General features: G+C 36.2%; 60 protein-coding genes, 6 pseudogenes, 1 riboswitch and 1 other annotated feature (2 of these 68 running past the window's edge). Of the genes and pseudogenes, 54 read left to right on the top strand and 12 right to left on the bottom strand.

Features of this window, described 5'->3' with window-relative positions; genetic code table 11:
* Positions 1-58 carry the end of a hypothetical protein gene (locus tag JNUCC51_RS01705; protein WP_337990541.1) on the top strand. 230 nt of this gene lie to the left of the window's left edge, so 58 of the gene's 288 nt are visible here — the last part of the coding sequence; its start codon lies off the left edge, out of view; it ends in the stop codon at positions 56-58.
* Between the two features lie 284 nt (positions 59-342).
* On the opposite strand, the gene JNUCC51_RS01700 is transcribed toward JNUCC51_RS01705, so the two are convergent.
* Positions 343-489, bottom strand: a complete 147-nt coding sequence (locus JNUCC51_RS01700) for a YrzI family small protein (protein ID WP_337990540.1) — start codon at positions 487-489, stop codon at positions 343-345.
* A gap of 858 nt (positions 490-1347) precedes the next feature.
* A complete protein-coding gene (locus JNUCC51_RS01695; RefSeq protein WP_337990539.1) occupies positions 1348-2775 on the bottom strand; it encodes a serine hydrolase domain-containing protein in 1428 nt (475 codons plus the stop codon).
* Between the two features lie 145 nt (positions 2776-2920).
* On the opposite strand from JNUCC51_RS01695, the gene JNUCC51_RS01690 reads away from it, so the two are divergent.
* Positions 2921-3400, top strand: coding sequence for a PadR family transcriptional regulator (locus tag JNUCC51_RS01690; RefSeq protein ID WP_337990538.1), 480 nt, complete (start codon positions 2921-2923; stop codon positions 3398-3400).
* Between the two features lie 576 nt (positions 3401-3976).
* On the opposite strand, the pseudogene JNUCC51_RS01680 reads toward JNUCC51_RS01690, so the two are convergent.
* Positions 3977-5188, bottom strand: a pseudogene (locus JNUCC51_RS01680) (IS110 family RNA-guided transposase).
* A 430-nt stretch (positions 5189-5618) separates the two neighbouring features.
* Here JNUCC51_RS01680 and JNUCC51_RS01675 point away from each other — a divergent pair.
* Positions 5619-6185 (top strand): GNAT family N-acetyltransferase, encoded by a 567-nt coding sequence (locus JNUCC51_RS01675; RefSeq protein ID WP_337990537.1) that lies wholly within the window; start codon positions 5619-5621, stop codon positions 6183-6185.
* 111 nt (positions 6186-6296) lie between these two features.
* Here JNUCC51_RS01675 and JNUCC51_RS01670 read toward each other — a convergent pair.
* Positions 6297-6556, bottom strand: a pseudogene (locus tag JNUCC51_RS01670) (tyrosine-type recombinase/integrase); the annotation flags it as partial.
* 145 nt (positions 6557-6701) lie between these two features.
* Positions 6702-7130 (bottom strand): HEAT repeat domain-containing protein, encoded by a 429-nt coding sequence (locus JNUCC51_RS01665; RefSeq protein ID WP_337990536.1) that lies wholly within the window; start codon positions 7128-7130, stop codon positions 6702-6704.
* A gap of 436 nt (positions 7131-7566) precedes the next feature.
* Here JNUCC51_RS01665 and JNUCC51_RS01660 point away from each other — a divergent pair, with 436 nt between their 5' ends.
* The 9 genes and pseudogenes from JNUCC51_RS01660 to JNUCC51_RS01620 form a co-directional block, all read left to right on the top strand.
* A complete protein-coding gene (locus tag JNUCC51_RS01660) occupies positions 7567-8022 on the top strand; it encodes a hypothetical protein (RefSeq protein WP_337990535.1) in 456 nt (151 codons plus the stop codon).
* 155 nt (positions 8023-8177) lie between these two features.
* Positions 8178-8441, top strand: a complete 264-nt coding sequence (locus JNUCC51_RS01655; RefSeq protein ID WP_337990534.1) for a hypothetical protein — start codon at positions 8178-8180, stop codon at positions 8439-8441.
* Between the two features lie 333 nt (positions 8442-8774).
* Positions 8775-9488 carry an MraY family glycosyltransferase gene (locus tag JNUCC51_RS01650; protein ID WP_337990533.1) on the top strand — a complete coding sequence of 238 codons (714 nt, stop codon included), beginning with the start codon at positions 8775-8777 and terminating at the stop codon, positions 9486-9488.
* A 107-nt stretch (positions 9489-9595) separates the two neighbouring features.
* Positions 9596-10045 carry a hypothetical protein gene (locus tag JNUCC51_RS01645; protein WP_337990532.1) on the top strand — a complete coding sequence of 150 codons (450 nt, stop codon included), beginning with the start codon at positions 9596-9598 and terminating at the stop codon, positions 10043-10045.
* A gap of 139 nt (positions 10046-10184) precedes the next feature.
* Complete coding sequence (locus tag JNUCC51_RS01640) at positions 10185-10472, top strand: YolC/YozM family protein (RefSeq protein ID WP_337990531.1); 288 nt, start codon at positions 10185-10187, stop codon at positions 10470-10472.
* Positions 10473-10700: 228 nt separating this feature from the next.
* Positions 10701-10937 (top strand): NUDIX hydrolase, encoded by a 237-nt coding sequence (locus JNUCC51_RS01635; protein ID WP_337990530.1) that lies wholly within the window; start codon positions 10701-10703, stop codon positions 10935-10937.
* Positions 10934-11146, top strand: a complete 213-nt coding sequence (locus tag JNUCC51_RS01630; protein ID WP_337990529.1) for an NUDIX hydrolase — start codon at positions 10934-10936, stop codon at positions 11144-11146. The genes JNUCC51_RS01635 and JNUCC51_RS01630 overlap by 4 nt, the downstream gene beginning before the upstream one ends.
* 175 nt (positions 11147-11321) lie before the next feature.
* Positions 11322-11807 carry a GyrI-like domain-containing protein gene (locus JNUCC51_RS01625; protein WP_337990528.1) on the top strand — a complete coding sequence of 162 codons (486 nt, stop codon included), beginning with the start codon at positions 11322-11324 and terminating at the stop codon, positions 11805-11807.
* A 3-nt stretch (positions 11808-11810) separates the two neighbouring features.
* Positions 11811-12256: pseudogene (locus JNUCC51_RS01620) on the top strand (LysE family translocator); the annotation flags it as partial.
* A 66-nt stretch (positions 12257-12322) separates the two neighbouring features.
* On the opposite strand, the gene JNUCC51_RS01615 reads toward JNUCC51_RS01620, so the two are convergent.
* Complete coding sequence (locus JNUCC51_RS01615) at positions 12323-13276, bottom strand: TRM11 family SAM-dependent methyltransferase (protein ID WP_337990527.1); 954 nt, start codon at positions 13274-13276, stop codon at positions 12323-12325.
* Between the two features lie 250 nt (positions 13277-13526).
* On the opposite strand from JNUCC51_RS01615, the gene JNUCC51_RS01610 reads away from it, so the two are divergent.
* Positions 13527-14351, top strand: a complete 825-nt coding sequence (locus JNUCC51_RS01610; RefSeq protein ID WP_337990526.1) for a DNA alkylation repair protein — start codon at positions 13527-13529, stop codon at positions 14349-14351.
* A 107-nt stretch (positions 14352-14458) separates the two neighbouring features.
* Here JNUCC51_RS01610 and JNUCC51_RS01605 read toward each other — a convergent pair whose 3' ends face one another.
* Positions 14459-14812 (bottom strand): hypothetical protein, encoded by a 354-nt coding sequence (locus JNUCC51_RS01605; protein ID WP_337990525.1) that lies wholly within the window; start codon positions 14810-14812, stop codon positions 14459-14461.
* Positions 14813-14960: 148 nt separating this feature from the next.
* Between JNUCC51_RS01605 and JNUCC51_RS01600 the strand changes: the two genes are divergently transcribed.
* The 27 genes and pseudogenes from JNUCC51_RS01600 to JNUCC51_RS01470 all read left to right on the top strand — a co-directional run bounded on the left by JNUCC51_RS01600 (position 14961) and on the right by JNUCC51_RS01470 (position 40158).
* Positions 14961-15668, top strand: a complete 708-nt coding sequence (locus JNUCC51_RS01600; RefSeq protein ID WP_337990524.1) for a DNA alkylation repair protein — start codon at positions 14961-14963, stop codon at positions 15666-15668.
* 131 nt (positions 15669-15799) lie between these two features.
* Positions 15800-16236, top strand: a pseudogene (locus JNUCC51_RS01595) (SDR family oxidoreductase); the annotation flags it as partial.
* 339 nt (positions 16237-16575) lie between these two features.
* Complete coding sequence (locus tag JNUCC51_RS01590) at positions 16576-17229, top strand: hypothetical protein (protein WP_337990523.1); 654 nt, start codon at positions 16576-16578, stop codon at positions 17227-17229.
* 67 nt (positions 17230-17296) lie between these two features.
* A complete protein-coding gene (locus JNUCC51_RS01585) occupies positions 17297-17602 on the top strand; it encodes a hypothetical protein (protein WP_337990522.1) in 306 nt (101 codons plus the stop codon).
* Between the two features lie 245 nt (positions 17603-17847).
* Positions 17848-18258, top strand: coding sequence for an SMI1/KNR4 family protein (locus JNUCC51_RS01580; RefSeq protein WP_337990521.1), 411 nt, complete (start codon positions 17848-17850; stop codon positions 18256-18258).
* A 370-nt stretch (positions 18259-18628) separates the two neighbouring features.
* Positions 18629-19483 carry a hypothetical protein gene (locus JNUCC51_RS01575; protein WP_337990520.1) on the top strand — a complete coding sequence of 285 codons (855 nt, stop codon included), beginning with the start codon at positions 18629-18631 and terminating at the stop codon, positions 19481-19483.
* Positions 19484-19550: 67 nt separating this feature from the next.
* On the top strand, positions 19551-20054 hold the full coding sequence (locus JNUCC51_RS01570) for a DUF6630 family protein (RefSeq protein ID WP_337990519.1): 504 nt from the start codon (positions 19551-19553) through the stop codon (positions 20052-20054).
* A gap of 298 nt (positions 20055-20352) precedes the next feature.
* Positions 20353-20575 (top strand) — a binding site (T-box leader).
* 395 nt (positions 20576-20970) lie between these two features.
* Positions 20971-22308: a sodium-dependent transporter gene (locus JNUCC51_RS01565; protein WP_337990518.1), complete on the top strand. Its 1338-nt coding sequence runs from the start codon at positions 20971-20973 to the stop codon at positions 22306-22308.
* A gap of 1463 nt (positions 22309-23771) precedes the next feature.
* Positions 23772-25130, top strand: a complete 1359-nt coding sequence (locus JNUCC51_RS01560) for an aspartate kinase (RefSeq protein WP_337990517.1) — start codon at positions 23772-23774, stop codon at positions 25128-25130.
* A 250-nt stretch (positions 25131-25380) separates the two neighbouring features.
* On the top strand, positions 25381-25563 hold the full coding sequence (locus JNUCC51_RS01555) for a hypothetical protein (protein WP_049665861.1): 183 nt from the start codon (positions 25381-25383) through the stop codon (positions 25561-25563).
* A gap of 207 nt (positions 25564-25770) precedes the next feature.
* The gene (locus tag JNUCC51_RS01550; RefSeq protein WP_337990516.1) at positions 25771-26454 is read left to right on the top strand and encodes an adenosylcobinamide amidohydrolase; all 684 of its coding nucleotides are present in this window, start codon (positions 25771-25773) and stop codon (positions 26452-26454) included.
* Positions 26451-27407 carry an adenosylcobinamide-phosphate synthase CbiB gene (cbiB, locus tag JNUCC51_RS01545; protein ID WP_337990515.1) on the top strand — a complete coding sequence of 319 codons (957 nt, stop codon included), beginning with the start codon at positions 26451-26453 and terminating at the stop codon, positions 27405-27407. Before JNUCC51_RS01550 ends, cbiB begins: the two co-directional genes overlap by 4 nt.
* Complete coding sequence (locus JNUCC51_RS01540; protein ID WP_337990514.1) at positions 27394-28473, top strand: pyridoxal phosphate-dependent aminotransferase; 1080 nt, start codon at positions 27394-27396, stop codon at positions 28471-28473. The genes cbiB and JNUCC51_RS01540 overlap by 14 nt, the downstream gene beginning before the upstream one ends.
* Before the next feature lie 11 nt (positions 28474-28484).
* Positions 28485-29093, top strand: a complete 609-nt coding sequence (locus tag JNUCC51_RS01535; RefSeq protein ID WP_337990513.1) for a histidine phosphatase family protein — start codon at positions 28485-28487, stop codon at positions 29091-29093.
* An 11-nt stretch (positions 29094-29104) separates the two neighbouring features.
* Positions 29105-29680 (top strand): bifunctional adenosylcobinamide kinase/adenosylcobinamide-phosphate guanylyltransferase, encoded by a 576-nt coding sequence (locus JNUCC51_RS01530; RefSeq protein ID WP_337990512.1) that lies wholly within the window; start codon positions 29105-29107, stop codon positions 29678-29680.
* Between the two features lie 39 nt (positions 29681-29719).
* The gene (cobS, locus tag JNUCC51_RS01525; RefSeq protein ID WP_337990511.1) at positions 29720-30496 is read left to right on the top strand and encodes an adenosylcobinamide-GDP ribazoletransferase; all 777 of its coding nucleotides are present in this window, start codon (positions 29720-29722) and stop codon (positions 30494-30496) included.
* Positions 30469-31068: a histidine phosphatase family protein gene (locus tag JNUCC51_RS01520; protein ID WP_337990510.1), complete on the top strand. Its 600-nt coding sequence runs from the start codon at positions 30469-30471 to the stop codon at positions 31066-31068. Before cobS ends, JNUCC51_RS01520 begins: the two co-directional genes overlap by 28 nt.
* On the top strand, positions 31017-31409 hold the full coding sequence (locus JNUCC51_RS01515; protein ID WP_337990509.1) for a bifunctional adenosylcobinamide kinase/adenosylcobinamide-phosphate guanylyltransferase: 393 nt from the start codon (positions 31017-31019) through the stop codon (positions 31407-31409). The genes JNUCC51_RS01520 and JNUCC51_RS01515 overlap by 52 nt, the downstream gene beginning before the upstream one ends.
* Before the next feature lie 247 nt (positions 31410-31656).
* Positions 31657-32151, top strand: coding sequence for an ECF transporter S component (locus JNUCC51_RS01510; RefSeq protein ID WP_337990508.1), 495 nt, complete (start codon positions 31657-31659; stop codon positions 32149-32151).
* A complete protein-coding gene (locus JNUCC51_RS01505) occupies positions 32148-32831 on the top strand; it encodes a hypothetical protein (RefSeq protein WP_337990507.1) in 684 nt (227 codons plus the stop codon). Before JNUCC51_RS01510 ends, JNUCC51_RS01505 begins: the two co-directional genes overlap by 4 nt.
* A gap of 110 nt (positions 32832-32941) precedes the next feature.
* Positions 32942-33129, top strand: a riboswitch (cobalamin riboswitch).
* 160 nt (positions 33130-33289) lie between these two features.
* Positions 33290-35503, top strand: a complete 2214-nt coding sequence (locus JNUCC51_RS01500) for a ribonucleoside-diphosphate reductase subunit alpha (RefSeq protein WP_337990506.1) — start codon at positions 33290-33292, stop codon at positions 35501-35503.
* 12 nt (positions 35504-35515) lie between these two features.
* Positions 35516-36556: a ribonucleotide-diphosphate reductase subunit beta gene (locus JNUCC51_RS01495; RefSeq protein WP_337990505.1), complete on the top strand. Its 1041-nt coding sequence runs from the start codon at positions 35516-35518 to the stop codon at positions 36554-36556.
* Positions 36557-36655: 99 nt separating this feature from the next.
* A pseudogene (locus tag JNUCC51_RS01490) lies at positions 36656-36838 on the top strand (hypothetical protein); the annotation flags it as partial.
* Positions 36839-36955: 117 nt separating this feature from the next.
* Positions 36956-37375: a DUF1801 domain-containing protein gene (locus JNUCC51_RS01485; RefSeq protein ID WP_337990504.1), complete on the top strand. Its 420-nt coding sequence runs from the start codon at positions 36956-36958 to the stop codon at positions 37373-37375.
* A gap of 133 nt (positions 37376-37508) precedes the next feature.
* Positions 37509-38498, top strand: a complete 990-nt coding sequence (locus tag JNUCC51_RS01480; protein ID WP_337990503.1) for an alpha/beta hydrolase — start codon at positions 37509-37511, stop codon at positions 38496-38498.
* Complete coding sequence (locus JNUCC51_RS01475) at positions 38498-39169, top strand: response regulator transcription factor (RefSeq protein ID WP_337990502.1); 672 nt, start codon at positions 38498-38500, stop codon at positions 39167-39169. The genes JNUCC51_RS01480 and JNUCC51_RS01475 overlap by 1 nt, the downstream gene beginning before the upstream one ends.
* Positions 39166-40158, top strand: a complete 993-nt coding sequence (locus JNUCC51_RS01470; RefSeq protein ID WP_337990501.1) for a sensor histidine kinase — start codon at positions 39166-39168, stop codon at positions 40156-40158. The genes JNUCC51_RS01475 and JNUCC51_RS01470 overlap by 4 nt, the downstream gene beginning before the upstream one ends.
* A 165-nt stretch (positions 40159-40323) precedes the next feature.
* On the opposite strand, the gene JNUCC51_RS01465 is transcribed toward JNUCC51_RS01470, so the two are convergent.
* Positions 40324-40779, bottom strand: coding sequence for a hypothetical protein (locus tag JNUCC51_RS01465; protein ID WP_337990500.1), 456 nt, complete (start codon positions 40777-40779; stop codon positions 40324-40326).
* 66 nt (positions 40780-40845) lie between these two features.
* Here JNUCC51_RS01465 and JNUCC51_RS01460 point away from each other — a divergent pair.
* A pseudogene (locus JNUCC51_RS01460) lies at positions 40846-41009 on the top strand (lactonase family protein); the annotation flags it as partial.
* A gap of 210 nt (positions 41010-41219) precedes the next feature.
* Here the strand turns inward: JNUCC51_RS01460 and JNUCC51_RS01455 are convergent.
* Positions 41220-42098: a LysR family transcriptional regulator gene (locus JNUCC51_RS01455; RefSeq protein WP_337990499.1), complete on the bottom strand. Its 879-nt coding sequence runs from the start codon at positions 42096-42098 to the stop codon at positions 41220-41222.
* A 133-nt stretch (positions 42099-42231) separates the two neighbouring features.
* Between JNUCC51_RS01455 and JNUCC51_RS01450 the strand changes: the two genes are divergently transcribed.
* From JNUCC51_RS01450 to JNUCC51_RS01400, 11 genes are all read left to right on the top strand, one after another.
* Positions 42232-43446: an MFS transporter gene (locus JNUCC51_RS01450; protein ID WP_337990498.1), complete on the top strand. Its 1215-nt coding sequence runs from the start codon at positions 42232-42234 to the stop codon at positions 43444-43446.
* Between the two features lie 122 nt (positions 43447-43568).
* The gene (locus tag JNUCC51_RS01445; protein ID WP_337990497.1) at positions 43569-44588 is read left to right on the top strand and encodes an ATP-binding cassette domain-containing protein; all 1020 of its coding nucleotides are present in this window, start codon (positions 43569-43571) and stop codon (positions 44586-44588) included.
* Positions 44585-45373 carry an ABC transporter permease gene (locus tag JNUCC51_RS01440; protein ID WP_337990496.1) on the top strand — a complete coding sequence of 263 codons (789 nt, stop codon included), beginning with the start codon at positions 44585-44587 and terminating at the stop codon, positions 45371-45373. The genes JNUCC51_RS01445 and JNUCC51_RS01440 overlap by 4 nt, the downstream gene beginning before the upstream one ends.
* 169 nt (positions 45374-45542) lie before the next feature.
* A complete protein-coding gene (locus JNUCC51_RS01435; RefSeq protein ID WP_337990495.1) occupies positions 45543-45926 on the top strand; it encodes an SRPBCC family protein in 384 nt (127 codons plus the stop codon).
* A 12-nt stretch (positions 45927-45938) separates the two neighbouring features.
* Positions 45939-46268: a sigma factor gene (locus JNUCC51_RS01430; protein ID WP_337990494.1), complete on the top strand. Its 330-nt coding sequence runs from the start codon at positions 45939-45941 to the stop codon at positions 46266-46268.
* A gap of 133 nt (positions 46269-46401) precedes the next feature.
* The gene (locus JNUCC51_RS01425) at positions 46402-46650 is read left to right on the top strand and encodes a hypothetical protein (RefSeq protein ID WP_337990493.1); all 249 of its coding nucleotides are present in this window, start codon (positions 46402-46404) and stop codon (positions 46648-46650) included.
* A 177-nt stretch (positions 46651-46827) separates the two neighbouring features.
* A complete protein-coding gene (locus JNUCC51_RS01420) occupies positions 46828-47544 on the top strand; it encodes a toast rack family protein (RefSeq protein WP_337990492.1) in 717 nt (238 codons plus the stop codon).
* A 59-nt stretch (positions 47545-47603) separates the two neighbouring features.
* On the top strand, positions 47604-47951 hold the full coding sequence (locus JNUCC51_RS01415; RefSeq protein WP_337990491.1) for a hypothetical protein: 348 nt from the start codon (positions 47604-47606) through the stop codon (positions 47949-47951).
* 425 nt (positions 47952-48376) lie between these two features.
* Complete coding sequence (locus JNUCC51_RS01410; RefSeq protein ID WP_337990490.1) at positions 48377-48919, top strand: sigma-70 family RNA polymerase sigma factor; 543 nt, start codon at positions 48377-48379, stop codon at positions 48917-48919.
* Positions 48903-50009: a DUF4179 domain-containing protein gene (locus JNUCC51_RS01405; protein WP_337990489.1), complete on the top strand. Its 1107-nt coding sequence runs from the start codon at positions 48903-48905 to the stop codon at positions 50007-50009. Before JNUCC51_RS01410 ends, JNUCC51_RS01405 begins: the two co-directional genes overlap by 17 nt.
* 86 nt (positions 50010-50095) lie before the next feature.
* A complete protein-coding gene (locus JNUCC51_RS01400) occupies positions 50096-50620 on the top strand; it encodes a tubby C-terminal domain-like protein (protein WP_337990488.1) in 525 nt (174 codons plus the stop codon).
* A 178-nt stretch (positions 50621-50798) separates the two neighbouring features.
* On the opposite strand, the gene JNUCC51_RS01395 is transcribed toward JNUCC51_RS01400, so the two are convergent.
* Genes JNUCC51_RS01395 through JNUCC51_RS01385 form a run of 3 tightly spaced genes read right to left on the bottom strand, consistent with a single transcriptional unit; the run spans position 50799 to position 54560 of the window.
* Positions 50799-53318 carry an ABC transporter permease gene (locus JNUCC51_RS01395; RefSeq protein WP_337990487.1) on the bottom strand — a complete coding sequence of 840 codons (2520 nt, stop codon included), beginning with the start codon at positions 53316-53318 and terminating at the stop codon, positions 50799-50801.
* Positions 53318-54046: an ABC transporter ATP-binding protein gene (locus tag JNUCC51_RS01390; RefSeq protein ID WP_443136990.1), complete on the bottom strand. Its 729-nt coding sequence runs from the start codon at positions 54044-54046 to the stop codon at positions 53318-53320. Before JNUCC51_RS01390 ends, JNUCC51_RS01395 begins: the two co-directional genes overlap by 1 nt.
* Before the next feature lie 52 nt (positions 54047-54098).
* On the bottom strand, positions 54099-54560 hold the full coding sequence (locus JNUCC51_RS01385; protein WP_337990485.1) for a sigma-70 family RNA polymerase sigma factor: 462 nt from the start codon (positions 54558-54560) through the stop codon (positions 54099-54101).
* Between the two features lie 813 nt (positions 54561-55373).
* Between JNUCC51_RS01385 and JNUCC51_RS01380 the strand changes: the two genes are divergently transcribed.
* Both JNUCC51_RS01380 and JNUCC51_RS01375 read left to right on the top strand, forming a co-directional pair.
* Entirely contained in the window at positions 55374-55808 is a 435-nt protein-coding gene (locus JNUCC51_RS01380) for a hypothetical protein (RefSeq protein ID WP_337990484.1), read from the top strand.
* A gap of 268 nt (positions 55809-56076) precedes the next feature.
* Positions 56077-57671, top strand: partial view of a methyl-accepting chemotaxis protein gene (locus JNUCC51_RS01375; protein ID WP_337990483.1) — the 5' portion only. Its footprint extends 88 nt past the window's final position; 1595 of the gene's 1683 nt are visible here — the first part of the coding sequence; its start codon is at positions 56077-56079; its stop codon lies off the right edge, out of view.

The following is a 57671-nucleotide window of genomic DNA, read 5'->3' as shown; positions in this document are numbered from 1 at the left end:
AGGACAAACGGAAATAGATGGTCAAATCATCTATAAAATTTGGACAGTGAAATTATAATTATTTTTACTAATGGTAATTTCCCGAACATTGTAATTCCGCATTTTCTTAAACTACATCAAGTTGTATGTGTAAAATATCGCTTAAAAAAGTGCAAAATACCTCCTGAAGCAACCCGTCCTAGATTAGAACGGGTTAACTTTACGGAGATTAAATAGCTATATTGTCACTTTATATTTCTTCATCTGGTGGCTGTGTCTTTCTCCACCCATAAAACTGCATGACGTCTTTTGATCATATAAATCATTTCAATTCCCACCTTTCATGTTTTTTAATTAACAAAATTAATATTGACGAATACGAATATAATTTTCTACTTTTCTTCGGTTCTCTTCAAAGAATTTTTTCGCATTTTCATTATGAAGTGCTTTCTCATGAGAGATCTCACGTTTTGTAATAGTTATCGTGAGAGCAAAAAAGTTTAATATCATTTATTATCACCTCCTTAAATTACCACAAAAAATGAAAAAAACCGTAGAGAGACTCCTCTACGGTGAAAAAAGGCACAAAAATACCGCAGGGGCACACTTCTCCCTGCGGTATGGGTATGCTTAATTACAAAAAAACCTTAAGCGATCCATTCCGATCTGGTCGAATGTGTGATTTTTATTTTTACTGAAGTTGTAACTACCAATGACATCAATTTAACGATAACGATCATTTCATTCGACCTCCTTAAGAAATTTTTGTTTATTTTATAAGTATATCCATTTTTAAGTTGTTTGTAAACATCTTTTACTAAGATTTCCTGATTGTGTAAATGACTAGAAAAACTCTTTGCTGCTTTACATTGTTAGTTACCTGATTTTTTCGGAGTAGCAAATAGAAGATATAGAAGACATAAAGCCAAAAACATAATTATTATTAAGACAGGGATTCCAGAAATGGTTTAGAATTTTTAAAAAGGATAATTTAAAGGAAAACCCAAACTAAAATTGCGATTTTACGAAATTTTAATGTGCTTGAGAATTTTTGTACTTAAAGTAAAGGGGGCTTTAGTTGAAAATCAATCTTTCTCAATCGGGCGCTTTTCTGAAATATGGAAAGCGTCTTTCTTCATGAAAAGGGGCCAGATTGTTGAATAACAGTCTTTTAAAAAATGTTACCTAACGACGCTTGTGTAAAAATAATATTGTTGTTTAATTTACAATAAAGTCATTTAAAAAATAATATAGTTGTTTAAAAATCCTTATTCCACGAATCGAGCAGGTTAGTGGAAGCAATAGTAACATACCGATAAATTTAAATTTAATTACTTAACATTATGTAAATCTTGGGAGCGAGGTATTTTATCGGTGAGTGTATACAAACCATGTAATGCTGGCTGTTAATAATGCTGACGAAATCAAAGCTGTAAGAACACTATATGTTCGCCAAATAAGTATCGTTGACCAATCGAAAGCACAGCATAGTATACCAAGGGCAATCGTAGCGATCAGGAAAATAACTGTTACGATCATTCTCTTTTTGGTCATTGGCTGCCGCTCATTCGTTTTCCTTTTTCGTAATCCTAAGAGAAATAGCAGAACAGCCAATAGGCAAAGAATAATAGTGATAGACGACAAAATGATATCCAAAAGCTGTGTGCCGCTTATTTCATATGACTGAGTTAGATTGCCGTCTAATATATCTTTTACTTTTAGTACCAGGTTTGTATTGGTATTTGCGCCGTTGCTCAGCAAACAGACGGCTGTTCGTTCATTTAGCAGTATGGCTACTTCGGTTCTGAAATTTGGATTGCCCCCAGTGTGTTCTATAATCGTTTGGTCGGCGTTTACCGACCAGCCTGCCGCATAATACATATCGTTGACAACTGAGACAGACATATCACCCCTATGTGATTTTTCGATAACCGTGTGAAATATTTCGGGTATGTCCTGCACGATACCCATCTGTATGCCCATCCAACGCGCCATATCTTTTGTATTAGAAATGATGTAGCCTGCGGGTTTATTCCCAGCGTAATCCGGAGCTTTAAATGGAGTTGTCATAAAAAAGGAAGAACGGTAGCCCTGCGCCAACTGTCCAGTGGCTTGAGCATCTTCTTTATAAACATACGTCTGGTGAAGACCTAACGGCTGAAATACCTGTTCCCTCATAAAGTCTTCATAGCTTTGTCGCGACACAATCTCAATAACCAAACCCAATACGTCATAATTAACGGTTCCATAGTTATACTGTTCACCGGGAGGGAACGCCAATTCAGCATCTACGAGCATTTCCACAGTCTTTTGCAACATATCCGGTGTATTGCCTTGTGGAATATTTTGAGTATGCCTAATATTTGTTAGACCACTGGTATGGTGAAGAAAGTTATTAAGTGTAAGGCTTTGCATATCAACAGGTTTCCCTTGATACTTTAACGTAAACCAAGGTAAATATTTTTGGACAGGGTCAGTCATTGAGAGCAGCCCTTGCTCTTCCAACAGCATAATACCCATACCGGTAAAAGCTTTACTGACCGAGGCTAACTCATAGAGTGTATTTTCATTTGCAAACAACCCCTTTTCGCGGTCTGCATACCCTGAAGAAAAGTAGAACACTTCATCATCAGCAAGTATTGAGATTGACATTCCCGGCACACCTGATATACGAGTGGCATCATCTAGCAACGCTTGTATTGCCGCAGATTTCGAATCTGACAACGCATAACTTTGTGTTGCGAATCCTGAGAATAATATAAATATCGTTAATACAAAAACAATAATCTTATTCATAAACTCTCCTTTTTGAAAAATTAGGTACCGTCAATAATTTTGTGTAAATAAGTTTTTCCTTTTCTTGTAGACGCTCTTTTATTCTTTAGTTTTGAACTGATTTTCAAGTTCTGCTCGAGCTTTGTCAAAACCTATAGGGTACATGGTGGCGAACCGTTCAAAAAATCATGGGTATGAATTAAAAATAGAGCTAGAATCCCATCTGGGAGTTAAAGGAAAAATTAATCCTGGTCAAATTTATACGACTCTAGACCGTCTAATACGTGATCAACTTGTCTTATCTGTAGGAATGGATGACCAAGAAAGAAAACTTTATGAAATCACTACGGAAGGTAAAAAAGAGTTGGAAAATTGGTTACTGGAACCTGTACCCTATCATTCTACTAAAGAAGACTTTCATTTTAAATGGAGCTGTGCTCGTAAGATTGATTTCGAACAAGAAAAGAAAAAACTTGATCAACAAAAAGCGATGATAATGAAAGATGTCATGGAATTGACTAAATTTAAAACGGAATTTCTTCTTCAAGGTGACGAGAATAGGTATTTATTAATCACTGGTACCCTCTTGCATTTAGAAGCAGATTTAAACTGGATAAATCAAATTGAAAATCGAAATAGACCATAATTCTAGGTCAAGCTGTTCTTCAAGAAGTTTGATTAATTTCTCGTTGTTAAAAGAAGCGTTCACCAAAACATTCACCACTTTCCGTTCGTATAAGATGCTCATATTATACCATTTAAGAAAGTGAATTTGGGGAAAATGGCTATTAGAGTTTACGGATACTCCCACCAGCAAACAAGCAATAGCAACTAAAAAGTGGCAATCACCATATTTTGTTAAAGTGGACGCTACTACTAGTTTATCAATACATGAGCTATTAAAATTATACTCCTTCTAAAATTAGATATCTTTAACTGTGTCATTCAAATTTTTACTTTACATTTCGAGGGCATATGCAGTAGCTTCTTCCACAATCGAGTGCGATTGTGGAGGAAGCGTCGCTGTTTTTATTAAACTAACGGGTTTACTTGAAAATCATTGAGTTGCGTATGCAGCTCTTTCTTACGATTAGTCAAGTATATATAATAACTTTCTTAACTCGCTGATATTATTTTGATAAATTGGGCCATGCCAAATAAGCCTAGTGATTTTTCGATTTTTCATAAGGCTTTAGTATGTTAAACTGATGCTACGACTGTACTAGGGAGCCAACCTGTAGTCGTAGTTTTGATTATGTGTGACAAGAAAGAAGATCGTTTTCAATAACTTGTTTACACATGCGACGGAGGCAACCTCATGACATTTGTTATAGGGTTGCGTTTTTAATTTATCGTAGTACTAAACGATGTGATTTCCACCAAATCGTCGTTGTCTAATCATGTTCTGAACGGTTAGATACATTATTTTACGTAGGTGTTTATTGCCGCGTTTATTAATCTTGTCTCTAGCTATAAACTTCCCGGATTGATACCGCCTAATATCAATACCTGTATAGGCATTCAACTGTCTGTTGTTGTCAAACCTCTGAATGTTTCCAATTTCTGCTATGATTCTGACAGCTGAGTTAGCTCCAATAGCCGGAATACTACGTATTATGCTATATTCTTCAAGCCTTTCGGCTATCGACTCCATTTTACTGATACATTGTTCTTTCTGAAGGAGAAGCTCTTGAAACCGTTTAGCATATACACGAACTTGATCACAAACCACATCTGTTGAAGACGCGGCGGGGTAAGATTGCTTTGCGGCCTCTATTAATTCAATAGCTTTTTCCTCTGCTTTGTTTACTGCCATTCGTTTATTTGTGTTTGCGAGTATTCGATTTTTAATGATTGTTTTTGAATGATTCAAGACTAGATCTGGATGAGGGTATAATTGTACTACGTTTAGGAACAGTTCAGACTTGGTCGTGAAGATATTCTCGAGTTCAGGAAATGTTTCCTGGACGACCTTATGCAATCGACTGCGAGTGACGCTCAATTCATCATCCAATTCGCTGTAGTGTCTCGATAATCGTTTTAACTGACGGTAAACATCATTGGAATCTGTTTCAATCCGTCTTTCGTGCGTAAAGTGTGTGAGTGCCAATCGATGTGCATCACTTCGGTCCGTTTTGTGAATCCGTAAGGAATCACATTGGAGTTTTGCTTCCAAGGGATTTAATAGGCAATAACTATAGTTGTTCTCTTGCATGAAACGTTCCAGTGTTCTTGAATAGACCCCTGTAGATTCAAATACGATATGAGGTTGCTCATCATATCCTTCAATTAAGTTATCAATTAACTTTTTAAGGTCCCTAAATCCCGGACGATTGTGCGCAATTTCCTTTTCCAACTGACATTTTTTCAGCGCGTTATAGACAACCATATAACTCTTTCCCATACTAATATCAAAGGCGATGACATGTTTCATGTTCTCCCTCCTTATGTGTTTTGAAGTCTTCACATTAGCCTTATTGATTCCCATTTCTTATACACGATCTCAAAGGATCCAACATACTTAAACCTGATTCAAATAAGGTTGTGAAGTAGGTCAGTTTTTTTTACGGATTCAAGATCCAAAGAGCTGCCCGACCTATTCTTCACCTCTACTATATAAAAAAATAGTAGTACGAACCAATGCCTTGGTCTGCACTACTAATCTTAGTATGTTTTTCTTAACTAACGGTGCAGGTTAGTTGAATAAGAGGTATGCCGAGGGCAAGAGTTAAACAAAGTAATCATATTAAGGTCACTTTATGCAAATTACGAATATAATAGTTAGAATATTATGTCATTATTGTTATGCAGATATTGTACTAACGAAGCAATACAAAAAAGTAAAAAAATGAGGAGTGGTTACTATGACCATAGATACTGATAAATTTCCCATACTTGAGACTAAAAGATTAATGTTAAGAAAAGTTACAAAAGAAGATGCTAACAGCATTTTGAAATATCTGTCTGATGAAGAAGTAATGAAATATTATGGATTAGAACCTTTTAAATCGATAAAAGATGTCTTGGATGAGATTTCATGGTATCAATCATTACAAAACAACAAAACGGGTATTAGATGGGGAATTACTTTAAAAGAGCAAGGAATTGTTATTGGCAGTTGTGGTTTTCATAACAAAGTCTCCCATCATTTTCGTACTGAAATTGGCTTTGAATTGAGTAAAGAGCAGTGGGGAAAAGGTATAGCACACGAGGCAGTTGAAGCTATAATATGTTACGGATATGAACATATGAATTTTCAAAGGATAGAAGCATTAATCGAGCCACCTAATATCTCATCACAAAAGTTAGTAGAAAAATTAGGTTTTATCAGAGAAGGGTTATTAAGGAATTATGAGTTTACAAATGGTAAATTTGATGATTTATATATGTATTCTTTGTTGAAGCAAGACTTTGATAAAATTAAGAAATAGTTAGACAAGAAATTATTATTAATGTCAGATTGTGAAGATTTCTACTTAAAGGAACGGGTGCATTAATTAAACAGAGAAACATTTATTATGATGTTTCTCTGTTTAAATAAACTAAAAGTACTTCTGATAAAATTCCTTCCTAGCTTTCCACTTAGTTGTGCATAAATCCGAGTAGTTTCACTTTTTTCATGCCCCATTAAACTTTGAATTACTTCAATGGGTGCACCATTGTTTAATAAGTGTGTAGCGTAACTATGTCTTAATTGATGGGGGTGTATATCTTTATTAATTCCAGCACGACTGGGGATTCGTTTAATGATATACCTCATTTGCGCAATACTCATACGATGTGGATTTCTTTCAGTAACAAAATTACTGGATCTGGCTACTGCTATAATAAAACCATATACGATCATTTAATATTAGTTTCGATGAACCGCAGCGTAAGATAAGAAAAAGCCATTCCCTCAACAAGCGGAGAGAATGACTTTCCTTCATAAATCGCAAAACTACTGATTATAGTTTTGCCCAACGTTCCTCTAACCAGTTCATAAATTCTACACCTTTGTCGCCTTCATACGCATCAAAGACATCTAAACGCATACGTTTTAGTTTATCCGCAAAGTCTGCCACTGTATGGTCCTTCGGCAAGCTCTTTTTCACACGTAGGAAAATTTTGTCTGTTCCTTTGATAATATCAAAACGTGCAGGTGATGGCTTCTCTACGTCCTCACCAAACGCCACGAGTGCTTCATAGGCTGCTAATTGCACCTTGTTGACAGTATCATGCTGCATACGATTCTTTAATAAATCTATGATTTTGTCATGTTGATAAGCCGATAACATTTCGACTGCGTCTAAACGCTCTCGCCAGCTAGACGTATAATTGGCCTGTTTTTTTAATGTTTCATACTGCTCAGGTAATGCTGTTTCAAAATGTTTCAAGTAATTGCACCTCTTTTTTTAACTAGAGGAAAAATGAATTCTTCTTCTGCTTCTCTTATTATACGTTGTCTGGGTGAAAATAGCTATGAATCGCTGGTAAGGATATATATATAGAAAATGGAAACTAACTACATTAAGGTAAACCGTACCATAAGTATGTACTATTCTTTATTAGAATTGCTTTTCTTATTAAATTAACGGGGAGGTTAGTTGAAGAGTATTGTTTAACTTGTTGTTCAACTAGCGGGCCAGATTGTTGAATAACATTCTTTTGCGAAAGGACCAAACGATGGTTTGGGGATTTTATTTAATTCAAATAACGAAGCAGAATACTTTATTAAAACGATGATAAATATTTAAAACAAATGAATGAACAGTATATGATAAGATGGTTATTAATTACATTAAATGATTTTAATTCTTATGGAGGGTATTTATGCATGATTTTTATTTAATAAAAAAGACCGAAACACAAGATGAAGATTTTTTTGAATATTTTTGGAGAGATGAAGAGCATTACAAAGATTTAATTGTTGAGTACATTGGACTTGAAGATAACATAGTTGAATATATTTATGATTCACTTACATGGATTCCATGCAGGAACCCTAGCTTGCCTGGAATGCCTAAACACATAGGCTTTAATAACATTGGCGTCACCCTATTTGATGAACATTCGGCTGTTTCCCTTATTTCTATTTTTACTGCTTGGATTGATTTATTAAAAAATGGTCCAAAAGAAATCCTAAAAATGATTTATTACCATAATTACTCCGAGGAAGAATTAGTGCGTTTCGATAGAGACTATGCGATAGCAAAATTTGAAAAATTCAGTTCTATAGCCAAACAACTGTCTGAGGGCAATTATTATATATATCATTTTGGGATATGAAAACCAAAAACTAATTTTACTGTGAGTAGATAGCGATAAGAGTTTATCCTGATTAACAATCATTAAGTAGTAATCGTTATCAAACACCGCTGTGGTAAGGTTATATATACTATATACTGGAATTCATAAAGTATTTCTGAAGGCGGTGTTGTTAATTGGAAAACAATGGAATAATACTTAATATCTTAAATGAAATCAAAAATGGAAATATACCAGTTCATACAGATTACAATTTAAATTTAGACATGTGGGCAGATCTTATTGAGTATATGCATGATAGAACATATATTGCTGATGTTACTATTTATTGGTTTGGGGATGATGATACATATTACGATGAAAGAGTTCACTCTGTTGATCTATCTAAAGCCAGACTTACAACTTTTGGAGAAAAATTTTTAATTGAAGAAATGAATTAATTATACAAATTTGATCCAAATAATGTTCCAGAATGCAAGTTTGGGCACACATTAAAAAGGCATGAATGTTGTTAAATCAACATTTGTGACTTTTTGTATGAACATTAATTATGCAGCTTTTTATGCAAAGGCTGTAAATCAGTATTTTTTACTCGGTACTTCAACTTTAACTAACAAAAACTCTAGTTGAAGAAGCGCCGCTGTTCTTATTAAACAAACGGTACAGTTTAGTTCAAAAAGCATTACCATAGTATTTGTGTGGTTTTTTCACAAATACTGTATAATTTGGAATTAGAAGAATATTTCTAAAGAAATATTTTAGGAGGGGAAAATTTGTTATATTTAGCTTTATTTATTGGTATCGTTTCAATTGTAATTACGGATAAGCTTACTCAAGCTTTTAAATTATCAAGCATTTTGGGGCTGCTTGGTCAAATCAGTGCGTCACTTGTAATAATAATGGTGGGCAAACTCGAGGTTAGTCATATTATTATAAATGATTATTTCGAATTAGGATATTTGGCGATTCCATTTACTTTATTATTTCTTGTAGGTTTTACAAATGTAATGAATATAGAAAAAGTGCAAAATCCTTCAATATTGTTGTTGCCATTCGTTTCTTTAGTTTGTTTATCAATAGCAGCTTTCTTCATAGGCAATTCATTTGTTTTAATAACTGGAATTTGTTCCAGTTTAACGATTGTGTTTATTCTGCTATACGGCTATTTTACTGGTAAAGTATTTGTAGGAAGAACGCTTACTACATCAATAGGTTTCATAATAGCCGTACTTTCAATATCCTTCATCGGAATATCTATTATAACAATTTATATTCCGTTATTTACTTTAGCACTACCATTCACTTTATATTATTTAATTCAAGATAAAATTACGAATGTACAATCAATTACAGTTAGCTTTTTAACAGCTATTTTATTTGGTGTATTAATGTACATAGTTCCTTTAAATATAATATGGTATCTCGTTGTTGGGTTAACGAGTATTTTGATTATCACGCAATTTTCACGTAAATATCGCTTTATTTAGAAATAAAACTTCTTACTCAACTAAAGGTGGGCGATTGTTCAATAGAGCAGTCGTTTTTTTTACTAACGGAGAAGGTGTTTGGGAAATGTTAACGGGGGTTAAATTTTATGAATTCTAATTATAAATGTTTTATTGATATCTGTTTCAGTGGTGGAGATATTCAATTTGACGTTTCGAATGTCACACAGTTATTTAGTTTTAAATCAGGTATAGGTTTTGTAGCCATTCCGCATTTTTTCTCAACTCTTTCTTCTTTATATAAGGGAGAAATCAGTGAGGCGAAATTGGATTGTCACGGAAACTTTGATTACTATATATTTTCCATTGATGGTATAAACCTTGTTATTGAACATATAAGCCATTATCCAGATGGTAAATTTAAATATCACTTTAAGCTGAAAGAGTATATCGAAGCTATTGATACAGAATTCCAAAAATATCTGCAACAACTTGAAAAGGAAGGAATATTACCTTTAAAAACTCAAGAATTTGCTCATCCATTAGGTGATGATGTATTAAATGCTTTTTATGATTTTTCATCACTTTTAAACCGTTAATATAATAAAACTATATACGTTGTTCAATTAACTGAGCTGGTTTATGAAAGGTAGTCAGTTTAATTAATTTTAATCTATATTGAAATGAAAAGTCATTTACGACGCAAGATTGTGATAAACAAATGATGGAGGGGAAAAAATGAGTGTTAAAAGAAAATTCGGAGCACTAATTTTAACGAGTGTTATTGTAATGTCTGTGGTATTTTGGTACGGGCAACAAAAGCCATATAGTACAGAGCAAGTTATAGACTCATTGTGGGATAAATATGAAGTACAAAGCACTCAAATTGGTGATACTGATCCAGTTATATCGATAGATGTATATGATAAAAATGATATACCTGAAGTTGAAAAGTATTTAAAAGCCAAATTGTCTGAAGATGATTTAGAACACTATGAAATCGAGGTATTTTCTCGGTGGTCGTGAATTTTTTGGTGAGACCACATTAAATCATTTTCCATTATCGGGCGCGATTTTGGAAATAGCGTGGCTGTTCATATGCAACTAAACGTTACTTGAAGAACGTTGAGTTGCGTATGCAGCTTTTTTTAACGGAGCAGGTTAAAAATATACTTGGAAATTATAGAGAGGATGTTCTTATTGGAAGTCCGACAAATGGCAACTGCATTCCTAATTCATCAAGGAAGGGTATTAATGATGAAAAAGGAAAAAAGTAAAATCTTTAATTTTGAATTTTGGGGTGGAATTGGAGGTCATATGGAATCAAATGAAATTAATTCACCAATGAAGGCTAGTTACAGGGAGATTGAAGAAGAGACAGGCTTTAAAAAAGACGAAATCAAAAACTTTAAGCTTAAATATATTCTGCTTGAAAAAAATAGCGGAGAAGTACGTCAACAATATGTTTATTCGGAGAAACAAAGCATATGAAGTTTATTCCGTCTGACGAAGGAGAATTATTTTGGGTTCCTAAGAATGAATTATCAGATTTATATACCTCAAAAATTATCAATTTAACTATTCAGCACTATTTAAATAATAAAAATATTGATGACATTTTTGTTGGAACGATGATGAATAACAATGAATCTAAATCTGAAATACATTGGTCAACTATCAAAGAGACTGCTGGTTTTTAGTTATTTATTATCTTAACAGTGAATTGAAACTTCAAATAAAGGAAGCAATTGTTCGATAAGAGCTACCGCTTCTTGTGCTAACGGTGCACTTTAGTGAAAGAAGGTATTCTACAAATAGATAGCGAAAAATGTTAAAAGGAATTTATAACGCTTTAGGAGAAAGGGAGAGAATAAATTGAGTTATGAAATTATAACGTTACCCGCCTATCGGACAGTAGGATTAAAATGGGAGGGAACATTCTCTCAAATTGTACCGAATTTAAAAAACGTCATTCAACAAGTTAAAAGCCGTGCAAATGAGTTAGAGAATAAGGTGAATCCTAATGTTCAATTAGGTCTATCTTATCATGTAATTGAGAATGGATTCGCACATTACGCGGTGTATGAAGTGAGTGAGAAGCAGGAAATTCCTGAAGGGATGATTGAAATATGGGTTCCTGAATGGACGTATGTGAAGACGACACATAATAAAGGAGAAGATGTGCGAAAGACCTATACGGATTTACATCAATGGTTATTTGTAAGTGACTATACCGCATTAAGAGAAGCTGGTGTAAATTACTATGATCCTTATATGCCGATTAAACATGAACATTATCCAGTTGATCGTGATCCGAATGATCCGCATTTTAATATTTATATACCGATTGTAAAAAAATAATATATGATTTATCTAATTTCTCCTTCTATTACACAAGGACGTATGGCAGTGATTCATATCACTTTTAGGTATAATGCTAGGATTTATAATTTACATTTATCGCTACAATGTTCGGACTTACAGTTTTAGTTCCATTCGTTTATGAAATGGTGAAGTGGTCAGGAGCCGTGTACTTATTATGGCTGGCTTGGAATTCGATAAAACGTGGTGCTACATCTATTCTCGAAACTCGTACAGCTTCTATAGAACCACCAAGGAAGTTTTTTTGATTGAAGATCCAGCAAAGGGTTCTTAACTTATTGACATAAATTACTGTAAGCTTTATAGTCAATCTCATTATTGTGATTGTAGCTAGTCGAGTTGCTAAATTGTTGGGCACACATCCAACTTGGTTAAAAGTCCAACGTTGGTTAATGGTAACTGTTTCAGACCAACAGAAAGAGACCTGATAGTTGTCAAGGTCTCTGTTTTATGTAGCCTTTTTAGAAATGATATTCATCTAATGATTGATAAAGTTATTCACATAATAGGATTTGACGTAAAAACGATTGCTTTTTAGCAACGCATCGATCTTTTATAATAAAACCTGCATCTTCTATCATGTCATCAATTGTTTCAATTGTAACGACAATAACCTTATTAGCAATCCGACGAGCATGTTTTATAATATCCAATTGATCTTCTGGTGATGAATGCGTAAATAAGTTATAGGGTAAATCAATTATTGCGACATCGTAGTGTTCTGTAACTTCTGCGATTGGACCTACAGTAATTTTTCCTGTTAGTCCAAAATAAGCGATGTTTTCTCGGGCACCTTTGCAAACATTGTAATATATATCTCGCCCTTCAATATTAATTCCCATCGAAAGGGCTTCAATTACTACTGTTCCTATACCACAACAAGGGTCGATCGCGCGAATATTTTGAGGATGGGGAACTGCGATATTCGCAACAGCGCGAGCAACTCTAGTACTAAGTGCCGTTGAATAACTATTTGGTTTGTGTAAATGTTTACGCCAAATGGATTCACTCTTCGTATACTTTCCAAAATACCATATTCCATCTATTAAAATAAGACCAAATATAATTTCAGGATGATTTAGGTCTGGTTCTCCATCAATACATAATCCTATCTCACGTTCTATCAAACGACGCTCTGACTGAGGGACTTTCTTCGTTTCACCTATATCCATATTATTTAAACAATCAACTTTGAAAGTTACTTCATTTATGTTTAAATCCTTCACCAAAGTCTTGATGTTCTCTACGCTATTATCTTCATATAGCACTTCAATTCTTTCTTGTATAAAAGGGCTACGGCTTGGATCAATTTTAATATTGCTTATTATATAGTTTGATTGGGAATCAATACTAAAAAATGAACGCATCTCCATTCTACAAAGATCATACTCGTCAATATGATGTACATATGTGTATATAAATTTACTTTTACTTTGTTCGTTGCTCAATTGATTACCGTCCTTTTATATTGTTGTTCACTTGATTTTACTAACGTTCATAAAAAACAAATGAAGTTACTCATTGTGTAATCGTATCATAGGCGTCTCTATCAAGCCACTCGATATCAATATCGATTCACAATTATGCTGATTTTAGGGTAATAGTGGAAATAATCTGGAAGGAGAAATAATATAAAGATAGACATGTATTCATTTCAACAGGTCGGATTTTATGTCCACAATAACAGGAGGGTGTTAAATGGTTGTAAAAGAAGATATTTTACATAGAAAGGGAGCTAGAAAGGCTAGCGATATACCAACCGAAGTTTTAACATTGCTGAATCAAGGAAAAATAGAGAGTGTTAATTTAACAGAGTGGCAAGCAGTTCATCATAGTACTTTGTTAAAGAATGTTCTCCCATCGATAGGACTAGAAGAAAAGTTAGAATTTATACTGACAGAGGTTGAGAAGCAAAAAGTTGAAACGGGAATGAAGGCTATACGTTTAATAGGATCTTTATTAGATAAAGTCTTGATGGATGAAAGTGATATAAAAAAAGAGGAGTTAATCAATATATGCGCTCATCACGTATCTGATAGTGTCCGATGTTGGGCGGCTTTTATGAATAAACACAATAATTATTCTTTAGAAGAGAAGCTTTTGTATATCCGACCTTTCGCAGCAGATCATCATTTTGGTGTTCGGGAAATTGCTTGGATGTCAATAAGGGAGGACCTTGCAGCGAATATTGAAATAAGTGTAGATTTGTTATCGGAATGGGCGAAAAGTGAAGATGAAAACATTCGTAGGTTCAGTTTAGAATCAATTCGTCCTCGCGGAGTATGGACAAAGCATATTGAACTTTTAAAGGAAGAACCGCAAATTGTACTTCCTATTTTAAATTTACTAAAATCAGATCCGTCAAAGTACGTTCAAGATTCTGTCGGCAACTGGTTAAATGATGCTAGTAAAACTCAACCAGAGTGGGTAGTAAACCTATGTGATGAATGGCAAAAAGAATCTCCGACTAAGGCAACTGAGAGAATCATTAAAAAGGCTCAAAGAACAATTGTGAAAAGTTAAACGTTTTTTAAAGTTGCTTGCTGCATTTGAAGACGAATGGTAGAGAAGTCTATTACATCCTGAATTTTTACATTATAAGAACCATCAAGCCAAACAAGCAATAGGTATTAATCCTGTTGCTTGTTCGTTTTGTTTTGCCTGATTGCTAAATATAATGAGAAACTAATTGCCATAAACATTATCACAGAAAAAATAAATGAGAACGTGGATTTATAGTAGATTGATGTAATCAATAAGACAAGAGAACTAATGATAATAACAACACGTAATAATATATCTGTTTTTTCACTTGGATTAAAAAAATCCTGAATAATAGCAAATAAATAAGCCGAACCGAAAAATAGAAGATACTCATAAACAAAAACAGGCTGTACATAATCAGGAATACCAAAATAAATAATTTCAAATATAAAAATGAGCAACACTACATACTTGGAATATTTGTTAAAAAAGTTTAACAAAGTATCACTCCTTCATATTAAAAGATTAACACATACTGTAAAAAAGAAATAAATCATTTTAGTTTTCAATATTTAATTGTCTATAGGATAATGGTTATATTAACGGCAAAATATTTGAGCGAATACTCCAAAAAAGGAAGTGCGAAAAATGAATTTAGAAATGGTGATGCAGGAGCTTGGGGCTCTAGGCAAGGAACGAACTAAAAAAATCTATATATCCAATGGTGCGCATGAGCCACTTTTTGGCGTGGCAACAGGTGCAATGAAGCCAATCGCTAAGAAAATAAAAATAAATCAACCGTTAGCTGAAGAACTTTATGCCACAGGGAATTACGACGCAATGTACTTTGCAGGCGTTATTGCAGATCCAAAAGCGATGACTGTGTCAGATTTTGATCGTTGGATGGATTCGGCATATTTTTATATGCTGTCAGATTTTGTGGTAGCGGTAACTTTAGCTGAAGCAGATATTGCTCAAGAAGTTGCTGATAAATGGATCGCAAGTGGTGAAGAGCTGAGAATGTCAGCGGGCTGGAGTTGCTACTGTTGGCTTTTAGGGAATCGCTTAGACAATGAATTTTCCGAGAGCAAAATTGCCAACATGATTGAAACAGTGAAAAATACGATTCACGATTCGCCAGAACGAACGAAATCTGCTATGAATAATTTTCTATACACTGTTGGACTTTCATATTTACCACTCCATGAAAAGGCTGTCGAAATTGCAAAGGAAATAGGTCCAGTAGAAGTTAAACGAGATAAGAAAAAAAGCAGTGTCCTGAACGCTTACGAAAGTATTCAAAAGGACGTAGATAAAGGAAGAATTGGTTTCAAACGCAAATATGTAAGATGTTAAACAATTGCCATCCATCACGAACAATATATCAAATCTTGTTTAAGAGAGAATTTCAATTTTATTTGAAATTCTCTCTTTTTTTATAGTTACTTAACTTTGTGATACTAATGGAAGTTTTTTCTTATGAAGTTGAATGGAATAAAATAATGGACATTAACTTAAATGGCTGCATTATTGGTATGAAATATGTGATTCCTGAAATGCAAAAAGCAGGCGGGGGCTCTATTATCAATATTTCTTCAATTGGCGGTATTGTTGGTATGGCAGGTACAAGTCCGTACACAGCGGCTAAAGGAGCACTAAGAGTACTTTCAAAATCAGCTGCAGTTGAGTACGGAAAAGATAAAATCCGTGTAAATTCCGTACATCCAGGTATCATAGTGACACCAATGACAGCACCAACGATGGAAGAAGGAGGCGCTCTTCCTTTCTATAAAACGTATTCGCAGCTTCCATAATTTGGTGAACCAGAGGATGTTGCCTATGGCGTTGATTTTTAGCATCTGACGAATCACGCTTTATGACAGGTGCAGAATTAGTTATTGATGGCGGTTGGACAGCTATTTAATAAAGAACAATTAAGCTTAAAAACTAGGTTTCACACAGAATGTGAGCCTAGTTTTTTTTATTACATACGAAAGTAGATTCTGGTATGAAACAAAAAAATAAGTAAGCTAAAGAAATGACTAGATTATTGAGAAATAGTTAGGGTAGCGGAACTTGATATTTATGGTAGGATAAAGATAAAAAGGGGTTTTATCCCACGTTGTTTACAGGCACAGAAATCGATGCCTGAATTAAATTAAAATCGTTTTAAATGCTGGAATGTACACGCTGTTTGATCCTGCTGACGGATATGGATAATCAAACTCACAGCGCCTGTGCATCATTGGAGGTATAAAACGTTATGCCATTATGGAATGATTTTATAAATGCCCAAATTCCTAATGCAGGAAGCGGTAAATGGTTTAAAAACATAAATAATTCAAAGCAGTATGGTGTTGAAATAAAAAACGAAGAACTCGTCATTTCTAGGTATCGTGAAAAACACTGTTTACAATACGACTATTTAGATCTAAAAATAGTCGGCACAGATTATGGAGAATGGGGAGGCGAGTTAAAAGTCGTTTATCCAGACTCGACAGAAATAGTATTAAAAAAGTGTAATGTTAAATCAATCTTTGAATATGAAGGGAGTATATATTTTCTAGAAGGGTTAGAACATTTGTATCTGAATACTGGTTATTTATATCAGTTGATTTACGATGGTACGAACTTTTCGATTACTGCGTGTCTTGATTTAAAAGAGTGTCCAATCGCTTTTTATATATTCGATAGTCACTTGTATGTAATATCTAGCGAAAATTTATTTAGTTTATCTATCGAAAGTAGATCATTTAAAAAGAATATTATATTTAATAATTTCCCGTTCAGTGCATTTGTACCGAACTCACTTGTTGTCTATAAAGGGGATTTTATTATAGGGATGAGAGGCGGATTAGGGAGAATAGATTATGAAAACATTAAAAATGTGCAGTATATGCAATTGAAAAAAATTTGATTTTCAATTTTTCATAATGATGAGCCTGCATCGGCAACGAAAAATGTCTAAGATTGGAGATAGGTTTATGAAAGTAGAAGAGGCATTAGAAATAGTTTATGAAAATACTATTGGTGATAACTCAATACTGAGGGAGTTACAGGGTGGGAAAGGATTAAATCATCAAAGCTACAGACTCTTAATCGAAGCAATGAAAAAGTTAATTGAAGAATATAAAGATAAATCTGAAGTTCCTAAGAAGCTCGCCTTGTGTTTTGTAGATATAAGTAATTATTTTTATTTTAACGAGGGAAAATACACGAAAGAGGAAAAAGAAGAGTTCGAAGATGTTGTTCACGAAATCTCTAGTTTGGCTGGGAAGTTATTTGAATAAAGTTTAGAAGGAATTTATATAAATAGTGTTGGTTTCTAAGTACTGTTGAACTATACCATATTATATAGGATTATGTATGATATCTAAACTTGCAATAACATGGTCCTACTAAATTTAAAATTGTATTTGATTTCAAACGAAATGAGAAATTCAAATTTTGATACTTCATATATTGCAAGGAGGTTGTATCACTGTTTTATAAGTGCTCATTACAGTTAACACGAAAAGATTTAGAAGAGATTGAAATGCTACTAGGCTTTCAACTCCCTCAAGAATTGAAGGATCATTATCTACAATATAATGGTGGTTTACCTAAAGAACCTTGCTTTTTTGAAGAACATTCAGGTTTGGAAACTCGGGTACAAGTTTTCCTTCCGATGAAATATCGTAACAATATCGGTTACACATTGGAAGAAGGATATTTAGATTTCAAAAATCGAAATATTATCCCAAAAAAGTATCTACCGTTTGCAAATGACGCGGGTGGGAGTGTTTTTTGCATAGATCTTGATTCAAAACAAGTGGTTCTGATTTATTTAGATTTAGGAGAAGTGACAAACAGATGTATTAAGTTTTTAGCAAATAGTTTTATGGAATTTATCAATAATCTCGAGGAATACATAGATGATGAAGAAGATGATTTAAACGAATTTTGATATTAATAAAAATGCCATCCAGTTACAAAAACAACAAAAAGAAATGGAGTTAAATTCAAATGAAAAAAATTGCAATGAAGGTATACAATTTAAAGAATTAACCTTCTTGAAGGGGCGGTTTAACTTATATAAAAATATGTATATTCAATTGAAAGCTAATTATAAAACTTAAGAATTACAGTGGGAGTGATTAAAGGGGGGATATTATTATAATTTTACCTCTTTTGAAATTGAACGAACAGGATTTACAAAAGGGAAGTTATTGAAAAAAGAACCTAAAAAAAGGATCAAATTATTGCTTATGGTAAGGATAAGATTTTGCATTTGGGGAAATCAATTGTAAGTCTAAAAATCGAAAAGGGGAGGAAGAATGCGAACTAATAAATATTGGAAATATTTTAATCGATCTATAAAAGAATACAAAAAACGAGTAATTTCAGATGAAGAAGTAAAAGAAATACTAGATAATCGACTAAATGAAATGAAAGACTTAATTCAAAAAAACGAACGAAATCGTTTAGCTGATCGCTTAAAAATATTAATAGGTGTTCACCTTGAAATGAATGCAAAAAATAGAATACTAAATGGAGAAACATCTGCATGGATTTTATTAGAGCAACAACTTTTTTGGTTGAACCAAATGGTTAAAAGCAATCCAAGTGGAAGAAATGTATCGGACAGGCAAATTGGAGGGCTTATTGGGCTTTCCTTATTGTGGGGTTATGAAGATATTGCAGAGCTAACATATAAATATGCAACTAATATGTTCATGAAAGATCAAAATTTTTATTCAGAGAATAAGACTCATCATGTTTTTATGACATGCCTATATCACAAATGGAAAACGGGAGAAATGCCTGAATTGCTAAATATTTTACCAGAAGATCATGTCTACCAAAAATTAATCCGTAGTTGGAACGATACAAATGATTTTGGAGAGCATCTTCATGAACTTTGTGATTTTCACATCTATAGTCTAAGCGACACACCAGATAAATCAAGTGAAATTTTATCGTTCGACTGTATTCCTTACGATTATTATTGTATTCAATTAATAAGAGAAAAAGAAGGACTAGCCACACCTAATATAGAGCATCCGTTGCTTCAAACACCTCTGGCTGAAATTCCAAAGGATAAACCTGGGTATAAACTTGATGAGGATGAGATATTGCAATTTGTAATTCAAAATGAAAAAGTACCTGATTCGCAACGGATTATACGTTAAAAGCACTTGATTGTGAAATTTAATAGAATTTAAGATACCTTTAACTTCTAGGTGGAGGAATGATGATATGAATGCAATGCTGTTACTTGTGAAAAAGCTTTCATGCGATATGGAAGAACAAATTTTTTCAGAGGTTTCATTAGCTATAGAAAAGCCAGAAACCTATTTCGAGAAGTTCAAAGACCGACTTGATGAAAGAGGAATAGATAGTCCGATTGAACAATTGGCATGGATTTCTTTAGTTGATGGACTTCTTGATCAAGATTTAGCATTTGAAATCGATTGGAAAGAATCAGGGTTATACATTTGCGATGTTGTTGACGAATTATTGGATAGGAAAAAAATGGAGTCCGTAAGCTGGGAAGAGTTTGAAGATGGAGAATTTGATGAGCTGCCAACATCTGAGTTTTTAAATGAAGTTTCCAAAAAATTAAAGGAAAAGGGACTTTCGTTGGCATGTTTAGATATTGATAGTGACTGTTACGTTCTAATCACTGTTCCATCATCTGACATTGATGATATTAAGAAGTTGGCACAAGAAGCGGGATATAGAATTCAAGATTCTTTCTGAAATAGCTATCCTCATTCTCGTTAGAATATTCCCAAGTAATTTTCCTGATAAAAAATAGTAAAAATAACCTTTTTTGTTTTAAAAGATTAATGATCAATTATTGAACTAAAAAACTTAAAACCTGTCGCAGTATTTAATAAAGTAAAAATCATATGTAATGCAAAATTATTCATTCAAAAGTCATATTTCGAATTTTTATAGCGGAAATAAGAGGGTAATACATAAAAATTCAAAAAAATTAATTGACTCTAGTATTAAATGTGTGATAAAAATGATAATATCAATTCGGAAAATTAATATTTGGGCAATGATAGGATTAAGTAGTGAAAATCTCCCTATTTCAGAGAACTGATGGTTGGTGCGAATCAGTATATAGATTATCATGAATTTCGACCTGGAGCATCTTTCATAAATCACACGTTGTGAGGAAGTGGGAGACGGTAGTGAATACCGTTATCAAATAAAGTGGTGAAGAATTTTTTCACAACTAGGGTGGTACCGCGATATATATCGTCCCTACGTTATTTACGTAGGGACTTTTTTTATTAAGGTTTTACTCTTGTTGTATTTTCATAACTAGGGTGGTACCGCGATATATAAACGTCCCTACGTATTTGCGTAGGGACGTTTTTTATTAAGGCTTTACTCTTGTTGTAAACTTCATAACTAGGGTGGTACCGCGATATATAATCGTCCCTACGTTTTTCGTAGGGACGTTTTTTTTATTAAGGTTTTATTCTTGTTATATCTTCATAACTAGGGTGGTACCGCGATATTTTTATCGTCCCTACATTTTCGTAGGGACGATTTTTATTTGAAAAGCAGTGGTTGTATGAGAAAGGAGTACGATAGACCAATATGAATAAAGACCGAATTGTAATAAACAAAGAAATAGAAAAAGAGAGGAGATAAAGAGATGAATTCACAGCAATGGACATCGAAATTAGGTTTCATTTTAGCCGCAGCAGGTTCAGCAATAGGACTTGGAGCAATTTGGAAGTTCCCGTATATGGCCGGTATAGGAGGTGGCGGTGCGTTCTTCCTTATTTTCATCGGTTTTACGTTATTAATTGGTTTACCGTTATTATTGGCGGAATTTGTCATTGGAAGAAGTACACAAAAAGAGGCTGTTGAAGCATATAGAACTATTGCTCCTAAGACGCAATGGCCTTGGGTTGGTAAACTAGGGATTGTAACATGCTTCATATTGCTTTCATTCTATAGTGTTGTTGGAGGATGGATTTTATTATATTTATGGAATGCAATTACAGGTAGACTATGGGAAGGAAATGGTTCGTACGAAGCAACATTTAGTGATATCATTTCCAATCCATTTTTAGCGGTTGGATCACAACTATTATTTATTCTAATGACTATTTTTATCGTAAGTAAAGGTGTACAAAACGGTGTTGAAAAAGTAAATAAATATTTCATGCCAGCACTATTTGTTCTATTCTTTGTCTTAATTATTCGTGCTCTTACATTAGATGGCGCTGGAGAAGGGGTTCGTTTCTTCTTACAGCCTGATTTCTCAAATGTGACATCTGAAATTATTTTATATGCGATGGGACAATCGTTCTTCTCATTATCTGTCGGAGTAGGCGTTATGGTAACGTATAGCTCATACTTACCGAAAGAAGAAAGCTTACCACGTTCTGCATTTTCTATCGTCGGTTTAACACTTGTAATTACATTACTTGCAGGGCTTGCTATTTTCCCAGTAGTATTCGCATTTGGAATGGAACCGTCTCAAGGACCTGGTCTATTATTTATTGTCTTGCCAGCGATATTCAGTAAAATGGCATTCGGAAAATTGTTCTTTATTATTTTCTTGTTACTATTTTTCTTTGCAACAATAACATCAGCAATTTCAATGTTGGAAATTAGCGTTGCCTCTTTAACGACAAAGGGTAAAGGGAAGCGCGAAAGAATGGCTTTGATTGTAGGATTACTAATCTTTGTTGTAGGGATTCCATCGGCTTTATCATATGGCGTATTAAGTGATTTTACATTATTCGGAAAAACAATCTTTGATTTAGCAGACTATACAGTAAGTAATATTCTTATGCCGCTCGGTGTATTATTAGTTGCGATCTTCGTACCGTTTAAAATGAAGAGAGATGTATTAATGAATGAACTGGGTGTAAGTAAAAATAAAGGCTATAAATTATTTGTGTTATGGTTATTCTTACTTCGCTATATCGCACCAATTGCAATTATTATTGTATTTTTAAATGTGATTGGCGTGATCTAAATACAAAAGGCCCTAAACAATATGTTGGGGCCTTTTCGCTATTAAATTATCTGTTTTACAATTCGTACTGAAACAAAGTAACTCCAAAATAAATTTGATTTTAAAGTTACTTTTTGTTTACTTCACTTTTTTCTGCACAAGAAGATTTGATTTTGACCGTAATCCAAAAAACTGCTCAGCTCCAAGAGGAAAAAAATCGAGTCCCCAAAAGAACTGCTCCGGTCCAAGAGGAAAGTGATCGGGACCTTCAAAGAACTGAACCGGTCTAAGAGGAAAGTGATCGGGTCCCCCATACAACTGCTCAGCTCCAAGAGGAAAGAGATCAAGTCCCCCAAAGAACTGCTCAGGCCCCCCGGATAACTGCTCCGGTTCCCAAAAATACCCCTCAGTCCCTACAAATATAGCCATACATAGAATAAAAGCGGAAACATACGCAAATCAAAGTAATACTCGCCTAAAACAGATAAAAAAATCATAAAAAAGAATAGCTTGACATTGCTCGAAATAGCACAAACATCACAAGTTTTTCTGCATATCATAATGGAGAAAGCGTTTTCTTCAATTAATATAGAAGGAATGCACTACAATTTAACTTCTTTCAGCATTTATCTCCCACTTCTATAGCTGCTTGATAAGTGTGGTTTAAGTCACTTTTCATCGGGTGTCGCAGAAAGAAGTTAAAGCTTCTGGCGGATGTCCTGGAATCTGAAACAAATCCACAAAGGATGTTAGCCTAAAATCATCGCATCCATGCTATAACGGCTAACTGACCTGCATCGGTAAAACACCACGTCCTTTGGCATTGCCGAAATGATTGACATCGTGTCGGTCCTCGCGCAGGCCTGAGCACAAAGCCGATTCCGGGCGTAAATTTTGCCAAGGCATTATTGATTCAAGTTTGCTGAAAAACACTTACTAATTTAAGTATGTACAAAAGGTCCTTGCATAGTGTACTTTTCGTTACTTGGTTTTATTACGACACTAAGAGGGAAGGGCATGAAACCTTGATGGCTTATTTTCTTGGGATAGTCATGTCCGAAGGGTTTCGGCTTGTAGATGTTGTAATAAAAACCCACATTCTGCTGTTGAAATGATACATCTTACCTTTATACAAGCAATATTGTTTATATTGATATCCACATTTATATTCATATAGACGTGATTTTGTTTATCATGTCAGATCTAGCGTTAAAAAATTCTGTAAATTAGATGATTTCAGCTAGTTCAGACAAATATTTGTACGATTATAGGAATTCTATGAAAAAAATTCGCAAAAACCTTAACTATTTCATTCGAAATCCGTATAATAAATCAAACAGTGTGAAAATTGTCCATTTTCCATCGATTAATTGCGTGAATTTTTTAAATTGTATTGACGTGGGGAACTATAATTTGTACACTGTGTACATTCAATTGTTTTTTGGAGGAATACATTTAATTTAAAAAGTTAGGATTTGATGGTTATGATCGTATGTAAATTTGGTGGAACATCTGTAGCAAGTGCAGAACAAATTCAAAAAGTGGCAAACATTGTAAAATCTAATCCGGCACGTAAAATCGTAGCCGTTTCTGCACCTGGGAAGCGCTCTGGTGACGATATAAAGGTAACTGACTTATTAATTAACTTGGCAATGGCAGCATTAAAAAATGAAGAAATTGAAGAAGAATTGCAAATCGTTGTCAATCGCTTTATGGCGATTGCGGATGGTTTGGAGTTAGATCATACAATTTGTGACGTGATCGCTGAAGATTTACATGAACGTGTACAAGGTGATAAATCGAATGAGGAAATGTTCATCGATAGCATCAAAGCGGCAGGGGAAGACAATAACGCGAAGCTAATCGCTGCTTATTTCAATTCAATCGGTATGCCGGCACGCTACGTAAGTCCAAAAGATGGTTTGGTCGTCAATGATTTACCTGAACGCACATATGCATTACCAGAGGCTTATGCGAATTTAGCACCTCTAAGAAGCACCAAAGAAATCATTGTTTTCCCAGGTTTCTTCGGTTACACTAAAGCGGGCATACTGCGTACATTTGACCGTGGTGGCTCTGATATTACAGGGTCTATTTTAGCAGCTGCTGTTGAAGCAGAGCTTTATGAAAACTTTACGGATGTGGACTGTGTGTTCTCCGCAAATCCGAAAGTTGTGAATGATCCAGTGGAAATTAAAGAAATTACGTATCGCGAAATGCGCGAATTATCCTATGCAGGCTTTTCAGTTTTCCATGATGAAGCTTTAATGCCTGTCTATAAGATTGGGGTGCCAGTTAACATAAAAAATACAAATAATCCATCAGCCCCGGGTACTCGTATCGTACCAAGACGCTCTGTAACAGGACGTCCGGTTACAGGTATCTCGGCAGACAGCGGCTTTTCAACTTTATATGTGTCAAAATATTTGATGAATAGAGAAGTAGGCTTTGGCCGTAAGCTTCTACAAATTTTGGAAGATGAAAATATTTCATATGAACACACACCGTCTGGTTTAGACGATATTTCTGTCATTATGCGTTCAAATCAAATAACACTTGAAAATGAAGAACGGATTCTTTCTCGTGTGAAAAATGAGTTAAATGCAGATGATGTACAAATGCGTCATGGATTCTCTATGATTGTTATAGTAGGCGAAGGTATGCGTAATAACACAGGACTAGCGGCACGAGCTGCAACTGCAATTTCAAAAACTGGTGCAAATATAGAGATGATTAATCAAGGGTCATCTGAAGTTAGTTTAGTATTCGGAGTACTACAAGAATATGAAAACCAAATTTTACAAGCGTTGTACGAAGAATTTTTTGCACATGCAAGAGTGTAAGGAATTATGTGAATTTTGAGTCAGTGGGGATTTTTCATCCCCACTAAACGGGCAGATAATGTTCTACCTAACTTCTTTGTTTCTGCTAAATTTCGAGGTGGGAGTCTTTTTCCTGACGCTTTGTTTTAGGTACAGATTAATTTCTGCCCGTTAATGCGGTGTAAACGCTAATCCTTGAACTGGATTAGTGTTTTCTTTTTGACGGGAATACGGTAAAATCAAGGGCGTATATTGATTGGAGGTCTTTCTGTTGAAAAAATTATCGATTGGTATGTTTCTATCAATGATTGGCATACTATTTGTTTGTTTAACGATCATGGATATTTTACCGTCCTCGACAAAAACGATGAAAATTGTCTATATCGGAATTGGCTGGGTGTTTATCATTGCGGGGTCTATTATTCGTTTTAAAACTTTAAAACAAAGGCAATAACGGAATATCTCAAAATTGAATTGTGATAAGACGCAAATTTGTGATACAATTTCAAAAAAATAAATAATTTGAGTATTATGAAGTTGTGATGCTGTACGATAATTCAAAAGGTTTATATTTGGGATAGATTATTAATTTAAGAATGAACAGTACAAATTCTTCTTTGTAAGAATTTGTTTTTTTATTTTCTGAATAGGAGGCGAGATAATGCCAGTACTACGTAAGGACGATATTCATATTTCCGACCATTATGTTGCCGTCCAAACAGATTCACCAATGAAGGTCGTTTCCTCGGCAGTACATAATCCTGGCTTTGGCTTTTATACACATTTGATGAATCGTTCAGTACCTTATACATATGATGAACGCAAACCACAGATAGAATTACAACGTTTTTTACAGTCTGAGGGCTTTCCGATTGACAATACTGTTGCAATGATGACGGCTGTGTATGCCCGATATGCAACAATTCGTGAGTTTACATATGAAGGAATTCATCTTGTCATAATGATTACGGCTGGTCTTGGTAATGCCGTCGATATTACGCGTGCCTTTCATCGTCAGGAGAAGTATCATGCTGGGACTATTAATACGTGGGTACTGATAAATGGAAGATTGTCAGATGAAGCATTATTTCAGGCAATGATTTCTACGACAGAGGCTAAGGTCAAGGCACTTATTGATGAGGGTATAACAGATCCAACTACGGGTACACAAGCTACAGGTACGTCAACGGATAGTTTGTTAATTGCTTCAACAGAGGAAGGCGACTACCATCAATATGCTGGACCGATTACGATGCTAGGAAAAGTCATTGGCCATGGTGTTTATGAAACGATGCGTGAGGCCATTCAAAAATATAAAAAAGACAAAGAGGAGAATCCTTTATGATGGCACTGGTGATCGCCTGTATCATTGGGCTTGTTTTTGATTTAATAGTGGGTGATCCCCCTAAAATGCCTCATCCAGTACGCTGGATTGGGAAGCTCATTCAATCTCAAACTGAATTATGGAATAAAGGAAGAATGAGAAAATTCCGAGGAATGGTGATGTCACTCGCTGTAGTTGGTACAACGATGTTTGTTGTGACGGCAATTATGCTACTAAGTTATCACGTTAGTCTACTATTTGGCATATTGGTGGAGGGCTTATTAATTGGGATTGGACTAGCTCAGCGTAGCTTGAAGGAAGCTGCGATGGCTGTCTACGAACCGCTCGTCAAAGGGGATTTTGCTGAAGCTCGTGTGAAGCTTTCTTGGATTGTTGGACGTGATACGGAGAAGCTTGACGAGGATGAGATAGTCCGTGGTGTTGTGGAAACGGTCTCAGAAAACACGAGTGATGGGGTAACAGCTCCATTATTTTATGCCTTTTTGTTTGGCGCAATAGGGTTATGGGGCTATAAGGCCGTCAATACGTTAGACTCTATGATTGGCTATAAAAACGACAAATATAAAGATTTTGGTATGTTTGCTGCAAAGCTAGACGATGTACTAAATTTTATTCCAAGTCGATTAACTGGTCTACTTATGGTGCTAGGAACGAAAAATGAAACGAATGTATCTCTCGGTAAGCGCTTAAAACGTTGGGCACAGGATGCGAAAAAGCATCCAAGTCCTAATAGTGGTTATTTAGAAGCGGCAACAGCCGTTCAATTAGGGGTACAGCTTGGTGGAAAAAATACATATCAGGGTGTCGTATCTTATCGAGCAACAATGGGCGAGAAATTAGTTCCATTAACAAAAGAGCATATTGCAACGTCTGTAATTCAGATGCGCATTGCGACCTTGCTCTTTACTCTTGTAATGTTAGCAGTGGAGGTGTTAATTTTTGCAATTACCTAATCACGGAGCAAATCCGCAAAATGTTTATCATCAGCTAGGACTTAATATGCCCGAAGAGGTGTATGACTTTAGCGAAAATGTTAATTCGGCAGGGCCACCCCCGTTTGTTGAGGCGCGTTGGCGGACATTTTATCCGCTCATACAACGTTATCCAGATCCGGACGGTGAGCCGTTTTTATCAAAGGTGGCAGCTTTTCATGATGTTCAGAAAGAATCTATATTACTAGGAAACGGTGCATCTGAGCTTTTTAGTGTTCTAGTTAGACGCTACGCCAATAAGCGTGTTATTATCGTACATCCAACTTTTTCAGAATATGAACGAACATTAACAGCAGCAGGCGCTGAAATTATACCAGTTATTGTAGAAGATATTGTTCACTACACGTTGCCGATGGTGCATCTGAAGCGTGAAATGACGAACGCAGATGCATTATATATTTGTACACCGAACAATCCGACGGGGGTGTTACCAAAGAAAGAGGAGCTTCTCGAATTAATCTCTCACGGTGCAAATGTCGATTGTGAGCTTGTCATTGATGAGGCATTTATTGACTGGGTAGATGAAGACTATTCATTGATCCAACATGTAGCAGAAAATCCTCATATGATCGTCGTTCGTTCGATGACAAAAATGTATGCGATTCCAGGATTACGCCTTGGCTATCTAGTAGCAAGCCCGGTAGTTGTTAGTGAGCTAAAGAATATCCTGCCGCATTGGAACTTGAATGCCTTTGCCCTTGTTATAGGTACAGGTTGTTTAGATGAACATGTATATTGTAAACAAGCTATTGCCTATGCTAAAAATCAACGGGAAGCGCTGCAGAGCTATTTACAAGAAAAAGGTTGTCAGGTGACAAATAGTGTAACGAATTATGTATGTTTTGCATTGCCGAAAAATCAGCAAACAGATGCATTTTTTACATATTGTTTATCAAAAGGCGTCGTGCTGCGCCATACAAAAAACTTTATGGGCTTAAATGGTGAATGGTTCCGTATTGGAATTAAAGATATTGCAGCCATGACATATTTACAGAATTGTTTGCAGACGTGGTTTAACGCAAATTAGGGGTGAGAAAGGTGACAACTTTTTATTTAGTAAGACATGGTGAAACGATGTGGAATAAAGAGCATCGGCTACAGGGATGGCTAGATTCATCATTATCCGAGAATGGTATTTTACATGCAGAAAAACTTCGTGATCATTTGAAAAATATCTCTTTTTCAGTGGCATATAGCAGTTCTAGTGGCCGTGCAAAGGAAACGTTGCATATTCTTTTGGATGATCGTGAGCTTCCAATATTTTATGAGGATAATTTACGAGAGATTTTTTTAGGGGAATGGCAAGGGAAAACAGTCGAGGACATTATGACTACGCATCGACTTGACTATGAATTATATACCGATTATCCTGGACAATTTGTCGCAACCCATACAGAAAGCTTTGGTATGGTAACAGAAAGAGCAATGTTTACGTTAAAGAAAATTGCAGAAAAATATCCCGAGGACAATGTTTTAATTGTGTCCCATGCTGTAGCTATTAAATGCGTCATTAATGCTATTTTAGGGCGCAGCATCAATCAGCTGTGGGCAGAACCCTTTATTAATGGTACAAGTGTCACGATTATTGAACATGTCGGGCAGCAATGGCTCGTTAAAGATATCGGGAACATTCAACATTTACAATAGGAGGCGTAAGCATGCCACTGATTTTCATTACAGGGGGAGTACGCAGTGGTAAATCCCACTTTGCTGAAAAAGCGGCTGTTACTCACTATCAAACAGAGTTTACTCAAGCACAACGACTTATTTATATTGCTTCGGGAGTAGCGTTGGACCGTGAAATGGAGAAACGAATACTGCGTCATCAGGCAGATAGACAGGCACAAAATATTGAATGGCTGACGATAGAAGCACCTTATGACATCGCTAATACATTACATCAACTGACCGATGGAGATGTTGTGCTATGGGACTGTGTTACGACATGGCTGACTAATGCTTTTTACGAGGGTTTTGATACAGGAACTCCTTGTGTGGAACAACCCGGTTGTTTAGAGGAGAAGCTAGATATTTTAAAAAAGGCGGTAGAGACGTTACTTGAGAAAAGGGTGACGTTTTTTATCGTCTCAAATGAATTATTCGATGAGCCTCCATATTCTAGCGAGGAAGTTGAGTTATACCGACAAATGCTTGGGGGATTACATCAATGGTTCGTATCTATAGCGGATGAGGCGTATGAAATAAATTATAGTGTTGTGAAGAAATGGAAATAATGAATGACACTTTAAAAATTAAAAGAAGGTGGCAAGACGATGAAAAATTTCTGGCATAGCATACAACTTGCGTTTCAATTTTTTACAGTTTTGCCGGTACATAAAGAAATTCCTTTGTCGAAAGCAACTATTACAGGGATGTTCGCCTTTTTGCCATGGGTAGGGGCGCTCATGGGTACGGTAGTGGCAGCGGTGATCTATAGTTTAACTGAATGGACGGCTAGCAGTGAGGTCTTGCTTTCCTTTGTGATTATCGGATTGTTTGCTTTATTTACTGGCGGTTTACATTTAGACGGTTTTATTGATATGGGGGATGCTTATTTTTCGTATCGAGATCGAGAGAAGCGGCTTGAAATTTTAGATGATCCACGTGTTGGCGCATTTGGAGTGCTTTCAGTGTTATTTTTAGTGCTTGGCAAATTTGTAATATTGCATGAGCTATTCGTACAGCATAAGTTTGCACTATGGATGCCTGTGTTTATTCCGTTATTAACACGAGTTGGCATGAGCTTTTATTTTATGTCGCTCAAGTGCTCAAAGGAAAAGGGGCTAGCCTACTTTTTTAAAACACATATTAAGCCGGGATTTCTTATCTGCTATATGCTGTTAACACTAGTTATTGCATATAGCAGCTTGTTGTTTGTCATAGGCTTCTCAATTGTTCCATTAGTATTGATAGCAGTATTAGCGATTGCCTTTTTAGTCTTTCGGCAATTTACAGTGCGCAACTTTGGTGGCGTTTCTGGAGATTTACTTGGGGCTTCAATTGAAGGAATGGAGGTTGTACTGTGGGTGACGTTGTTATTGTGCGCTTAATGAGACATGCACCAACAAAGGAAAATTTGGAGAAGCGTTATATCGGCTGGACAGATTCTTCATTAGCTGATGCATCTTTGCTGACTATTGTAGATAAAAATGTCACGAAAGTGTATGGTAGCGATTTGCTGCGCTGTAGGGAAACAGCTGACCACTATTTTCCGAATGCAACATACGTCTCTGATAGAAGATTTCGAGAGTCGAACTTCGGAGAATTTGAAGGGCACACATATGAAGACTTAAAATCAGATAGTCGTTATTGTGCATGGTTAGATGATCCTCTACAGTCTCCACCTCCAAAGGGGGAAGGCTTTGATGCATTTAGTGCGCGTGTCATTGAAGGGTTCACGGCATTACCGAAAGACGAAGATGTTTATCATCTCGTTGTCCATGGAGGAGTAATTCGAGCTCTTCTTGTTGCATTTGCACCAACTGAGCAAACTTTTTGGTCGTATCAAACACCGCATGATAAAATGTTTTCTTTAATGTTTACAAGAAAGGCTTGGGAGGAGGGAGCGAGATGCATGTCTTTATCGGAGGAGCCTATAATGGAAAAACCGACTTTGTCATGAAATTACTTGCAGGACAAAAAGTTGAGCTAGTAGATGGCGATCTACCTGATGGCACTCCTACCTGTGATGTACTAATTATTAAAAACATAGAGAAGTGGCTCGTGACACAAGATCTTGAGGATGATGAATCTCTTGTTAGAGCCATTTTGACAAGACTAAAGACTCTTGAAGAAAATTGTGCACTGTATATAATTGTGACCGATATGGGACGTGGAGTTGTGCCGATGGAAAAGCAGGCACGATTATTACGCGATACATGTGGGCGATTGTACCAGGCATTGTTCTCTGAAGCCGAACAAGTGGTACGCATTTGGTACGGTATTGGGGAACAAATCAAATGATATATATTTGAAAAATTTAGAAGGCTTTTCATTCATAATGTATGGTTTGATGATTGTTAAAATCTATGCTATGTATATTAGTTGATTGGAGTGGAGGCTGGGTGACTCCTTGGGAATCAGCGTTACAGATGAGACCCTGGAGCGAGCAAAGCGGCTCATCGGACGCCCTCAGGAAAGCACCCAGCCGGAACGGAAATCAACTACACGTTATAATCAATAGCTAATATTAAAGAAAAGAGGAAATGGAATGGATCGACAAAGATTGATGAAGTTGACGCTCACTGCCATGGTAGCAGCAATTTGTGCAGTTGGTGCAGTCATTAAAATTCCAACATTTATTTCAACTGCAGCGCTTGACTCTGCACCTGCATTTTTGAGCGTTGTCTTTTTATCTCCAGTATTAGCTGGGATTGCGGGAGTAATTGGGCATTTTATCTCAGCCTTAACTACTGGCTTCCCATTAGGGCCACTACATATTATTATCGCAGTAGAAATGTTTATTGTTGTATGGATCTTTGGGGTTATGCATAAAAAAGGAATGCATTTTTGGAAATGGCCAGTAGCATTTATTTTAAATGGTGTTGTGGCACCTTTACCATTTTACTTTATCATTAGTCCGGCATTTTACTGGACGTCACTGACTAGTCTTCCTTTGGCAACACTCGTAAATCTAGTGATTGTTGCGGTTGTGATGCCAATTCTCTCTAAGGTGTTTGTGCGTAAGGAAGGTCGAGTACATTGAGAAATGCAATAAAAGTCGGTGAGCTCATTGCTACGACAGATAATGCCGCGGCAATTGGCGAAAAGCCACAAGATGTTGTGTCTGCTTCAAACAAACTTACAGCTTATTTCACTGCACGTGTTACTTTTTTAGAGCAGCTTGCTGCAAATGCTTTACCAAGCCATATTTTACTCGCTAATTTTTCAGGGGATGCTGCATGGTCTAGCTATGTTGCTGGTATTCAGCAGGTTTTTGATGAAGCTGGACTAAGTTGTCCGCTAATAGACGGTAGTACAGAGTCCAATATGCCCACTTTACAATCAGGGTTGTCTATAACGATGCTTGGTGAGCAGCAAAAACGCACAGCAACTCAACATGAACAGCTTAGTTGGTACACCTATGGACTACCGCTTGTAGGCAATGAAGTCCTTGCACAGCCGGAAGATGTTGCAAAGCTCCAGCCTATTTTTGAGGCGTGGAAAGAGGGAATAGTGCAGCAAGTATGGCCAGTTGGATCAAAAGGTCTAAAAGCCGAATTTACTCGGCTTTTTGGCAAACAACAGGTCAAAAGTTCATTAGATGTCGAAAAGACAGCTGGTCCATGTGCAGTAGTTTTACTAGGAATTCTGCCAGAAAAAGAGCAGATAGCACAAAAAATTTTTCCAAGAAATTTTGAAAAACTACGTAAAACTGCATTGTAATTGGGCTTGCTTCGAGAAAAAGTAGCACTTTACAACTTGCAAGGGGCAAAACGCCTATTGCAACAATAAACACAATATGTTAGATTTGTTTAGGAATCAAAACACAATATATAGTATTTTGGACAAGCGGTACCAATATGGTTTAAAAGGGAATTCGGAGAAAGAGTCATCTTAAGCCGAAGCTGTCCCCGCAACTGTAAATGCTGACAAATGATGAATAGGCCACTGTGAAGAACGGGAAGGCTATCATTTGGAGGAAGCATGAGCCAGGAGACCTGCCGAGTTGTTCAAGACAGCAACACATTCTTCGGGGATTGAGAAGTGGAGGCGAAAGATTTGTCACTTCTTTGTGTGCATGTCCTTCATTTCCATTTCCGATTTTACAGCGATCACGTAACCGATAGATGTTGCGTGATCGTTTTTTGTGTTGCTGGAGAAGGAAAGGGAGAGAATGGTACATGACAATTCAAATCGAACAGCAAATTGCTAAGCTCAAAAAAAGTTACACGGAGGATGAACTCGAAAGTTTTGTAAGGTTATCGGATCGATGGCTACGAAAAAACGACAATGCCACATTTGAAGCATGGGCAGATGCGATGATTTTACAAACGCTTAGCTTAATTGATGAGGAGGAGCCATACTGGACATTTGTCGCAGCTCAAATTTATTTAGAAAAACTATATGATCAATTTGCAATGCGTCGTGAAGTTTCAGTGAAGGATGTTTATAAGGTTTTCCCAGAACATTTAGCACACTATACAGAAGCTGGATTGTATCATGAAAGTTTAACAACAAAATATAGTGAACAGGAGCTACAGGAACTTGCTTCTTATTTAGATCCAAGTCGAGATGAGTTGTTTACGTATATTGGCTTAAAAACATTAATGGACCGCTATGTAGTTCGTGATTACACGAAAACACCAGTGGAACTACCCCAGGAACGATGGATGGTTATTGCAATGACTCTGATGCAAGATGAAACAGAAAATCGTTTAGAAAAAGTACGTGAATCTTACTGGGCAATGAGTAATTTATATATGACTGTTGCCACACCAACATTATCGAATGCAGGTAAAACACATGGACAGCTATCTAGTTGCTTTATTGATACAGTAGATGATAGTTTACAAAGTATTTATGACACGAATACAGATGTCGCAACATTATCTAAGTATGGCGGCGGTATTGGTGTTTATATGGGCAAAATTCGTAGCCGAGGCTCATCTATTAAAGGCTTTAAAGGTGCATCAAGTGGTGTTTTACCATGGATTAAACAGCTTAATAATACAGCGGTTTCAGTCGATCAGCTTGGGCAACGACAAGGAGCTATTGCTGTCTATCTAGATGTTTGGCATAAAGACGTCTTTACGTTTTTAGATTTACGCTTAAACAATGGGGATGAGCGTCTGCGTGCCCATGATATTTTCACAGGGCTGTGCTTGCCAGATTTATTTATGGAAACTGTTGAGGCACGTGGGGAATGGCATTTATTTGACCCCCATCAAGTGCGAGAAGTCATGGGCTACTCACTAGAGGATTTCTACGACGAGAAAAAGGGTGACGGTTCTTTCCGAACAAAATATGCGGAATGTATCGCGAATCCATTATTAAGTCGTGAAGTCGTACCGGCCATTGATATTATGAAGCGTATTATGCGCTCACAGCTTGAAACAGGCGTACCGTTTATGTTCTATCGAGATGAAGTAAATCGTATGAATCCGAATAAGCATGAGGGGATGGTTTACAGCTCGAACCTGTGCACAGAAATTTTCCAAAATATGTCAGCGACTGAATTTGAATCTATTACCCTTGAAGATGATGTTATCGTAACACGTCGCAAACCTGGAGATTTCGTTGTATGTAACTTATCATCTATTAATTTAGGTAGAGCTGTACCTGCTGGTGTTCTAGAACGATTGATCCCAGTTCAAGTACGTATGCTAGATAACGTTATTGCTCTAAATACAATTCCAGTAAAACAAGCAGAGCGTACGAACTTACGCTACCGTGGTATTGGGCTTGGAACATTTGGCTGGCACCACCTATTAGCTTTGAAAGAAATTCAATGGGAGTCTGAGGAAGCTGTAGAATTTGCGGACAAGCTATATGAGGAAATTGCGTATTTAACGATTCTTGCTTCTAACGAATTGGCAAGTGAAAAAGGGGCTTACCCATTGTTTGAAGGCTCAGATTGGCATACGGGTGCATATTTTGACAAACGAGGCTATGACAGCAATAAATGGAATACATTACGCGCGGCGGTTGCAGAAAAAGGTATGCGTAACGGCTATGTTATGGCAGTTGCACCGAACTCATCAACATCTATTTTAGCGGGCAGTACGGCTACGATTGATCCAATCTTCCAGAAGAGTTATTCAGAAGAGAAGAAGGATTACAAAATTCCAGTAACAGTACCAGATTTATCACCTGTGACGACTTGGTATTATAAATCTGCTTATTTCATCGATCAAAATTGGACAATCAAGCAAAATGCTGCACGAGCACGTCATATCGACCAAGGCATTTCACTTAATTTATACGTTCAAAATACGATTAAGGCGAAAGATTTACTAGCATTGCATATGAATGCTTGGGCGAGCGGTGTGAAAACAACATATTATGTGCGCTCAACGTCTGTAGAATTGCTAGAATGTGAGTCTTGCGCGAGCTAGGAGGAAGTATCAATGACAACTATTACAAAACGACAAATTATGGATAAGGAAGCACCGAACCGTTCAACAGGAATTGTCAACGGACGCTCTTCTAACATTTTAAACTGGGATGATGTGCGTTTTAGCTGGGCGTATCCTAAGTATAAAATAATGCTAGGTAACTTCTGGACACCATTTGAAATTAATATGAGCAATGATGTTAAGCAGTTTCCAGGGCTATCTGCGGATGAACAGGAATCCTTTTTAAAAATCATTGGCTTGCTGGCGCTATTAGACAGTGTGCAAACAGATTTTGCGGGGAAAGTAGCGGATTATTTAACTGACTCAAGCTTAAATGCACTCATGATTATTTTAGCGCAACAAGAGGTTATCCATAATCACTCTTATTCCTATGTGCTATCAAGTATTGTCAACAAAGACGAGCAGGATCGTACGTTTGACTATTGGCGTACTGAGCCGGTGCTAGAGCGCCGTAATGATTTCGTTATTAAGGGCTACCAAGCATTTTCCGAAGAGCCTACTGTTGAAAATATGCTAGAAGCGATTGTCTATGATGTGATTTTAGAAGGATTGTTCTTCTATTCTGGCTTCGCGTTCTTCTATCATTTAGCACGCAATCAAAAAATGGTCGCAACGTCAACGATGATAAATTATATTAATCGCGATGAGCAGCTACATGTCGATTTATTTATTAAGATTTATCAGGAGCTATTAGAGGAATATCCTGAATATGATACACCAGAGCGAGCAGCACGTGTCCAAGAGATCTTCCGTGAAGCCGTTCAGCTAGAAATCGATTGGGCCAATGAAGTGATTGGCAATAAAGTTGATGGCCTCGATGTGGAAGATGTGCATGATTATGTACATTTCTATGCAAATGTTCGCTGTAATCAGCTTGGTGTAGATCGTCCGTTTGAGGGCTATCGCAAAAATCCATTGAAATGGATTAAAGCATACGAAGATGTTGACTTAGGGAAAACAGATTTCTTCGAGCAACGTTCTCGCCAGTATGTGAAGGTTAATGTTGAAGATAACGGATTTGATGATTTGTAAAAAAACTTTAGAGAAAAAACAGCCATGTTAGCGTGAAGAATGCTGACATGGCTTTTCTTTAGATTATTCAAAAAAACTGGTTGAAAAATGGTGGGATGCCAGGGACGTACAAGCTTTGTCATTGCCCATCGCTTAAAAACTATCGAAAATGCTGACCAAATTCTTGTTATTCAACAAGGTGAAATCGTTGAGCAGGGCAATCACCAGCAGCTCATGCAAAAACAAGGTATTTATAGTAATCTGCAGCAAAAACTTTTTACTTCAGCAAGTGGAATAACATAAATCAAGCTGTCTATTAAAGTAAAAACTTAATAGACAGCTTTTGTTTTTAGCTATTGTGGAAGCCCTTTGGAAATGTTATGATGCATCAAATTCAACTTTAGAAAGTGAGGTAACAAAATGTACGAATTAAAAACAAAAGAAACTGACGAGAGTGTCATTGAATTTATTGAAAATGTGGATAATCCAAAAAAGCGAGAAGATGCTTACCGACTATTGGACATTTTTGCTGATGTAACAGGATATGAAGCAAAAATGTGGGGGCCAAGTATTATAGGATTTGGTAAATATCACTACAAATATAAGACTGGACATGAAGGCGACGCACCTTTAGTTGGATATTCTCCTCGAAAAGCTAAAATCAGTTTATATTTTGCCCCAGGTGACAGCGAGCGAGACAATTTCTTAAAGGATTTTGGTAAACACACAACAGGAAAAGCTTGTGTTTATATTAATAAACTAGCGGATATTGATGTGGAAATATTAAAGTCGCTCATCCAACGATCTGTATCATTTTTACAAGAGAAGTATCCCGATTAATAATTTTCTAGGTCAAGGGTTGTCTAAGTGGAGTAAAACACTTTTAGACAGCTTTTTTATTTTCTGCAAAAAAATTAATTAGAAATTTATTTTTATTGTTTATCCTTTCATTATCAACTGAAAGGGGAATTTTATGAAAAAACTTTTTAAGAAAATAGTTATCAACTTTATTACGGTTATACTTATTGGACTAGTGGTGATATTTAGCTATCATCGATATCAGCTTAGTAAGGAATCCGAACTTTTAGATACTAAAGGAACACTGGTTGAGGTGGATCATCGAAAAATCAATGTTTACACTGAGGGTGATGGTCAGGATACTTATGTGTTTATGGCAGGCTCAGGGGTTGCGGCACCGATATATGAAATGAAAGGGCTATACAGTAAATTTTCAAAAGAACATAAGATTGCTGTTATTGAAAGAACGGGATATGGCTATAGCGATGTTTCGAAGGACGAACGAGATATTGATACAATGTTAGCACAAACTAGAGAAGCCCTTCTGAAAAGTGGGAACAAGCCTCCTTATATTTTAGTACCACATTCCATTTCAGGGGTTGAAGCGATTTATTGGGCACAAAAATATCCTGAAGAAATTGAGGGGATTATTGCGCTAGATATTGGTTTGCCAAGTCAATATGTGGAGCATAAAATGGGAGCTGTCGATTTATGGACTGTTAGGGGAATGAATTTGCTAACGAAAATAGGCTTACAACGTTTAGCCCCTTCGCAAGTGTATAATCCAGAAGTAATGAAGCAATCGTTTTTAACTGCGGAAGAAAAAGAAATTTATAAAGCACTATCTTATAAACAAGTTTTTAATGATGATATGAAAAATGAGCTACTACATGTGTATGAAAATAGTTTAAAATCAGAGAAGCTCCCAAAACCAAAAGACACACCGATATTATTAATAGATGCTATTGCTGAACAAAATAAAGATTCGAAGTTTACAAAGTACCAAAGCCAGAAATATGCGGAATTTGCCGAGCGAATTAACATAGCGGAAGTGCAAGAATTAAGTGGTACACATAGTATTTATTTATATAAACCTGATGAAATTTATAATCTTGCCATAGAATTTATGAAGACAAAAGTTGGCAACACAGAAAGGCCGAGGTAATGAAAGGATATACAATTTTAATAGTAGAAGACGACCAAATGATTGGCGATTTGATGCAAAAAATACTACAACGTGAAGGTTACGAGGTTGTATGGAAAACTGATGGACGTGAAATTATGAACTTGATCCATCAAATCGATTTAGTCATAATGGACATTATGCTTCCAGGGGAAGATGGCTATCAGCTGACAAAAAATATTAAAAGCTTAGGCTTAAATATCCCTATTATTTTTCTTTCAGCTCGTAATGATATAGAGAGCAAGCTTCAAGGGTTAACAGTTGGTGAAGACTATATGACAAAACCATTTGATCCGAGAGAGCTCCTTTTAAGAATGCAGAAAATGCTTGAGCAGCAATATGGGACATTTACGCAAATCCAGCATCTTTTGATTGATATAGAGCATCGTAAGTTATTTAAAAATAATATACATGATGAAATTTCATTAACAGCAATCGAACGTAAAATTTTCTTTTATTTATTTGACAACAAGGATAGGGTGTTAACGAAGGATCATTTTTTTGACTACTTATGGCCGCTTGAAGATCGAAATCAAAATATCATCAATGTCCACATAAAAAAAATCAGATCGAAAATTCATGATTCATCAGGTACCATCCTACAAAATATTTACGGAGAAGGGTATCGGTTAAATACCTACATAAAGAAATGACACTAAAGACAAAATATCGATTATTATTATTTACTGCTATAGTTAGTGTTCCAATCGTATTGTTAGGGATCAGTGTGTCGATGTCTATTATTTATGAATTCGCTTTTAAAACTAGAAATAAAGGCACCCCATTCCATGAATCTTTCGCCTATCCAGCTATGCTGATTGTGTTCTTCCTATCATTATGTTTGCTAGCATTTTTATTTTCGAAATCGATTAATTCATTACTGACGAAAATTAATATGCTAAACAAAACGATCCGTGATTTAGCGAGTAATGAAAGTACACCGAGTACATTAGAGGTTGGTAATGAGGATGAAATTGGAGAGTTAATTCAGTCAGTTAACATACTAATTGAGCGAACTACTTATCGGGAACTAGAGCTTAAACAACAGCAGGAGCTACAAAAAGAGCTACTACAAAAGCTTAGACACGACATTAATACCCCGTTAACAGCAATCCGTTTACAATTATTTTATCTAGAAGATTACTATAAGGAGCAGCCTAAATTGGTGGAATCCTTGAATGAGCAAATACAATATATAGCTAGCTTAACGAATGAATTTAATTTGCAGTCCTTAGACACAATGGAGAATTCATATATCGTTACGGAGGAAGTGCAACTCACGACATTGTTAGAAACGATGATAAAAAAATGGAGCTATTTATATAGAATGCATAACATTGAATTAATTTTTCATTCAGAGGATGCCCATTTAACATGGACGAGTAATGAACTATGGCTCCAACGCATGTTCGATAATGTGTTCCAAAACACATTGAAACATTCAAAAGCTACAAAGCTCGATATAACAATAAAAGATAGTAAGGTTTTCATGATGGATAATGGTACTGGTTTTGAACAAAATCGCGAAAGCGGGGGACTTGGCTTGAAGATTATCGATGACATCGCTAGAATTCTTCAAGTAACTTATGCACTCCATACAAATGATGAAGGGACATCTTTTTGTTTTTCTATTTCAACTTAAAAACAACGGCTTTTTCACTTTGCCGTTGTTTTTTTATTACATCGTAAAAAGCTAGGTGTTAAATTCAGAAAGTTGGTTGTTTTAAAAATAGACTGTTTTCTCCAAGATTATTGCTTCTGGTTTATCTATCTTATTTAAGTAAAGCTCGTTAGCTTAATAAGGTTTTCATATACCGCAATGATATAAGTAGAATTTGCCATCATACAATTGTTTAGAAATATTAATGATTTTTTCAAATTTTTCAATAGTGTCATCTCTATCAAAACTCAATAAATCATCATCGGTGTATTCATGGTAATAAATAAGTTTTTCGATTACAGGCGGACCATTCTTAAATAAATCTCTCCAAGCAGTAAAAATAGAAATAAGGGAGAAAGCCGAATGTTCATCAAATAGTGTTATCCCAATCTCATTAATCCCTACTTGTTTTGGGTTTCCTGGAAAAGCGGGGTTCATACATGGAATCCATGTAAGTGAATCAAAAATATATTCAAATACATTGATATCAACTGTAATGTAATCAACAATTATATCCTTGTATTTGTCTTTATCCATAACAAAGTTCAGAAAAAAATCGTCATCTTGTGTTTCGGTCTTTTTTATTAAATAAAATTCATGCATAAATATCCTCCTCGTATATTCAATCCATTTTAATGTAACAAATAACTATATTAACATATATTATCAGATGTCAGCGTGAGTAAAGACGGACGGCATTTTTACACCCTGAAAAGAAATCAGGGAACAGTTTCTGTATTTGCTATTCAAGGGGATGGGGTCTAGTTAGATTACAGGTATCCGCTTGGACACAGCTTCCTTATTTTGGCTCACAAGGATTAGCTGTTCTTTGATTTTTTTATAAGTTGGTTGATAAATTAAGAAAGTTGGTTGTTAAATTAAAAAAGTTGGTTGATAAATTAAAAAAGTTGGTTGTTAAATTAAAAAAGTTAGTCGATAAACTTAAAAAGTCGGGTGATAAACCTAAAAATTAGAGCGATAATTCACAAAATTGTTCCGACAAATCACAAAAACGTTCCGATAAATCTCCAAACCCTATCGAACTAGTTTTGTTCGATAGGGTCTTCCAACAACAACGATTTAATAATATGTTTTAATTGAAAAATAGAAGATTGTGGACTTTCGCTCTTCTTATAAATAAAGACAGTTTCTATTACTTTGTTTAGCTGCTGCAAATCGTAATAGTGAATGTTGGAATAGTTATAAAGATCAATTAGTTTTGTATTTAACACTGCAATCGTATTGTCTATTTGTAGGAAATCAAGGATACTACTTACCGATTTTATTTCCTTCATGGTAAACGGAACTTCATTCTTTTTTAACCACTCTGCCATCGCTCGTGTATACATACAGCCTCTACTTAACACAAGTAGTGTAACAGGTGAACGTTTCTCAAAATCAATAATATAAGAATTGTTCGAAATGACTTCAAATGTTTCGGTTGCAATCACGTCATAATTTAAATTAGGGAAGTGTTTAATAGGGTTACTCGTAAGTGCACAATCCATTTCGGTATTATGTATTTTTTGATTTAAGGAAGTGCTAGATTCAACAATGAAATCGATATCTAAAGGAATATTATTTGTTTGCAAGGCATTCATAATGGATGCGCCATAAATTTTAATCGTTGTATGGGAAGTGCCTAGGGTAATTTTCGTATTCGTTTGTGCCGAACCAATTCCTTGTAAAAATTCATCGTACTCTTCTGTAATTAGCTTTAAAAATTTTAAATATTGTGTCCCTACATTCGTAATCTTCAAGCCCTGCGGTGTACGTTTAAACACCTCTTGACCAATTTCTCCCTCCATTTTCTTCACTTTAGAAGTTAAGGCAGATTGAGTATAATTCGTCATTTCAGCGGATTTACTAAGATTTTGCCTCTCCAAAATTTCGATTTTTAATGCTATTTCTTCTATGTTCATGTTGTATTTCACACACCTATAAAATTTTTTGATAGCAACTATCATTTTCCTCCATTTTACGCATTCATAGGACAAGCGTAAACTCAAATACGTAAAGTTAATGAATTAGTGTAACAGCATTGGAGGAATTTTTATGAATTCATATTATAAATGGATCATTGTATTAGTAGCTACACTGTCCCAAACTGCGGCAACTTTTGTGACGTACGGCATGGGGCCAATTGCTACATTTTATCAAATCGAATGGAATTTATCATCGTTTCAAACAGGGTTTATCGTTTCTGCCGTTAATATTGGACCAATCTTTTCGATGATGCTGTTCGGCTATTTTATGGATAAAAAAGGGGAAAAACAAATTATCGGATGGGGATCCATTTTACTAGGGTTTTCAGCGCTACTTCTCACGTTAGTAAATAATTACGCAATGTTGATACTTTTATTATTAATCGTGGGCGTTTGGTACGGAAGTGCGCAAACGGGGGGCAGCACAGCAATTGTGAAATGGTTTCCGGATAAACATCGCGGGCTGGCGATTGGCATTCGACAAACGGGCATCCCAATTGGCGGCGCCTTAGCGTCAGCCATTCTCACATATATGTACTATAATCATAGCCTAACATCGGTGCATCTTGTACAAGGTTTCGTGGCTATTGGAGGAGGACTGCTCTTTTTACTAATTTATCAGGAGCCTAAAAATCGCGTAGCAGTAGCTGCTGCAACCTCTGTCACTTTTAAAGAGAAGCTAGAAGCTATTAAAAATAATAAAGACTTATATCCAATCTATATTGTAGGAATTGTCATGATGACCTTACAAATGATACTCGTTGCTCATTTCATGAGTTATTTACATCAAGAAGGAGGTTATTCCTTAACAGAGGCGGGGCAGTATTTAAGCCTTTTATTAATCGGTGGAATGATTGGAAGGGTAGCCATAGCGTGGATTAGTGATCAATTCTTTGCACAGAAGCGGGAATATTTATTAATGATAGTAATGGTTAGTGCAGTTATTCTTACTGTCATATTGCCACTTATGTTACAAGCGCAAGTGCTGATGCTTTTCTGTTGTTTCTTATTAGGCTTTGTAGCACTTGGCTGGTATTCGTTGTTTATTGCTTGTGTCACAGAGCATTCGCATCCACATTATGTTGGTCTAACTGTTAGTGCAGCCTTGACGTTGAATCAGTTTTTTATTGTAATCGCTCCTTCGTTTTATGGCTATATGGTAACGTTATTTTCAAGCTATCAAGTAGCGCTGGACATTGTTGCAATAGCTGTCGCTCTCGGGGCAATGAATTTATATAGGGTGACCAAAAATATGAAGATTTCAAAAACGGCCGATCAAATTTAATGAATGACTTAGATTATTCGTTTCACATTCAGTTCATAAACTTGTTGTATCATCCGTTTATAGATAAATAAATAACATCTATAAAAGTGATTTTCATCTGTTTCATGCGAGGAGGAATAACAATGGGTAATGTGAATAGAATGAAAAGCTCGTTAGCAAATAGTGAGTGGGCCATTGAAGCACGGGGTCTTATCAAACATTTTGGAGATAATCGTGCTGTAGATGGTGTCGATCTAAACGTACGTGCTGGTACTATTTATGGCGTACTTGGTCCCAACGGTGCAGGGAAGACTACTACTATCAGAATGCTAGCAACCCTACTACGTGCAGATGCTGGGTCGGCACGAATATTCGGTTATGACATAGTGAAAGACCCGCACATTGTACGTCAATTAATCGGAGTCACTGGTCAGTATGCATCGGTCGACGAGTCGCTTAGTGCAACGGAAAATTTGATTATTTTCTCTCGTTTGCTTGGATTGGGACGGACAGAAGCACGAAATAAAGCAGCTGAATTACTGGAAGAGTTCGGTTTATCAGAAGCCGCCAAACGTCCCTTGAAAAATTTCTCTGGCGGTATGCGCCGTCGTTTGGACTTGGCCGCCAGTCTTATCGCACAGCCACCATTGATTTTCTTAGATGAACCGACTACAGGGTTAGACCCACGAACACGAAATCAAATGTGGGACACAATCCGTCGATTAGTAGATACAGGATCAACAGTCTTGTTAACGACACAGTATCTTCAAGAAGTTGATGAGCTGGCAGATCGACTTGCCGTTATTGACCATGGTCGAGTTGTTGCAGAGGGCACAGTCGATGAGCTAAAGGCATCTGTAGGTACATCATCTTTACATTTGAACATTCAAAATCCCCAGGAGATCTTAGTTGCTCGTGAAATCGTAGAACAAATACTCAAAATAAAAACAACAGTTACACAGGACATCGGTAAGATTACGGCCCCGATGTCAAATGTTGACGCGGTTACTGATCTACTTATCGCACTTCGTCAAAAAGGAATACAACTTGACGAGTTTAGCGTACAAAAACCGACCTTAGATGAAGTGTTCTTAACCATTACCGGTGAAAATGTTCCCGAAGAACTCAAATGCTCTGTGCAAGTAGAGGGGGAAAGAGTATGAAAAGTCAATTACTAAACAAGCCAAGCTTCAATCAATCTTTAAGAAATTCGTTAACGATGGCCTATCGAGGTGTATTAAAAATCCGACGTACACCTGAGCAATTGTTTGATGTAACACTTCAGCCGATAATTTTCACCCTAATGTTCACCTACATTTTTGGGGGAGCCATTTCGGGCAATGTGCAAAACTATTTACCTGTCATCATTCCGGGAATTCTCGTGCAGACTGTCATCACTACCTCAATCGTTACGGGAGTTCAATTACGGGAAGATATGGATAAAGGGGTATTTGATCGATTTAAATCACTACCAATCGCACGTATTGCACCACTGGCGGGAGCTCTGTTGGCGGATACGATTCGTTACACTATTGCTACTGTACTTACTTTTACCATGGGATATATTATGGGGTATCGACCAGAAGGTGGATTAGGTTACGTTGTGCTTGCAGGGCTTTTAGTTATTGTATGTGCTTGGGCTATTAGCTGGATCTTTGCCTTCTTTGGTGTCATTGCACGTACAGCTTCAAGTGTACAAGGAATTTCCATGCTAGTACTGTTTCCACTTACATTTCTTTCTAACGCTTTTGTTCCAGCCGAAACCTTGCCAAATTTCCTACAGTGGTTTGTGAAAATTAATCCAATTTCACATCTTGTCACAGCCGTCAGAGAACTTACAAATTCGGGAGCTATAGGTTGGGATTTGTCAGCATCACTTATTGGAGCTGCAATTGTTGTAATCATTTTTGCGCCACTAACAGTTCGTGCTTATATGCGTAGAACATAAAAAAGTCATCACGCGTGTTTTGATCAAGCAATTATCAAAACACGCTTTTTATTTGGATTGTTGCGTAATAGCATAGTAAAAAGAATTAAAGTCGTAGCTTTTATTGATGTCTATAATAGGATAAAATTACAGAAAAAGGAGTTAATTTAACAAACGGAGGAATGCGTAGATGGACCAAGAAAAAAGTTCGATTTGGATTGATGCAAATATTGCTACAGTTTGGCGAGCTGTTACAGAGGAGCAGCAGCTGACGCAATGGTATGCACCAGATTCAACCTGGGAAATCCCTAAATTAAAGGCTGGAGAAGAGATAATTTTCACGTTAATGCCGAATGAACATAATCAGCTTTCAGAAAAATTACCGATGGTGTTAACGATAAAAAATGTAACGCCAAATAGAGAGTTCTCGTTCTACTTAGGTATAGAAGAATCACTGATTGCTATAATATTAGAGGAAGAAAGAAATGGCACCACAGTCACTTTTAATACGAGCGGCTACGAGGCTTCTCTTGTTAACTTAAAAGCTTTAGTGGAGGAAAATAAAACCCTTTAAGATGTAAGTTTCATGGAAAAATTTTTTCATGAAACTTTTTTAATGTTCATCAGTCTAACTGTAAATGCTTTTGTGGGGGCGAGCAAAATGTTAAAAGAACAGAAAGACGCTCACTTATCTAGAGCCATGACAATGTACGGAGATTATTTATTACGCGTATGCTTTACATATGTACAAGATTGGACAGTGGCAGAGGATTTGGTACAAGACACATTCGTTAACTTCTTTCAGCGGGTGTTTAAACACCCGCTGAAAGAAGTTAAGGCCTCCGGCGGATGTCACGGTATCGGAAAGGAGTTCTTTGTGCAAGCACAAAGCCGATTCCGGACGCAATTATGCTGAGGCATAATTTATAACGATACAACAGTATAGAATTGGCTATTTTTCGGAGAATGGCTTTCAAGGTATTGCAATTTTCAAGCATGATGGAAAAGGCTATGCACTGGATTAATATATCCAGTGTGAAGTAGATACAATGGTTGCTATTTATTTGAAAGACATTCACTATATTGTTATTCCATTACTTAACAATCATAACATTGAAAAATTAATAATAGACACTGGGGCAGAGCGTATTGAGAAAACAGCTGATTCGAATAATGCGCAATTAATATCAGTGCCTCTAAATTCAGAAATAGCTACTTCTCAATTGCTGATACATGCATTGGATCATGAAGGGAATACATCTATACTCTATAATGATTCACGTATTTTCACCTATTAATTGCTACCCCGTATGAATATGATGTTTTCATACGGGGTTCATTTTTGACATATCTGTGGAAGGAGTGCTCACTACGTCTTAGGTCTTAGAAGATTTTAAAGCGGAGGGTCGTTTTTGTTTATGAAAATTCCTATATAATGAATTTATTGGAATATTATATAGCGGGAGGAAATTACATTGAAAAAAATTATGGGACTTGGTTTGGTTATAGGCGCTTCATTAATTGCGTTATCGGGGTGCAACTCAGTCATACCAGGTAAAACTAAAGATGATACGATCCTCGTAGAAAAGGATAAAGCAGAGAGGTTAGATGTTGAATTACAACTCGGTATTGGAGAGATCACGGTTAAAAATGGTGCCAAGGATTGGGTTGAAGGTAGTGCTCAATACAATATTGATAAACTGGCTCCAAAAGTAAAATATGACTTACGGGGCAAGACTGGAAAAGTATCGATTGACCATAAAGGTTCAACTAACGTGCGTTTTGGGAAAATAAAAAATATATGGGATATCGAATTGAATGAAGATATTCCAATGGATCTATCAATTGAAACAGGCGCGTCAGATGCAGAATTAGACTTACGAGGGCTGCAACTAGAAAAATTAAATATTGACACGGGTGTTGGCGATCTCAATGTGAATTTAGGTGGTGATTGGAAAAAAAGCTTCGAAACAAATATTGAAACAGGTGTTGGTCAAACTACTGTCATTTTACCATCAAAAGTTGGGGTAAAGCTTACGACGGAAGAAGGCATCGGCTCTTCAAGTATAGAGGGCTTAATTTCTAAAGGCAAAGGGGTATATGTAAACGAAGCGTATGACAAAGCAGATGTGAAAATAGAGATTAACTCAGAAATCGGAGTTGGCGACATTACTTTTAAATTGGATAAATAAAGAAGGTTTTTAGTAGGCTACTTTAGATGAAGTAGTCTACTTTTTTTGTAGAAACATAGGTGACGGATAGATTGGTAAAAGCCGTGGAAAGAACAATCGAAATTGTGGATAGAAGAGCCAAAGTCGTGGATAGAGCAATCGGAATCGTGGATAGAAGAGCCAAAGTCGAGGAAAGAACAATAGGAATCGTGGATAGAAGAGCCAAAGTCGAGGAAAGAACAATAGGAATCGTGGATAGAAGAGCCAAAGCCGTGGAAAGAACAATCAAAATCGTGGATAGAAGAGCCAAATTCGTGGATAGAGCAATCGGAATCGTGGATAGAAGAGCCAAAGAAGTGGATAGAACAATTCGAATAGTGGATAGAACGAGTAAAATGCACGATTGCAGAGCGAAAGTGACGGATTGAAAAAATGGATTTTGTTATTTGGTGGACTTGGAATAATAATCAGTATTTTTATATATCGACAAAGAGTAAAAAACGATTAGATAAGAAACATTATCTTTTTGCATAGTTGTGAAATAGAGGCTGGAAATATTTATATTTTTAATACTTAAAAGCGCAAGAAATCAACGTGATTTCTCGCACTTTTTAAGTTTTTGACCAGTTTTGTCCCAGTTTTTATATGGTTATAGGGTATAAAATAAGAAAGTTAATGTTTTTGATTTGAACAATAACATAAAATGCCCATTTTAGAGTGGAGGCTGGACGCCCCAGGAAAACGCCTGGTCGTAAGGAAATCAATCTCACGTTATATTAATGAAAAAGAATTTAGTCAAAGTGAAACCTTTTGATAGAGTTATTGACTCTAAGTATTGAAAGGAGGAAACAGCATGGAACATGACTTATCGATCGTCAAACAGGCTATTGCAGGGAATAAGGAAGCATTTGAGCAACTACTCATTCTAGAGGAAGAAAAATTATTCTATACTGCGCTTTCTTATGTTGGCCAAAAAGAGGATGCACTAGATGCGATTCAAGAAGCGGCATGTAAAGCCTTTCTAACCGTTCATCAGCTAAAGCATCCGGAATTTTTCTCCACATGGCTGTTTCGCATTTTAATAAATGAATGCTATAGGGTGCTAAAAAAAGGGCAGAAAATCATTCCTTATGAAGAAAGTGAATTATTAAATCGTTTACAGGAGCAAGAAATTGTTATTGCAAATCCAATCGATTTATCGGAAGCTATACAGAATTTGAATCATTCTCAGCAAATGGCCATCATTTTATTTTATTATCACGATTTACCGATTAAAGAAATTTCAGAAGTAATGGAAAAGCCAGTTAGCACTATTAAAACGTATTTGCATCGTGGGAAAAGACAATTAAAACGAGAATTAGAAAGGAGTGCAACGTTTAATGAAAAAGCCATTTAATGAAAACAGTACCCTTCCAGAATTCCCAAGAGATGAGGTACGAGCAGCGATTACAAATGGAATTAAACAAGCAGAGGAGCAAATAAATATGACTCAAACACCTGTACAAATTAAAAGAAAAAGCAAGCGTAAACCATTATTGTATTTAGCAAGTACAGCAGCTGCATTTAGTATTATGGTAGGTTCCGCAGCATATGTATCACCAACTTTCGCAAGCACATTATCACAGCTACCAATTGTCGGGTCGGTATTTAGTAACTCAGGCTTACCCGGGTTAAAACAAGCTAGTGAACAAGGGTTAACAAGTACTATTGGAGAAAAGCTTACAATTAACGGTATTTCTGTAACGTTAGATGAAATCCTTTATGACGAATCTAATATTACGGTTGGATTTACAATTGATTCTGAAAAGGAATTAAATGATTATTACTTCGGGGCAGGACCGAACTTTACTATTAATGGTAAAAACCCTAAAGTGAGTTCTGGTGGCTATGGTGAAAAAGTTGTAAGTTCAACGATCCGTACAGGTATTGCGACATTTAATGTGAAGGACGACATGCCAGATTCCTTTGAAATGGGCTTAGTGCTAGAAGGCAAAGGAGGGGAAAAATGGGAATTCAAAGCGCCGGTTAAAAAAATTACGGATATTGTTTATGTTCCAGTCAACCATCAGCAACAAGCAGAAGGCATTCAACTAGATGTGTCCAAAATTTCAATAAGCCCATCAGGTATAGCACTTGACTATAAAGCTACTGAAAAGGGTACAATAGATAATTCACAAGTAGGTGCATCGTTTATAGAATTCCGTATTACCGATCAAAATGGCAAGGAAATTACATCACATTCTGGTGGAGGAGAAGGTCATTTCGATAATGGCGTATGGAACTTTAGCAGCACTAAATCCTTTGACCCGATTTCAGTTGATGTTCAAAAATTAACGATTACCCCATATTTAATGCTTCCTTCAGGCGGAGGCGGTGTACAAATTGATAAGGATGGCGCAGAGACAAAAATACCATTCGATAAGTCGTCACTAAAAGAAGTGAAGTTCCAGCCATTCACAGTAGAAGTTCCTAAGCAAAATAAATAAAATATCAAGCGTCAAATACAACCTTTGTATTTGACGCTTATTTTATGTTAGTTTATAGGAAGCAACTGAATGAAGGAGCGAACGGATTGAAGAGTTATACATATAAACAACCAGCGGCGATTGAGTCAACAGAGACAATAGCAATTAAAAATGAAGCGGGGGAAATTTCGTCTACTGTTCAACGCGTATATTCGAATGGCTTGAAAAAGGCGTTTGACCGCACAATGGACTATCGCTATTTTGTACGTTTCGATGTCAGCGATGTCAATGGTCAGCCTCTTTTCACCTGTAAGAAGATGTCGCGTCGTGGTCGAGTACATTTTAAAGGGAAGGATTTTGTTTCAGGTAAAGAGTATATGATTGCTTATGATGGCTGGCAAATTATGATCCCTGATTTAATTATCACAGATGGCGTCCAAAAAATAACACTGAATAAGGAAATGGAAGACTGGTCAGTATTTTCTCTAGATGATCAACCGATTGCACGCTGGCAGGCTATTTTTCAAGAGACCTATTTCGAGATCACCTTACAAATAGAAGACAACAGCCCGATACAACATGAAGCTTTTTTTATTGCAATTGGACAGGCAGTGCTGTTTGTAGGGGCGTAAGAATTCGATAAATTTCAGGAAGTGTCCGATAAAACGAAAAAGTTAGGGGATAAACTGAAATAGTTGGTCGATAAAAGGAAAAAGCTGGTCGATAAATCAGAAAAATAGGGCGATATACTAAAAAATTTAAGCGATAAATGAAAACAGACCCTCTGCTGCATAGAGGGTCTGCTGTCGTTTATATATCAATCATTTCATTCGCCAATTTTTTGCGACTAATCCAGTAACCTTGTAGCGTAAAGACAATGAGAGTGACACTTAAAAATACGATACTCGTCACACCTAATGTTACGAAGTCATAATATATAGGTGCTCCGTCAATATTGCTCATCAATTTTGTTACTAGAAGTCCGAGAAATGTTCCGACTGTCAGTCCATAAAGCACAAAGGATAACGCTTGAGTCAAAATCAGCTTGATTAACCCATTCGGTGAAAGACCAATAAGTCGTTGAATGGCATAATCGCCACGTTTTGCATAAATCGAGTGAAGCAGTGTTTGTAATACCCCGAGGCAAGTAGTTATAATCAAAATTACAAAGACTCCAGCGAAAAGACTCCAGCGCTGGAAGGTCAAATCATTGGATTGCTCAATGATCGTCTCTTTATCAGTAATTTTTATAGCTGGCCAACGCTCTACTAAATAAGAGACCTCAGCTAATGCCTGCTCTGTATTATCTGTTTCCACCATAATGTCTTTAATATATGTTTTAGCAATACTAGTTTTAGCAATGTTTGAAAGGAATGATGACCAGTCAACCATTAGATCAGATTCATTAATTGAAGAATCTACAATATCAATAATTTGTAATTCGCCGATAGGGATAACCTGTTGTAATTCATTATCATAACCGCCTGTTTTGAAGCGATCTCCTACAGCTAATTTATGTTCTTTTGCAAAACTTTCTGTGATAATAAGTCCATTTTTAAAATCACCATCAATAGCCTTTAGTTTACCTAATTGTACATATTTTTGGACATCAATAGCGATAACATTTTTAGATATCCAATCATTACCTATTTGTAAATCGATATTAGCATAATTACTTCGTGCATAGGCATAGGACACACTTGGCAATGTTTCAATTTCTTCTATTAAAGCTGGTGTAATGGTTGGATCTTTTAATTCATTATCAATTTTAATCGATGTTTCATATTGAGAGATAACATCCTCATAGGAGCTTTGTTGAATCGTTTTAAATAAAGAGCTACCAAATATTAAAATGACCATTAACCCGATAATACTTTGTATAATCGGCATGTTTCTTCGTACTTGTGGCATGAGCTGCTGATATGCTAAGTAAGCTTCTTTGCCAAACACAGAACGAATTGATTTCAAAGAAATTTTGAATAGTGCTGTAAAGAGATACGGCATTATATATAGTAAAATCCCACTAACAAATAATGTACCAATTAAAATCATGAGCGCACCTTGTCCACTACTTGTTCCGACTTGATTAGCATTTAAAAACAGGAAAAGGGATATGACTACAAAACCACTAACAATAATCGTTTTCCATTTTGTCCATCGTAAACTTAAATTTTCATTCTCTGTTGCGATTTGTAAAGGTAACAAGCTTGCACTCTTTCTTACTTGCCATTGTGTGACTAGATGAAGCAATGCGAAACTCGTAATGGCAATCCCAAAAACAAATATAATCGGAAAATCAGTTTTTGCTTCTGGCAATTTCATTAAGCTAATGAGCTGTGGTAACCAACTTTTGACGACTAATAAACTAACAGATGTCCCCAGTATTACCCCGAAACAAATAATTAGAGATAATTGCAATTGAACAATGTGCCTTACCTGCCTTGAGGACGCACCAAGTGCCCTTAACACCATAAGCTGTTCTTTAATTTTGTAAAATAATAGCTGGAATGTTGCCAACAGTAAGACACTTGAAATAAGTAATATAAAGAATGCCAGCACTATCATGAAAATCATTAAGGCCTGTAAATTTTTCTTAAATTCATCATAGTCACTCATGACATCGACACGTAATGTTTCATCAAGCTGCTTTAATTCCGTACCAATGGAGGTAGCCATATTTTCTTCCGTTTTAATAAGGGCATACATTCCTGCAGTTTGTTCATTACTTACTTCCATCCGCGTTTTTAACACATCATTTTGCACAAGAATAAAATTAGGGCTATCTGTGCCTTTTAGAGGTGGAAGAATTTCTTTTATCGTAAAGTTGCCTGTATCAGCTTCAATGGAATCTCCACCAGTTTTATTAAAAGTAATGTTTAGTGTATCACCAACTTCTTTGTGGAAGAGACGCGCTACATTCTCAGCAATAACAACATCATTCGGGCCAAGATTGACATTAAAATGATAGCGGCTTTTTACAAGGTTATCGTTTTCAACACCAACTGTATAAAAAGTAGTGTTTTGTTCATTTTCAACCTTAGTATGGGCTAGTGACACACTAGACACTTTTGTAACACCTGGCATTGCCTCGAAATTTTCGATTTGCGTATTTGTTAATACTATATTTTGCTCGGGATTATAGCCGACCATTATATCCATTTCGCCAAATAGTGCTTTTATTTCTTCCTTCATTTGACTATTGGCATTCCAAATGTAGACACTTATCGTCATTACGAGACAAATAGAAATGGTGATGATACTAATACTTGTTAGTACATTGGCCCACGCTGCTCGAAATAGCTTCAGAGCAATGGTACGCATCGTAAACATTATCGATCACCTCTAGTAATAAGCTTGAACTTCGCTAAGATACAATCTAAATCTTCATTATTTTGATTGTTTTGATAGGAATCCACGATGGTACCATCATGGAAGAATAAAACCCTATTGGCAAAAGTCGCAACATAAGGGTCGTGTGTCACGAGTAAAATAGTTTGATTCATATTTTTTTGTAAATCAACTAAAAGTTCTAAAATTTCATCTGTTGTATTGACGTCCAACGCTCCAGTAGGCTCATCTGCCAGCAAAATAGGAGGGTTCGCGACAATAGCGCGGGCTATGGCTACTCGTTGCTTTTGACCACCAGAAAGCTCATTTGGTCGGTGCTTTGCCCATGCAGAGATATTGAGCTTCTCCATCATTTGCTGTACACGTACTTTAATGTCTTTACTTGGCACATCATTGAGGATCAGAGGGAGCGCAATATTATCTTCAACTGATAAATCCTTCAATAGATGAAATGATTGGAAAATAAAGCCGATATTCTCTTTACGAAATTTTGATGCATTTGGTTCTTTATAAATATCATGTGCTTCTTTTCCAAATAAGAATAATTCGCCTTCAGTCGGTTCATCGATGGCACTAATCATATTAAGGAGTGTACTTTTACCTGAACCGCTCGTCCCCATAATGGCGACCATTTCGCCTTGATAAATTGTACAATGAATATTCTTTAATGCATTGACCGAATGATGCTTTTGTTGAAAGACTTTTGACATCCCTTCAACACGTAGCACTTCTGTTAAACGCCCTTCTGGAATCGGAATCCCATCAATGACTCCTTTCAACGGATTGAACCCATTCATCTAAATATGCCCCCTTAAGTTGTTGTCGTAAAGCTTGTAACCCTCTACGGATATGTGTTTTCACAGTACCCTCAGGACATTGTAAAATCGCTGAAATATCCTTTACCGAGTAGTCTTGATAAAAACGTAACAATAAAACCGTTTTATATTTTTCTTCTAGCGCACAGAGAGAATGCCATAAATCAAGTTCTTCTTCGATGTATGTAGGTGAAGTACTATTGAGATCCTCTAATGTATGTGGTTCAACAAGCTGTACCGAATTTTTCTTGGCAAGATAAGTTTTACAGCAATTAATAATAATGCGCGTTAGCCAGGTAGAAAAATATTGAGGGTCATTTAATTTAGGTAAACCCTCATATGCACGGATAATGGTCTGTTGAAAAACTTCTACGGCGTCATTTTCATTTTGGACATAAACATATGCCATTCGATATAACTTATGTTGCTCCTGCTCTATAAGTTGATAAAAGGCTTGCTCATCTCCGTTTTGTGCTAACTGTACTAATGATTCTTGCTTTGTAGTAATGAAAATCGCCTCCTTCCGATTATTAGACTTGGCAAACTATCATTTCGATTCAACTTTTTTTATTTTTTTGGAATTAAGTGGGTCATCACCATAAAGTTGGGGATTATTTCCATTCTGATAGGGGGCGTCCGATGAGCCATTTTTGTTGTTTTTGCTGTCGCTTCGCTGTAGGTCTCGGGCCAATACGATGTTGGTTACGAAGGCCTTATCACAGGACGAAATGTTTTAGCCTTCGTCCTCTATCGCTAATCACCAAGAAGTCGCTCAGTCTCCACTCCAATCAATTTATATACAAGTGTCATCCCTAACTTATTGTGTTGTTCCAATTTAATAGATAAAGTCCAATTTATGGTGAAAAATTAATTTATTGCTATAATACCATTAATAGAGTGGGAGTTATGGAATTTTATAGTAAGTAAACTGAAATAACCAATAAGCTTGTTTTAAGGAGAAATTATAGATGAAGAAAAAGCCTATTTATGTGGAGGTGGATATACGAGCACCCATCGACGAGGCTTGGAATTATACCCAAAACCCTAAGATGCATGAGCAATGGTATGAAATAATTCTAATGGCTATACACAAGATACGTTTTTTCCTCTCTGTCTTTTTTAGAAATTAACTATTAAATAACAAGAAAATACATCACTATTGAAGGAATCTACCCATCTTTAATAGAAGGTCATATAGACACAATAATAAAGAGGTGATTCGTTGCGATTAACTAAAGGGATTTCAGGTTTTGATGCAGATCATTTGATCGAACAAGATATGCGTTCTTTCCAGTCGATGGTTTATCATTTAGTGACAAGTGAACAACGAGCAAAAGCTTTACAATTTATTGATCAACCTCATTTTGTTTATATGCAAGCGGTGATTCAACTGGAAGATGAACGTTTGACGATTCTTCATCACAGGTTGATGCCTTATATTGCGTTTGCTAAGTTCGATGAAGATAGCTTCCGTTTTTTAACAAAGGATCACTTACACAAATATTTTCCGATGCGTAAATGTCTTACTGCCGATACATTAAATACATTGTTAACTCGAGATAAAGAGATGCATAGCTTATCTGAGGTGGAATGGAAATACATTTCACACTTTGACAGTAAAACATTAGGAGATGTAATCTTTAATTATTGGGATTAATATTTAATTAGAAGGAACAGCTTGCTTTTAAGGCTGTTCTTTTTTGCGCCGAAAGACCTACTTTGAATTTTTTGGGGGTAGTCCGTCTGTCTGGAAATTATAGATCGTGTAATTCGCTAAAAATTACATAAATATTAACTAGTTATTTCGTTTAATCTAGGAAAAATACCAAATCAATCCAAACTTAGCTTTGGAGTGTTAGATTACTAATGGTTTCCAAATTTATGACAATGCACATTATTGCATTGGAAAGTAAGGAGAATTTGAAATGAATTTTAAGTCAATTAGTAAAAGAATCGTTTTTTCCTTCAGCATTGTAGTAGCAGTAGTAGTTTTATACATTGGTTACAATTTTTATGCAGTCAACCAAAGCAACAGCGCAACTGAACAAATTATAGATGAAGATTTGCAATTACTGGTTAAAGATTATGAAGAAGCTCAAACGATTGGGCTAAGAATTGCGGCAGCTAGAGGATATGTTCTTTCTGGTAATGAAAAGTATAAGAAAATTTTTGAAGATAATGTCAAGCGTGCAGATGAGAATGAGAAACTAAGTATAGGTGTTTCAGAAGCAGGTGATTTCAACAAATTTGCGGAAATGGCTAAAGAATGGAGCAGTTATGTTGAAAAAGAAGTATTTACTGTTTACGATCAAGGCCAAACTGAACTGGCTATAAAAAATTTAGCAACTAGGAGTGATGAGGCTACGGAAATACGGGAAGGCTTTGAGGGGCTAGCGGAGCATCGTAAGCAATCAATTAATGCGACTGGTGCAGACATTGTCAGCGCAGGGAAGACTAAGCAGCTTACAGGTATAGTTGTCGGAGTTGTGATTGTGATTGTTTCCATCATGATTGCGTTGTTAACTGCTCGAATCATTTCAAGACCAATCATCGCTGTGACAAATCGTATGCAACGAATTACAGAAGGTGATTTAAGTGAGCCCGAACTTGCTGTGAAATCAAAAGATGAAGTAGGACAGCTTACAGCGGCGACAAATACGATGTCCGATATTTTGAACCGTCTATTAAAGCAAATTCAATCAGTATCTAATGACGTAGCTGCGCATAGTGAAGAGCTTATGCAATCAGCGAATGAGGTGAAAACGGGTACGGAACAAATTGTCGACACAGTCACTGAAATCGCGAGTGGCACAGAAGTGCAGGCGAGTAATGCATCAGATGTAGCAGCAACAATGACAGAATTCACATATAAAATGACAGATGTCAGCAAAAGCAGTACGGAAGTTCAACAATATTCCCAAAATGTCATGGCTTTAACGAAAGAGGGCCAAGGTTTAATGAACGCTTCAACTGAGCAAATGACATCCATCAATCATATTGTGAAAGATGCAGTTTATAAGGTGGATGAATTAAGTAAACAAACACAGGAAATTTCAAAAATCGTGGCAGTGATTCAGGATATTGCTGCACAAACGAATTTACTGGCACTTAATGCAGCGATTGAAGCGGCTAGAGCTGGGGAGCATGGTAAAGGATTTGCTGTCGTTGCAGATGAGGTTCGTAAACTCGCTGAACAAGTAGCAGTTTCGGTAGACGATATCACAGGCATTGTACAAAAAATTCAACAAGATTCTAACATGGTGACATCCTCACTTGAAAATGGCTATGAAGAGGTTGAAAAAGGTACAACTCAAATTGCTTCTACAAATGACACATTCAGCCTGATTGCAGAGGCTGTTTACTCGATGTCAACAAACATTGACAGCATGACGACAAAGCTAGAAGACGTAGTACATAACACTGTAAATATTAATAAATCAGTGGACGAAATTGCCGCTGTATCAGAGCAATCTGCTGCAGGCATACAACAAACTTCAGCAACAATCGAACAAGCAGCCAG

This window comes from Lysinibacillus sp. JNUCC 51 (genome assembly GCF_015999525.1).
GTDB classification, from domain to species: domain Bacteria; phylum Bacillota; class Bacilli; order Bacillales_A; family Planococcaceae; genus Lysinibacillus; species Lysinibacillus xylanilyticus.
This window is presented reverse-complemented; position numbering and strand designations above follow the sequence as displayed.

Bases quoted from the DNA above. Each gene is read 5' to 3' on its own strand.
- JNUCC51_RS01700 (WP_337990540.1), bottom strand. From the start codon at position 489: ATGATATTAAACTTTTTTGCTCTCACGATAACTATTACAAAACGTGAG.
- JNUCC51_RS01695 (WP_337990539.1), bottom strand. From the start codon at position 2,775: ATGAATAAGATTATTGTTTTTGTATTAACGATATTTATATTATTCTCA.
- JNUCC51_RS01675 (WP_337990537.1), top strand. From the start codon at position 5,619: ATGACCATAGATACTGATAAATTTCCCATACTTGAGACTAAAAGATTA.
- JNUCC51_RS01660 (WP_337990535.1), top strand. From the start codon at position 7,567: ATGCATGATTTTTATTTAATAAAAAAGACCGAAACACAAGATGAAGAT.
- JNUCC51_RS01645 (WP_337990532.1), top strand. From the start codon at position 9,596: ATGAATTCTAATTATAAATGTTTTATTGATATCTGTTTCAGTGGTGGA.
- JNUCC51_RS01640 (WP_337990531.1), top strand. From the start codon at position 10,185: ATGAGTGTTAAAAGAAAATTCGGAGCACTAATTTTAACGAGTGTTATT.
- JNUCC51_RS01635 (WP_337990530.1), top strand. From the start codon at position 10,701: ATGATGAAAAAGGAAAAAAGTAAAATCTTTAATTTTGAATTTTGGGGT.
- JNUCC51_RS01630 (WP_337990529.1), top strand. From the start codon at position 10,934: ATGAAGTTTATTCCGTCTGACGAAGGAGAATTATTTTGGGTTCCTAAG.
- JNUCC51_RS01610 (WP_337990526.1), top strand. From the start codon at position 13,527: ATGGTTGTAAAAGAAGATATTTTACATAGAAAGGGAGCTAGAAAGGCT.
- JNUCC51_RS01600 (WP_337990524.1), top strand. From the start codon at position 14,961: ATGAATTTAGAAATGGTGATGCAGGAGCTTGGGGCTCTAGGCAAGGAA.
- JNUCC51_RS01590 (WP_337990523.1), top strand. From the start codon at position 16,576: ATGCCATTATGGAATGATTTTATAAATGCCCAAATTCCTAATGCAGGA.
- JNUCC51_RS01585 (WP_337990522.1), top strand. From the start codon at position 17,297: ATGAAAGTAGAAGAGGCATTAGAAATAGTTTATGAAAATACTATTGGT.
- JNUCC51_RS01580 (WP_337990521.1), top strand. From the start codon at position 17,848: ATGCTACTAGGCTTTCAACTCCCTCAAGAATTGAAGGATCATTATCTA.
- JNUCC51_RS01575 (WP_337990520.1), top strand. From the start codon at position 18,629: ATGCGAACTAATAAATATTGGAAATATTTTAATCGATCTATAAAAGAA.
- JNUCC51_RS01570 (WP_337990519.1), top strand. From the start codon at position 19,551: ATGAATGCAATGCTGTTACTTGTGAAAAAGCTTTCATGCGATATGGAA.
- JNUCC51_RS01565 (WP_337990518.1), top strand. From the start codon at position 20,971: ATGAATTCACAGCAATGGACATCGAAATTAGGTTTCATTTTAGCCGCA.
- JNUCC51_RS01560 (WP_337990517.1), top strand. From the start codon at position 23,772: ATGATCGTATGTAAATTTGGTGGAACATCTGTAGCAAGTGCAGAACAA.
- JNUCC51_RS01550 (WP_337990516.1), top strand. From the start codon at position 25,771: ATGCCAGTACTACGTAAGGACGATATTCATATTTCCGACCATTATGTT.
- cbiB (WP_337990515.1), top strand. From the start codon at position 26,451: ATGATGGCACTGGTGATCGCCTGTATCATTGGGCTTGTTTTTGATTTA.
- JNUCC51_RS01530 (WP_337990512.1), top strand. From the start codon at position 29,105: ATGCCACTGATTTTCATTACAGGGGGAGTACGCAGTGGTAAATCCCAC.
- cobS (WP_337990511.1), top strand. From the start codon at position 29,720: ATGAAAAATTTCTGGCATAGCATACAACTTGCGTTTCAATTTTTTACA.
- JNUCC51_RS01515 (WP_337990509.1), top strand. From the start codon at position 31,017: ATGCATGTCTTTATCGGAGGAGCCTATAATGGAAAAACCGACTTTGTC.
- JNUCC51_RS01510 (WP_337990508.1), top strand. From the start codon at position 31,657: ATGGATCGACAAAGATTGATGAAGTTGACGCTCACTGCCATGGTAGCA.
- JNUCC51_RS01500 (WP_337990506.1), top strand. From the start codon at position 33,290: ATGACAATTCAAATCGAACAGCAAATTGCTAAGCTCAAAAAAAGTTAC.
- JNUCC51_RS01495 (WP_337990505.1), top strand. From the start codon at position 35,516: ATGACAACTATTACAAAACGACAAATTATGGATAAGGAAGCACCGAAC.
- JNUCC51_RS01485 (WP_337990504.1), top strand. From the start codon at position 36,956: ATGTACGAATTAAAAACAAAAGAAACTGACGAGAGTGTCATTGAATTT.
- JNUCC51_RS01480 (WP_337990503.1), top strand. From the start codon at position 37,509: ATGAAAAAACTTTTTAAGAAAATAGTTATCAACTTTATTACGGTTATA.
- JNUCC51_RS01475 (WP_337990502.1), top strand. From the start codon at position 38,498: ATGAAAGGATATACAATTTTAATAGTAGAAGACGACCAAATGATTGGC.
- JNUCC51_RS01470 (WP_337990501.1), top strand. From the start codon at position 39,166: ATGACACTAAAGACAAAATATCGATTATTATTATTTACTGCTATAGTT.
- JNUCC51_RS01465 (WP_337990500.1), bottom strand. From the start codon at position 40,779: ATGCATGAATTTTATTTAATAAAAAAGACCGAAACACAAGATGACGAT.
- JNUCC51_RS01455 (WP_337990499.1), bottom strand. From the start codon at position 42,098: ATGAACATAGAAGAAATAGCATTAAAAATCGAAATTTTGGAGAGGCAA.
- JNUCC51_RS01450 (WP_337990498.1), top strand. From the start codon at position 42,232: ATGAATTCATATTATAAATGGATCATTGTATTAGTAGCTACACTGTCC.
- JNUCC51_RS01445 (WP_337990497.1), top strand. From the start codon at position 43,569: ATGGGTAATGTGAATAGAATGAAAAGCTCGTTAGCAAATAGTGAGTGG.
- JNUCC51_RS01440 (WP_337990496.1), top strand. From the start codon at position 44,585: ATGAAAAGTCAATTACTAAACAAGCCAAGCTTCAATCAATCTTTAAGA.
- JNUCC51_RS01435 (WP_337990495.1), top strand. From the start codon at position 45,543: ATGGACCAAGAAAAAAGTTCGATTTGGATTGATGCAAATATTGCTACA.
- JNUCC51_RS01430 (WP_337990494.1), top strand. From the start codon at position 45,939: ATGGAAAAATTTTTTCATGAAACTTTTTTAATGTTCATCAGTCTAACT.
- JNUCC51_RS01425 (WP_337990493.1), top strand. From the start codon at position 46,402: ATGGTTGCTATTTATTTGAAAGACATTCACTATATTGTTATTCCATTA.
- JNUCC51_RS01410 (WP_337990490.1), top strand. From the start codon at position 48,377: ATGGAACATGACTTATCGATCGTCAAACAGGCTATTGCAGGGAATAAG.
- JNUCC51_RS01405 (WP_337990489.1), top strand. From the start codon at position 48,903: ATGAAAAAGCCATTTAATGAAAACAGTACCCTTCCAGAATTCCCAAGA.
- JNUCC51_RS01395 (WP_337990487.1), bottom strand. From the start codon at position 53,318: ATGTTTACGATGCGTACCATTGCTCTGAAGCTATTTCGAGCAGCGTGG.
- JNUCC51_RS01390 (WP_443136990.1), bottom strand. From the start codon at position 54,046: ATGTCAAAAGTCTTTCAACAAAAGCATCATTCGGTCAATGCATTAAAG.
- JNUCC51_RS01385 (WP_337990485.1), bottom strand. From the start codon at position 54,560: ATGGCATATGTTTATGTCCAAAATGAAAATGACGCCGTAGAAGTTTTT.